42 protein-coding genes and 5 pseudogenes (1 of these 47 running past the window's edge) are annotated in these 57,671 nt (G+C 70.3%); 21 read left to right on the top strand and 26 right to left on the bottom strand.

Going from position 1 to position 57,671, the window contains the following annotated elements; all coding sequences use genetic code 11:
* The 3 genes and pseudogenes from glmS to QMK30_RS05050 all read right to left on the bottom strand — a co-directional run.
* A protein-coding gene (glmS, locus tag QMK30_RS05060; RefSeq protein WP_283515932.1) for a glutamine--fructose-6-phosphate transaminase (isomerizing) crosses the window boundary here: on the bottom strand, window positions 1–1,487 show its 5' portion. It extends 331 nt beyond the left edge of the window; 1,487 of the gene's 1,818 nt are visible here — the first part of the coding sequence; the start codon lies at window positions 1,485–1,487; its stop codon lies off the left edge, out of view.
* A gap of 55 nt (window positions 1,488–1,542) precedes the next feature.
* The gene (locus QMK30_RS05055; RefSeq protein WP_283515931.1) at window positions 1,543–1,827 is read right to left on the bottom strand and encodes a hypothetical protein; all 285 of its coding nucleotides are present in this window, start codon (window positions 1,825–1,827) and stop codon (window positions 1,543–1,545) included.
* Window positions 1,828–1,902: 75 nt separating this feature from the next.
* Window positions 1,903–2,469: pseudogene (locus QMK30_RS05050) on the bottom strand (DUF4429 domain-containing protein).
* A 177-nt stretch (window positions 2,470–2,646) separates the two neighbouring features.
* On the opposite strand from QMK30_RS05050, the gene QMK30_RS05045 reads away from it, so the two are divergent.
* Window positions 2,647–4,221: a beta-N-acetylhexosaminidase gene (locus QMK30_RS05045; RefSeq protein WP_283515930.1), complete on the top strand. Its 1,575-nt coding sequence runs from the start codon at window positions 2,647–2,649 to the stop codon at window positions 4,219–4,221.
* A gap of 55 nt (window positions 4,222–4,276) precedes the next feature.
* Here QMK30_RS05045 and QMK30_RS05040 read toward each other — a convergent pair whose 3' ends face one another.
* The 7 genes and pseudogenes from QMK30_RS05040 to QMK30_RS05010 form a co-directional block, all read right to left on the bottom strand.
* Window positions 4,277–4,834, bottom strand: coding sequence for a GNAT family N-acetyltransferase (locus QMK30_RS05040; protein ID WP_283515929.1), 558 nt, complete (start codon window positions 4,832–4,834; stop codon window positions 4,277–4,279).
* The gene (locus QMK30_RS05035) at window positions 4,831–6,588 is read right to left on the bottom strand and encodes an IucA/IucC family protein (RefSeq protein ID WP_283515928.1); all 1,758 of its coding nucleotides are present in this window, start codon (window positions 6,586–6,588) and stop codon (window positions 4,831–4,833) included. The genes QMK30_RS05040 and QMK30_RS05035 overlap by 4 nt, the downstream gene beginning before the upstream one ends.
* 47 nt (window positions 6,589–6,635) lie before the next feature.
* Window positions 6,636–8,057 carry a lysine N(6)-hydroxylase/L-ornithine N(5)-oxygenase family protein gene (locus QMK30_RS05030; RefSeq protein ID WP_283515927.1) on the bottom strand — a complete coding sequence of 474 codons (1,422 nt, stop codon included), beginning with the start codon at window positions 8,055–8,057 and terminating at the stop codon, window positions 6,636–6,638.
* Window positions 8,054–9,622, bottom strand: a complete 1,569-nt coding sequence (locus QMK30_RS05025; RefSeq protein ID WP_502963063.1) for a pyridoxal phosphate-dependent decarboxylase family protein — start codon at window positions 9,620–9,622, stop codon at window positions 8,054–8,056. The genes QMK30_RS05030 and QMK30_RS05025 overlap by 4 nt, the downstream gene beginning before the upstream one ends.
* Window positions 9,606–9,781: pseudogene (locus QMK30_RS05020) on the bottom strand (pyridoxal-dependent decarboxylase); the annotation flags it as partial. The pseudogene QMK30_RS05020 and the gene QMK30_RS05025, both read right to left, overlap by 17 nt.
* Before the next feature lie 20 nt (window positions 9,782–9,801).
* Window positions 9,802–10,077: pseudogene (locus QMK30_RS05015) on the bottom strand (siderophore-interacting protein); the annotation flags it as partial.
* 49 nt (window positions 10,078–10,126) lie between these two features.
* The gene (locus tag QMK30_RS05010; protein ID WP_283515926.1) at window positions 10,127–11,164 is read right to left on the bottom strand and encodes an ABC transporter substrate-binding protein; all 1,038 of its coding nucleotides are present in this window, start codon (window positions 11,162–11,164) and stop codon (window positions 10,127–10,129) included.
* Between the two features lie 393 nt (window positions 11,165–11,557).
* Between QMK30_RS05010 and QMK30_RS05005 the strand changes: the two genes are divergently transcribed.
* Genes QMK30_RS05005 through QMK30_RS04995 form a run of 3 tightly spaced genes read left to right on the top strand, consistent with a single transcriptional unit; the run spans window position 11,558 to window position 14,035 of the window.
* The gene (locus tag QMK30_RS05005; RefSeq protein WP_283515925.1) at window positions 11,558–12,391 is read left to right on the top strand and encodes a transporter substrate-binding domain-containing protein; all 834 of its coding nucleotides are present in this window, start codon (window positions 11,558–11,560) and stop codon (window positions 12,389–12,391) included.
* Window positions 12,392–12,429: 38 nt separating this feature from the next.
* Window positions 12,430–13,218 carry an amino acid ABC transporter permease gene (locus QMK30_RS05000; protein WP_283516106.1) on the top strand — a complete coding sequence of 263 codons (789 nt, stop codon included), beginning with the start codon at window positions 12,430–12,432 and terminating at the stop codon, window positions 13,216–13,218.
* A 7-nt stretch (window positions 13,219–13,225) separates the two neighbouring features.
* On the top strand, window positions 13,226–14,035 hold the full coding sequence (locus QMK30_RS04995; protein ID WP_283515924.1) for an amino acid ABC transporter ATP-binding protein: 810 nt from the start codon (window positions 13,226–13,228) through the stop codon (window positions 14,033–14,035).
* Window positions 14,036–14,285: 250 nt separating this feature from the next.
* On the opposite strand, the gene QMK30_RS04990 is transcribed toward QMK30_RS04995, so the two are convergent.
* From QMK30_RS04990 to QMK30_RS04975, 4 genes and pseudogenes are all read right to left on the bottom strand, one after another.
* Complete coding sequence (locus QMK30_RS04990) at window positions 14,286–15,446, bottom strand: acyl-CoA dehydrogenase family protein (protein ID WP_283515923.1); 1,161 nt, start codon at window positions 15,444–15,446, stop codon at window positions 14,286–14,288.
* A 6-nt stretch (window positions 15,447–15,452) separates the two neighbouring features.
* Entirely contained in the window at window positions 15,453–16,382 is a 930-nt protein-coding gene (locus QMK30_RS04985) for a hydroxymethylglutaryl-CoA lyase (protein ID WP_283515922.1), read from the bottom strand.
* A 146-nt stretch (window positions 16,383–16,528) separates the two neighbouring features.
* Window positions 16,529–18,517 (bottom strand): annotated as a pseudogene (locus QMK30_RS04980) (acetyl/propionyl/methylcrotonyl-CoA carboxylase subunit alpha); the annotation flags it as partial.
* Between the two features lie 13 nt (window positions 18,518–18,530).
* Window positions 18,531–20,147: a carboxyl transferase domain-containing protein gene (locus QMK30_RS04975; RefSeq protein WP_283515921.1), complete on the bottom strand. Its 1,617-nt coding sequence runs from the start codon at window positions 20,145–20,147 to the stop codon at window positions 18,531–18,533.
* Between the two features lie 202 nt (window positions 20,148–20,349).
* Here QMK30_RS04975 and QMK30_RS04970 point away from each other — a divergent pair, with 202 nt between their 5' ends.
* On the top strand, window positions 20,350–20,742 hold the full coding sequence (locus tag QMK30_RS04970) for a DUF418 domain-containing protein (RefSeq protein ID WP_283516104.1): 393 nt from the start codon (window positions 20,350–20,352) through the stop codon (window positions 20,740–20,742).
* Window positions 20,743–20,751: 9 nt separating this feature from the next.
* Window positions 20,752–21,357, top strand: coding sequence for an SACE_7040 family transcriptional regulator (locus QMK30_RS04965; protein WP_283515920.1), 606 nt, complete (start codon window positions 20,752–20,754; stop codon window positions 21,355–21,357).
* A 13-nt stretch (window positions 21,358–21,370) separates the two neighbouring features.
* On the opposite strand, the gene QMK30_RS04960 is transcribed toward QMK30_RS04965, so the two are convergent.
* Together QMK30_RS04960 and QMK30_RS04955 are read right to left on the bottom strand one after the other, a co-directional pair.
* Window positions 21,371–22,333 carry a hypothetical protein gene (locus QMK30_RS04960; RefSeq protein WP_283515919.1) on the bottom strand — a complete coding sequence of 321 codons (963 nt, stop codon included), beginning with the start codon at window positions 22,331–22,333 and terminating at the stop codon, window positions 21,371–21,373.
* Between the two features lie 68 nt (window positions 22,334–22,401).
* Window positions 22,402–23,055, bottom strand: a complete 654-nt coding sequence (locus tag QMK30_RS04955; RefSeq protein ID WP_283515918.1) for a hypothetical protein — start codon at window positions 23,053–23,055, stop codon at window positions 22,402–22,404.
* Window positions 23,056–23,417: 362 nt separating this feature from the next.
* Between QMK30_RS04955 and QMK30_RS04950 the strand changes: the two genes are divergently transcribed.
* From QMK30_RS04950 to QMK30_RS04940, 3 genes are all read left to right on the top strand, one after another.
* On the top strand, window positions 23,418–28,076 hold the full coding sequence (locus tag QMK30_RS04950; protein WP_502963073.1) for a DUF6531 domain-containing protein: 4,659 nt from the start codon (window positions 23,418–23,420) through the stop codon (window positions 28,074–28,076).
* 27 nt (window positions 28,077–28,103) lie between these two features.
* Window positions 28,104–28,649 carry an SMI1/KNR4 family protein gene (locus QMK30_RS04945; protein WP_283515916.1) on the top strand — a complete coding sequence of 182 codons (546 nt, stop codon included), beginning with the start codon at window positions 28,104–28,106 and terminating at the stop codon, window positions 28,647–28,649.
* A 477-nt stretch (window positions 28,650–29,126) separates the two neighbouring features.
* The gene (locus QMK30_RS04940) at window positions 29,127–29,906 is read left to right on the top strand and encodes a phosphatase (RefSeq protein WP_283515915.1); all 780 of its coding nucleotides are present in this window, start codon (window positions 29,127–29,129) and stop codon (window positions 29,904–29,906) included.
* Here QMK30_RS04940 and QMK30_RS04935 read toward each other — a convergent pair.
* The 4 genes from QMK30_RS04935 to QMK30_RS04920 form a co-directional block, all read right to left on the bottom strand.
* The gene (locus tag QMK30_RS04935; protein ID WP_283515914.1) at window positions 29,876–30,850 is read right to left on the bottom strand and encodes a cation diffusion facilitator family transporter; all 975 of its coding nucleotides are present in this window, start codon (window positions 30,848–30,850) and stop codon (window positions 29,876–29,878) included. The two genes, QMK30_RS04940 and QMK30_RS04935, sit on opposite strands and share 31 nt — an antisense overlap.
* Before the next feature lie 64 nt (window positions 30,851–30,914).
* Entirely contained in the window at window positions 30,915–31,787 is an 873-nt protein-coding gene (gene tesB, locus QMK30_RS04930; protein ID WP_283515913.1) for an acyl-CoA thioesterase II, read from the bottom strand.
* A gap of 72 nt (window positions 31,788–31,859) precedes the next feature.
* A complete protein-coding gene (locus tag QMK30_RS04925) occupies window positions 31,860–33,017 on the bottom strand; it encodes an acyl-CoA dehydrogenase family protein (RefSeq protein ID WP_283515912.1) in 1,158 nt (385 codons plus the stop codon).
* Between the two features lie 104 nt (window positions 33,018–33,121).
* A complete protein-coding gene (locus QMK30_RS04920; protein WP_283515911.1) occupies window positions 33,122–34,777 on the bottom strand; it encodes a PucR family transcriptional regulator in 1,656 nt (551 codons plus the stop codon).
* A 216-nt stretch (window positions 34,778–34,993) separates the two neighbouring features.
* On the opposite strand from QMK30_RS04920, the pseudogene QMK30_RS04915 reads away from it, so the two are divergent.
* The 7 genes and pseudogenes from QMK30_RS04915 to QMK30_RS04885 all read left to right on the top strand — a co-directional run.
* A pseudogene (locus tag QMK30_RS04915) lies at window positions 34,994–35,335 on the top strand (sodium:solute symporter family transporter); the annotation flags it as partial.
* Between the two features lie 265 nt (window positions 35,336–35,600).
* Window positions 35,601–36,578 carry an agmatinase gene (gene speB / locus QMK30_RS04910; RefSeq protein WP_283515910.1) on the top strand — a complete coding sequence of 326 codons (978 nt, stop codon included), beginning with the start codon at window positions 35,601–35,603 and terminating at the stop codon, window positions 36,576–36,578.
* On the top strand, window positions 36,575–38,260 hold the full coding sequence (locus QMK30_RS04905; protein WP_283515909.1) for a thiamine pyrophosphate-binding protein: 1,686 nt from the start codon (window positions 36,575–36,577) through the stop codon (window positions 38,258–38,260). Before speB ends, QMK30_RS04905 begins: the two co-directional genes overlap by 4 nt.
* Before the next feature lie 163 nt (window positions 38,261–38,423).
* Window positions 38,424–39,341: a serine hydrolase gene (locus QMK30_RS04900; RefSeq protein ID WP_283515908.1), complete on the top strand. Its 918-nt coding sequence runs from the start codon at window positions 38,424–38,426 to the stop codon at window positions 39,339–39,341.
* Between the two features lie 122 nt (window positions 39,342–39,463).
* On the top strand, window positions 39,464–43,195 hold the full coding sequence (locus QMK30_RS04895) for an ABC transporter ATP-binding protein (RefSeq protein ID WP_283515907.1): 3,732 nt from the start codon (window positions 39,464–39,466) through the stop codon (window positions 43,193–43,195).
* Between the two features lie 134 nt (window positions 43,196–43,329).
* Window positions 43,330–43,707 carry a hypothetical protein gene (locus QMK30_RS04890; protein ID WP_283515906.1) on the top strand — a complete coding sequence of 126 codons (378 nt, stop codon included), beginning with the start codon at window positions 43,330–43,332 and terminating at the stop codon, window positions 43,705–43,707.
* 159 nt (window positions 43,708–43,866) lie between these two features.
* Window positions 43,867–45,291 (top strand): S28 family serine protease, encoded by a 1,425-nt coding sequence (locus QMK30_RS04885; RefSeq protein WP_283515905.1) that lies wholly within the window; start codon window positions 43,867–43,869, stop codon window positions 45,289–45,291.
* A gap of 43 nt (window positions 45,292–45,334) precedes the next feature.
* Here QMK30_RS04885 and QMK30_RS04880 read toward each other — a convergent pair whose 3' ends face one another.
* From QMK30_RS04880 to QMK30_RS04870, 3 genes are all read right to left on the bottom strand, one after another.
* On the bottom strand, window positions 45,335–45,949 hold the full coding sequence (locus QMK30_RS04880) for a hypothetical protein (RefSeq protein ID WP_283515904.1): 615 nt from the start codon (window positions 45,947–45,949) through the stop codon (window positions 45,335–45,337).
* A 249-nt stretch (window positions 45,950–46,198) separates the two neighbouring features.
* On the bottom strand, window positions 46,199–48,025 hold the full coding sequence (locus QMK30_RS04875) for a glycoside hydrolase family 3 protein (RefSeq protein WP_283515903.1): 1,827 nt from the start codon (window positions 48,023–48,025) through the stop codon (window positions 46,199–46,201).
* Between the two features lie 470 nt (window positions 48,026–48,495).
* A complete protein-coding gene (locus QMK30_RS04870) occupies window positions 48,496–49,413 on the bottom strand; it encodes a LysR family transcriptional regulator (protein ID WP_283516103.1) in 918 nt (305 codons plus the stop codon).
* A 111-nt stretch (window positions 49,414–49,524) separates the two neighbouring features.
* On the opposite strand from QMK30_RS04870, the gene QMK30_RS04865 reads away from it, so the two are divergent.
* Entirely contained in the window at window positions 49,525–50,448 is a 924-nt protein-coding gene (locus QMK30_RS04865) for an EamA family transporter (RefSeq protein WP_283515902.1), read from the top strand.
* An 89-nt stretch (window positions 50,449–50,537) separates the two neighbouring features.
* Here the strand turns inward: QMK30_RS04865 and QMK30_RS04860 are convergent, their stop codons facing one another.
* Both QMK30_RS04860 and QMK30_RS04855 read right to left on the bottom strand, forming a co-directional pair.
* The gene (locus QMK30_RS04860) at window positions 50,538–51,344 is read right to left on the bottom strand and encodes a sugar phosphate isomerase/epimerase family protein (RefSeq protein WP_283515900.1); all 807 of its coding nucleotides are present in this window, start codon (window positions 51,342–51,344) and stop codon (window positions 50,538–50,540) included.
* Window positions 51,341–52,276: a bifunctional helix-turn-helix transcriptional regulator/GNAT family N-acetyltransferase gene (locus tag QMK30_RS04855; RefSeq protein WP_283515898.1), complete on the bottom strand. Its 936-nt coding sequence runs from the start codon at window positions 52,274–52,276 to the stop codon at window positions 51,341–51,343. The genes QMK30_RS04860 and QMK30_RS04855 overlap by 4 nt, the downstream gene beginning before the upstream one ends.
* Before the next feature lie 112 nt (window positions 52,277–52,388).
* Here QMK30_RS04855 and QMK30_RS04850 point away from each other — a divergent pair, with 112 nt between their 5' ends.
* Entirely contained in the window at window positions 52,389–53,249 is an 861-nt protein-coding gene (locus tag QMK30_RS04850; protein WP_283515896.1) for an ABC transporter substrate-binding protein, read from the top strand.
* 117 nt (window positions 53,250–53,366) lie between these two features.
* Here QMK30_RS04850 and QMK30_RS04845 read toward each other — a convergent pair whose 3' ends face one another.
* Window positions 53,367–54,437: a LacI family DNA-binding transcriptional regulator gene (locus QMK30_RS04845; RefSeq protein WP_283515894.1), complete on the bottom strand. Its 1,071-nt coding sequence runs from the start codon at window positions 54,435–54,437 to the stop codon at window positions 53,367–53,369.
* 95 nt (window positions 54,438–54,532) lie between these two features.
* On the opposite strand from QMK30_RS04845, the gene QMK30_RS04840 reads away from it, so the two are divergent.
* From QMK30_RS04840 to QMK30_RS04830, 3 genes are read left to right on the top strand one after another with little or no spacing between them, the layout of a single operon-like run.
* Entirely contained in the window at window positions 54,533–55,684 is a 1,152-nt protein-coding gene (locus tag QMK30_RS04840; RefSeq protein WP_283515893.1) for a Gfo/Idh/MocA family protein, read from the top strand.
* Complete coding sequence (locus tag QMK30_RS04835; RefSeq protein WP_283515891.1) at window positions 55,681–56,844, top strand: dihydrodipicolinate synthase family protein; 1,164 nt, start codon at window positions 55,681–55,683, stop codon at window positions 56,842–56,844. The genes QMK30_RS04840 and QMK30_RS04835 overlap by 4 nt, the downstream gene beginning before the upstream one ends.
* A complete protein-coding gene (locus tag QMK30_RS04830; protein ID WP_283515889.1) occupies window positions 56,837–57,664 on the top strand; it encodes a sugar phosphate isomerase/epimerase family protein in 828 nt (275 codons plus the stop codon). The genes QMK30_RS04835 and QMK30_RS04830 overlap by 8 nt, the downstream gene beginning before the upstream one ends.
* Window positions 57,665–57,671 lie beyond the last annotated feature (7 nt).

The following is a 57,671-nucleotide window of genomic DNA, read 5'->3' as shown; positions in this document are numbered from 1 at the left end:
TCGGCGTGGATGTAGGAGATCTCCTTCAGCTTCAGGGAGGCCTCCAGCGCCACCGGGTAACCGCGGACCCGGCCGATGAACATCATCGACTGGGCGCCCGCGTACTCCTCGGCGAGCTTCTTGATCTCTGCCTCGCCCTCCAGGATCTCGGCAATCTGGTCGGGCAGCTTGCGCAGGCCCGCGATGAGCCGCTTGCCGTCGGCGACGGACAGGTCGCGGATACGGCCCAGGTGCAGGGCGAGGAGGGCGAAGGCGACCACCGTGTTGGTGAAGCACTTGGTGGAGACGACGCAGACCTCGGGGCCGGCGTGCACGTACATGCCGCCGTCGGCCTCCCGGGCGATGGCGGAACCGACCACGTTGACCACACCGAGGACGCGGGCGCCCTTGCGCTTGAGCTCCTGCACGGCGGCCAGTACGTCGTACGTCTCACCGGACTGGGAGACCGCGACATAGAGGGTGTCGGGGTCGACGACCGGATTGCGGTAGCGGAACTCGGAGGCGGGCTCGGCGTCGGCGGGGATGCGCGCCAGCTCCTCGATCAGCTGGGCGCCGATCATGCCCGCGTGGTACGAGGTGCCGCAGCCGAGGATCTTCACCCGGCGGATGCCGCGCGCCTCGCGGGCGTCCAGGTTCAGGCCGCCCAGGTGCACGGTGGAGAAGCGGTCGTCGATGCGGCCGCGCAGCACGCGGTCCACGGCCTCGGCCTGCTCGGAGATCTCCTTGTGCATGTACGTGTCGTGGCCGCCCATGTCGTACGACTCGGCCTCCCATTCCACGGTGGTCGGCGTGGCCGTCGTACGCGAACCCTCGGTCGTGTAAGTGCGGAAGTCGTCGGCCTTGAGGGTCGCCATTTCGCCGTCCTCAAGGGTGACGATCTGGCGCGTGTGGGAAACGAGCGCCGCGATGTCGGAGGCGACGAACATTTCCTTCTCGCCGATTCCGAGAACGACCGGCGAACCGTTGCGCGCGACGACGATGCGGTCGGAGAAGTCGGCGTGCATGACGGCGAGACCGTACGTGCCCTCGACGTGCCGCAGTGCCTCGCGGACCTTCTCCTCCAGCGTCTCGGCCTCGGAGCGCGCGATGAGGTGGACGAGGACCTCGGTGTCGGTCTCGGAGAGGAACTCGATGCCGTCGGCGATCAGCTTGGCGCGCAGCTCGGTGGCGTTGTCGATGATGCCGTTGTGGACGACGGCGACCTTGCCCTCGGTGTCCAGGTGCGGGTGCGCGTTCTCGTCGCTCGGGACGCCGTGGGTGGCCCAGCGGGTGTGCGCGATGCCGGTGGTGCCGGCGAAGCGCTTGGGGACGCGGGACTCCAGGTCGCGGACGCGGCCCTTGGCCTTGACCATCCGCAGGCCGGCGGCCTTGGGGCTGGTGATCACGATGCCCGCGGAGTCGTAGCCCCGGTACTCCAGCCGCTGCAGGCCTTCGAGCAGCAGGGGAGCGACGTCACGCTTGCCGATGTAACCGACGATTCCGCACATAAAGTATTGCCTCCGAGGTTTGCCTGTGGGTGCCCGGCCGTCGCGCGGCCGTGGCTCAGCCGTAGACGAGGCGGCGCAACTGTCGGAGCGAGAGCTCCGGTGGCGCCACCGCGCGGTGCGGCAGCTCGGCCGCGATCCGCTCGAAGATCTCCGTGTTCACCAGGCCGCCGGACTGCAGTTCACGGTGGCGGCGGCGGACGAATTCCTCGGTCGTCTCGTCGAAGTACGCCAGTACGTCCAACACCACCCGGGCGGCCTCACCGCGCGGGAGCGCGGTGCTGCGCACCAGGTGATCGGTGAGGTCGTCGTGCGACGAGCTGGACGGTCGGCGTTCGAGCATCCGTCGATACTGCTGTTCTGGAGAGACTTTAGCAAGAATCCTGCCCGCAATCGGGCAGGATCGTGCCGTACTGGCTCAGAGGCGCTTCAGAACGGCCTGTTTGGCCGTGCTGAACTCCTCGTCGGTGAGGAGCCCGCCCTGATGCACGCAGCTCCCCGAGCTCACGCAGCCTGCGCAGCAGCGCGTCATGGTCGTCGCCGGCGACCTGCGCCGCGGGGTCGGCCTTCGTCAGGGCCGGCGGTGTCGCGTCCGGGACCTCGGCCGGCGGGTGCGGCTTGCGCACGGTCGACCGGGTCGGCGGGCACCTGCTCGATCAGCAGCGCGTTGCGCACCTCGTCGACGAAGTACGCGGCCACCCCCGTGCGGTCCTGCTCCAGGGCGAGGCGACAGGGGTCGGCGCTGTCCGGAAGCCGGCCGTCGGCCGCCGGCGGCAGCGGGCACGCGCCCTCACGCGGCCGTAGTCTCCAGTCCGCCGCCCTTGCGGCCCGGTTCGAAGGCGATGCCCGCCAAGGCCGCCAGCGGGACAGCGAGTTCGCCCAGGGCCTGCCGTACGGGATGCACCCGGTTGCCCCGGCCCGGCACGATGCGCACCGTGTCGCCGTCGACGGTCCATGTTCCGTCCTTCTGGATGATTTCCGCCATGCGGGGATTCTCGCACCGGAGACCGGGGATCCTCCCTCCTGAGGGCGAGAAGTGGTCTACACCCTTGACCCGAAGTGGGGCGCACGGTACCCATGGTGACCGTTCGCCTGCATCACGCCACAGCTGCGCTGCCCCTTGAAGGGACCGCTTGTGAGACACCGCAGATCGATTCCCCGCATGCTCGCGCCGCTGCTGCTCGTTGTCGCGGCCGGCGCCACGAGCGTCGCGGCCGTCCCCGCCGCTGCCCAACCAGCGGCGAAGCCAAGACCGTTGGGCCAAGTGGTCCCCGCGCCCGCCTCCGTTTCCGAGGGCGGGCCTTCGTATGCCCTCTCGGACAAGACCCGGATCAGAGTCGGTGACTCGCACGAGGCGCACCGGATCGGCTCCTATCTGGCGGACGTCCTGCGTCCGTCCACCGGATACGCGCTGCCGGTCACCAACCGGGACGCCAAGGACGGCATCCGCCTGCGGCTCAGCTCCGAAGGCTCGTTGGGCGCGGAGGGCTACCGGCTGCAGTCCGGGCGGTACGGGGTCACCATCACCGCTGGCAAGGCCGCCGGACTCTTCCACGGCGTCCAGACGCTCCGTCAGCTGCTGCCCGCGGCGGTCGAGAAGGACACCAGGCAGCGGGGGCCGTGGAAGGTGGTCGGCGGCGCCATCAAGGATGTGCCGCGCTATGGCTACCGGGGCGCGATGCTCGACGTATCGCGGCACTTCTTCACGGTGGAGCAGGTCAAGCGCTACATCGACCAGATGGCCCTCTACAAGATCAATAAGCTGCATCTGCATCTGTCCGACGACCAGGGCTGGCGGATCGCCATCGACTCCTGGCCGCGGCTCGCGACGTACGGCGGCTCGACGCAGGTGGGCGGTGGCCCCGGCGGCTACTACTCGAAGGCCGATTACAAGGAGATCGTGCGGTACGCGTCCTCGCGCTTCCTGGAGGTCGTCCCCGAGATCGACCTGCCGGGTCACACCAACGCCGCGCTCGCCTCGTACGCCGAGCTGAACTGCGACGGGATCGCGCCGCCGCTCTACACGGGCACGGAAGTGGGCTTCAGCTCGCTCTGCGCGGCGAAGGCCGTCACGTACAGGTTCCTGGACGACGTGGTGCGGGAGCTCGCCGCGCTGACGCCGGGCAGGTACATCCACATCGGTGGCGACGAGGCGCACTCCACCAGCCATGAGGACTACGTGACCTTCATGGACAAGGCGCAGGCCATCGTCGGCAAGTACGGCAAGAAGGTCATGGGCTGGCACCAGCTGGCCGGCGCCAGGCCGGTCGAGGACGCCGTCGCCCAGTACTGGGGTTACGACGGAACCTCGGCGGCGGAGAAGACGAAGGTCGTCGACGCGGCGAAGAAGGGCACCAAGCTGGTGCTCTCACCGGCCGACCGGGCGTACCTCGACATGAAGTACAACAAGGACACGCCGCTGGGCCTGAGTTGGGCGGGCCTCGTCGAGGTGCGGCGGTCCTACGACTGGAACCCGCAGACGTATCTCCCCGGTGTGCCGGACGGTTCCGTCCTCGGGGTCGAGGCGCCGCTGTGGTCGGAGACCATCTCGACCAACGACCACATCGAGTTCATGGCGTTCCCGCGGCTGCCCGGCATCGCCGAGCTCGGCTGGTCGCCCGCGTCGACGCACGACTGGGACGCGTACAAGGTGCGGCTGGGGGCGCAGGGTCCTCGGATGGCCGCGCTCGGCATCGACTTCTACCGGTCGACACAGGTGCCCTGGGCCGAGCGCTGAGCTGAGCGGGGGCGGGCCGGGGACGCCCTGCGGGGCTGTTCCCCGGCCCGGCCCGTCACGCGGGGCGCTCGCGGACCATGAGCGCGGCCCGCTTGTCGGACAGGTCGATCTCCCGCACCTTGCGGAAACCGGCCCGCTCGAAGACCCGCACCGAACGCACATTGCGTACGTCCGGCTCGGCCACCACCCGCTGCGCGTCCGGCAGGCTCGTCAGCTGCCAGTGGGAGACCGCACGCAGCAGGTCGACGCCGAGCCCACGGCCTCGGACGTCCGAGGGGCCGAGCAGCAGATGCACGCCCGCGTCGTGCGGCAGAGCGTCGTAGCGGCCGGTCAGCAGGGGGTCGAGATCCGCGCGGTACAGCTCCCAGTAGCTCATCGGTGTGCCGTCGAGGCAGCCGATGTACGGCGTGGAGTAGCTGCTGGCTAGCTGCCCGCGCAGATACTCCCCGATCTTCTCCGCAGGCTCGGCCGTCTCCCAGAAGCGGGCGACCTGCGGGTCGTTCATCCAGGCGTGCACCGTCGCCAGGTCGGCGTCGGGGTCGACGGCCCGCAGGGTGAAAATCCCGTCCTCCAGGTCGGCCAGGGTCAACGGGAGGTTCTGAGTAGGGGTCACTGGTGTACCTCCGCAAGGGGGTTGACTATATCGACGTAGACCGACTGGGCCTCCAACGGGCCCGTCAGCTCATCCAGGCCCCGCACCCGCGTCAGCAGATTCGCCTTGCAGCTCAGGGTGGGCGAGGTGCGCAGGACGTCGGCGAGCCCGAGCCGGTCGCCGTGCTCCGCGGCGAGTGTGCCGAGCGCCGCGTCGGCGCGCCGCAGCAGGGCCCGCTCGTCGGCGAGACCCTCGGACCCCAGGGCGCCGACGAGACCGAGCAGGTTGTTGATGCCGATGTAGTAGACGAGCCGCTCGTCGATGACCTCGTCGGCGACGTACGTACCCAGATCGCGGCCCACGTCGGGGACCCAGGGGTAGAGCGCGGCGGAGCGGGTGGGCGAGAAGTAGTAGCCCTGGTTGTCGCGGTAGCGGCCGCCCACCGGCATGCCCTCGTCGTCGAGCACGACCAGGGTGTTCTGCTGGTGCGCCTCCAGGCCGAGGCCGTACCTCGCGTACAGCCACAGCACCGGGGTGACGACCGCCTCCAGGTAGCGGGAGAACCACTCCTCGGCCACCTCGGCGACCGGGCGGCCGGTGCGCACCGCGACCGTGTGCACGAGGTCCGCGAGCCGGGAGCGGCCCGCAGGCAGATCGGGGCGCACCGACACAAGTCCCGCCATGCAGAAGGCGGTTGTGCTGTCGGCGCCGCCGGGGAACGGGTTGTCGCGTACGACGACGTCCAGGCCGGTGGATGAGCCGTCGGCGGCGTCGACCCCGATCCACGCGGGATCGCGCACGATCTCGAAGCCCGGGTACGCACCGCGCAGCGCCGCACCGAGGCCCGCGGTGAGCAGCCGGTCGATCGCGGTACCGCGCTCCAGCTCGATCCGCATGTTCTCGCGGCGGGAGTTGGTGATGCGCAGGCCGAGCGAGAACTTCAGCATCACTGGTGCGTCGGCCCGGTACACGGTCCGTACCGAGGAGGTCGGTGACCAGGCGGGTCCCGCCGGGCCCAGGTCGTGCAGCAGCCCCGTGTCGAGCAGCGCCCGCACACCGGGGCGGCTGAGGACGTCCTTGGCCTGCCAGGGGTGTGCGGGCACCAGGACGGTTCCTTCGGGCGTGGTCGGATCCCCGGCTAGCTCGGCCATCAGGTCCTGCGCGCTGCGGCCGAGTGCCGAGTCGGCGCTGACGACGGACGGGTCGGCGGCGAACCAGTGCAGCGCGAAGGAACCGCGCAACTCGGGCGAGTACGAACGTAGTTCGGCATCGGAGATGCCCTCGCGGCTCTTGGGCGTCGGGTGCAGGGGATGGCCGCAGATCAGCGCCTGCTCGCCGGCCAGGAAGGGTGTGGTGCCCTCCGGGTCCTGCGGGGTGTCGGCGCGGGCCCGTACGAAGGCGGCGACGCGGCGGGTGGAGTCGCTGACGCGGCCGGTCAGGTCGGCGACGGCGGCGGGGTCGGCGGCCGCCGTCTCGACGGCGATGAGCGCGGCGAGTGCGGGGGCGGCGAGCGGGGTGCCGACTCCGGCGACACGGGCCTGGCCGAAACGGTGCCAGCCGACGGCCGACCAGTACGCGACCGGGACTTCGACAGCGGTGCCGGTGGCGGGCAGGTCCAGCCGCAGGACGTCACCCGCGGGTCGCGGCACGCCGGTCTCGCGCACCCAGCAGCGCAGCAGGCTCTCGGCAGCGGCGGAATCGGCGATCGAGTCCGCGGCCGGCCGGCCCATGGGCTGCGGAACAGTCGGATGCCGGTGGTTCAGCGGCGGGCTCATGACGGGTCTCTTTCTGCTGGAAAGCCGGTAGTTGACGGTGACAAGCCCTACCTGGTGTGCAGTCCCTCGCTCCGGGACGCGCCGTCCGCCGCGCGGCGGACGGCCGACGCGGCGGAAGTCGCCGTGGCGCCGCCCAGGCCGAAGCTGGTGAAGGCGGTACGCGAAGGAAGCGCGTAGGCGCCGCCCCCGGTCACGGCGTTGAGGACGACGGCCGAGCGCCAGGCGGCCAGGCCCAGGTCCGGGGCGCCGACCCCGTGGGTGTGCCGCTCCGCATTCTGCACGAACACCGATCCGCCCACCTTCTCGTCGAGAACGAGCCGGTGGTCCGCGTCGATGTCGGGCCGTCCCGCCTCGTCCCGTGACAGGTACGGCAGCAGCGGCTCGATCACCCCTTCCACCGGACGCTCGGCGTAACCGGTCGCCAGCACCACCGCGTCCGTCATCAGCCGCGCCTCGGTCTCCTGCTGGGCGTGGCTCACGCTCAGCTCGATCCGGCCGTCCGCGGCGCGCCGCGCGGAGCGCACGGCCACCCCGGGGGTGAGCGCGGCGTCGGGCCACCGGCCGCCCAGCGTGCGCCGGTACAGCTCGTCGTGGATCTCCCCGAGCGTGTCGCCGCTGACGCCCTTGTACAGCTGCCACTGCTGCGGCAGCAGCCGGTCGCGCACCGGCTCGGACAGGCCGTGGAAGTAGCGCGTGTAGTCCGGCGTGAACTGCTCCAGGCCCAGCTTGCTGTACTCCATCGGCGCGAACGCCGGGGTCCGCGTCAGCCAGGTCAGCCCCTCACTGCCCTCGGGCCGGTGGCGCAGCAGATCCAGGAACACCTCGGCGCCCGACTGTCCGGAGCCGATCACGGTGACATGGTCGGCGGCCAGCAACTGCGCGCGCCGGTCCAGGTATTCGGCGGAGTGCCAGACCGGGGCGGACGAGTCGTGGGTGAGGGCCCGCAACGGCTCCGGGATCTTCGGCGCCGTACCGACACCGAGCACCAGGTTGCGCGCGAAGTAGCGGCCGACGCCCTCGGCGCCGCCGTCCGCGTCGAGGCGGGTGAAGTCCACCTCGAACGCCTCGCGCCCGGCGTCCCAGCGGACCGTGTCCACCTGGTGGCCGAAGCGGCAGGACGGCAGCTGCTCACTGGCCCAGCGGCAGTACGCGTCGTACTCCGCGCGGTCCAGGTGGAAGCGCTCGGCGAAGTAGAAGGGGAAGAGCCGCTCCCGGATCCGTATGTAGTTCAGGAACGACCACGGGCTGGTCGGGTCCACCAGGCTCACCAGGTCTGCCAGGAAAGGGACTTGGAGGGTGGCGCCCCCGATGAGTAGTCCCGGGTGCCAGTGGAAGGCGGTGTGCTGCTCCAGAAACGCGGTGCTCAGCTCCGGTACGCCGTCGGCGAGCGCGGCCAGCGACAGGTTGAAGGGTCCGATGCCCACACCGAGCAGGTCGAGAATCTCTTCTTCGGCGATCGGGGCGTTCATCCGGTGGCTCCAGGGATGTGGGGGGAGTGTGCGCGGTCCGCCGCGCAGTCGGCGACCAGCTTGAGCAGCCCGGTGAGGTCAGCGGGGTGGAACGCCGGGTGCAGCAGCGTGGCCTTCAGCCACAACTTCCGCTGTCCGTCGCTGTCGACGGCCACCGCACGACCGAGGACCGCCCGGCCCTCTTCGAGCAGCCGGCGCCGAATGGCCGCGACGAGCTCGTCGCCCGCGGCGGCCGGCAGCCGGTCGGCTGCGACCGGGCGGAACAGCACGGTGCTGATGCCCAGGGGGCCGGGGCGCAACCGCAGTTCGGGCCGCGCGGCGATCGCCGATGCGAGTCCCTGCGCCGTGTCGACACAGTGCTCGACCAGCGCGCCCAGGCCCTCACGTCCCAGGGCCCGCAGGGTCACCGCGATCTTCAGGGCGTCGGGGCGTCGCGAGGTGCGGATGGAGCGGCCGAGAAGGTCGGGCAGCCCTGCCTCGGTGTCGTCGTCGGCGTTCAAGTAGGCGGCCTGGAAGCCGAGATGCTCCAGAGTGCGGGTGTCGTGGACGGCGAGCAGCCCGGCCGCGACCGGCTGCCAGCCCAGCTTGTGCAGGTCGAAGGTGACGGAGACCGCGGACTCGATGCCCACCAGGCGCGGCGCGAGCCGGTCGCTGAACAGCAGCGGCCCGCCGTACGCGGCGTCCACATGCAACTCGGCGTCGTGCGCGGCGGCGATCCTCGCGATCTCGGGCAGCGGGTCGATCAGACCCTCGTCGGTGGTGCCCGCGGTGGCCACCACCAGGATCGGCGCCCCCTCGTACTCCGTGAGCACCAGCTCCAGCGCCTCGGGCGCGATGCGCCCGCCCCGGCACGCGACGGTGGCGGGGGTCGGCAGCCCCAGCATCCAGGCGGCCCGCTGCACGCTGTGGTGCGCGTTGGTCCCGCACACCACCTGCACCGTGCGCTCTCCGACGGCCCGCGCCCGCTCCCTGGCCAGCAGCAGCGCCACCAGGTTGGACTCGGTGCCGCCGCTGGTGATCAGCGCGTCGGGCCGCGGCAGCCCGGGGTAGACGAGCGCGGCGAGCGCGCCGGTGACCTCGTCCTCGATGACCCCGGCGGCGGGTGCCTGGTCCCAGGAGTCCATGGACGGGTTGAGCGCGGACGCGGCCAGGTCGGCGGCGGCGGCGACCGCCAGCGGCGGGCAGTGCAGATGGGCGACGCAGTACGGGTCGGCGGGATCGGCGGCGCCCTTGGTCACGGCCTTGACGAGGGTACGGAGCGCCTCCTCGGCGCCGGTGCCCCGCGCGGGCAGCGCGGGCGAGCAGACGGCCCGTACCTCGGCGGCGACGGTGTCGGGCCCGCCGGCCGGCAGTGGCCCGCCCCGCTCCGCGGCGCCCTCGGTGAGCGCGTCGATCACGACGCCGGTCAACTCCCGCAGAACCGCGGGGCCGTGGGCGCCGCCCGCGACGGCGGACGGGCCGCAGCGGGGCTTCGGCTCTGTGAACGCGCCATCACGGTAACCGTGTTGGCCGGGGGCGCCGGGGTGACCGATTCCGTCGAGTGGCGCGTCAGCAGGCGTGGTCAAGAGAGTCTCCCGGGTACTGCTCGGCATGGCCGGCGATCAGGTCCAGGACGGCCACGAGGTCCGTGGACGTCGGCTCGCAATCGGGCAGGGCGAACTTCGCGTGCTGAGCTTCAAATACTGACGCCCACCGGCCTTCGCCCCGGCCACTACGGCCTCACCGACGTGAACAGGTCTCCTGCTTATGCTTCCTCGGCCTGTTCCCTCAGTTGCTCCTCGCTGAGCCCCCGCCGCCAGTACCCGACGAACGTGACGCGCCTGCGGTCGAATGCGCGCTCCGCACGAGATGGCGGCGCAGCGCCCGTACGCAGGAGGCCTCGCCGGCGATCCAGGCGTACGGCGCCCCCTCGGGCAGCCCGCCCGGCAGTCCGGGCCGCGGGTACCGCGCCGATGGCCTCCAGCGCGGCGGGCGCCGCCTCGTCCCGTACCAGCCAGGTGATGTCGGCGGCTGTCGCAGTCATGTGGGGCCTCCTGGTCAGGGGGGGGGCGGCGGGTCGGTGCGCGGGATCAGCCGGTCTTCTTGGCCGTCTCGACGGCCTTGGCGAGGTCCTCGAGGATCACGGCGCACTTGTCGTAGGAGAAAATCGGCTCCGTGGTGCGCGGAATGACCTGCCCGGCCTTGACGGCGGGCAGCCCGGTCCAGGTCGGCTTGTCCTTGAGCGCCGCGGGCTGCAGGGCCGAGGTGCGGTTGTCCATCATGATGATGTCGGCCTTGTACTTGCCGAGGTTCTCCCAGCTGAGCCCCTCGAAGAAGCCCGCCGAGTCCACCTTCGGCTTGACGAACTTCACGCCCAGTTCCTCGAAGTAGAGCGTGTCGGCGGACGTCTTCGCGAGGGAGACGTAGAAGAGGTCCTGGCTGGCCGAGCCGACCAGGACGGTGATCTCGGGCCGGGACTTGGCGGCCTGCCGCAGCCGCGCGGAGGCCTTCTCGAAGCGGGCCTTGGCGTCGGTGACCTTCTTGGCCTTCAGGTCCGCGCCGAGGGACTCGGCGAGGTCCGCGTGGCGCTGGATCGCCTTGGGCATGTTCGTCTGCGAGACCCACAGGGCGACGCTCGGAGCCACCGCGTAGATCTTCTTCGCGGACTGCTCGGGGACGTACCAGAGCACGTCCTTCTCCCACATCGCGCTGACCAGGAGATCGGGGTTGAGCGCGGCGTACTTCTCGACGTTGAACTCGCCGAAGGTGTTGCCGATGATCTCGACCTTGGAGATGTCGAGGTCGCCCGCCTGCACGTCGGCCTTGCCGTCCTTGGTCCGGGTCGGGCCGAAGACGCCCTTGACCGCGACGCCGTAGTCGTGGAGGGCGGCGGCGGTGCCGGTGAAAGCGACGATGCTCGTCGGGGTGTTCTTGGCCTTGACCGTCTTGCCGCGGTCGTCCTTGAAGGACCAGGGGCCGGACTTCTTGGCGCTCGCGCCCTCGCCCTCACTCTTCGCCGAGGTCTCTCCGCAGGCGGTCAGTGCGGCGCCGATGCCGATGGCGCCGCCCGCGGCGAGGAGGCCGCGGCGGGAGAGGCGGGGGAGGTGAGAAGCTCGGGCTCGGGGCATGGCGCTGTCTGCTTTCGTAGGTGCGGCGAGATCCACCACGGGGGCAAGTTCGAAGGTAGGTTAGCCTAACCTCACGCACCTCGGCGGGGTGGTGTCCTGATGAGCCCCGGGCGACGATCTCGCCGCAGCGACGCCCGGCGAGGACCGTGCACGCGGTCACGCCCGCACCCGCCCGCGGCGCGCGGTGGCGGGTCCCGTTCGTGTGGCTTCTGCCGATACGCGGTGGTGCCGTGAGAGCCGTGAGCCGGGCATGCGCAAACCCTGGCCAGAGGCGAGTGTTTCGCGGACAAAAACAAGTGGTGGACTTTCTTCTGCCGCTCCGACAGTGTGTGGACACTTGATCGCGAATCAATGGGGATCCGCGGGTCCGACCCTCCTGTGCAAGGGGAATTCATGAGCCCGTCCCGCCGCCTGCCCTTCCGCCGCACCGCGACGGTGTGTGCCGCCGCCTCGCTGGCCCTGACGCTCGGTGCGTGCAGCAGCAGCGACGACGGCGCCACCGTGAAGGGTGCGAAACTGGTCAAGGCAGGCCAGATCACCACCTGTACGCACCTCCCGTACGCGCCCTTCCAGTCGGAGAGGGACGGCAAGGTCGTCGGCTTCGATGTGTCCATGATCGACTTGGTCGCCAAGGATCTCGGCGTCAAGCAGGAGATCGTCGACAAGTCCTTCGAGACGATCAAGACCGGCGCCGACCTCAATGCCAACGTCTGCGACGTCGCCGCGGCCGGTATGACGATCACCGAGGAGCGCAAGCAGAACCTCGCCTTCTCCACGCCCTACTTCGAGGCCACCCAGGCCCTGCTGGCCCGCAAGGGCATCAAGGCGTCGACGGTCGAGGACATCACCAAGCAGAAACTGAAGCTCGGTTCGCAGTCCTCCACCACCGGTGAGGACTTCGCCCACAAGCACGGCGCCGACCCGCAGTCCTTCGAAAGCTCCGACGCCGAGCTCAACGGGCTGCGCACCGGGCAGGTCGATGTCATCGTGCAGGACTACCCGGTCGTGCAGAACTGGCTCAAGGACCCCGCCACCGCGGCGAAGTACGAGATCGTCGGCAACCTCGACACCGGTGAGCAGTACGGCTTCGCGGTCCGCAAGGAGGGCAACGCCAAGCTCGTCGAACTGATCGACAAGGCCATCAAGAAGGCCAAGGCGGACGGCACGTACAAGAAGCTGTACGAGCAGTGGATCGGCCCGATGCCGAAGGGTGCCGACGCCCAGTGACGACCCTGACCCCCGAGAAGCCGACGGTGCGGAAGCGGATGTCACCGCGCCGCCGCCGCCGGATCTCGCGCGGCGTGCAGTACGCCGTCTTCGCGGTCATCGTGGTGGTCGTGGGGGCGCTGGCCGACTGGACCGTGCTCCAGGAGCAGTTCCTGGACCCGTCCGTCGCCAAGGAGCTCTTCCCCGACATCATCACGGTCGCCCTGCTCAACACCGTGGTGTACACGCTGACCGGCTTCGGCGTGGGTCTGGTCCTGGGGCTCGTCGTCGCGTTGATGCGGCTCTCGTCCGTGGCGCCGTACCGCTGGATCGCCATGGCGTACATCGAGTTCTTCCGAGGCCTGCCCGCCCTGCTGATCTTCATCTTCGTCGGCGTGGGCGTCCCGCTCGCCTTCCCCGGAGTGTCGTTCCCCGGCGGCGCGTACGGACAGGTCGCCGTCGCCCTCGGCCTGGTCGCCGCCGCCTACATGGCCGAGACGATCAGGGCGGGCATCCAGGCCGTCCCGCGCGGACAGCTGGAGGCGGCCCGCACCCTGGGCATGTCGCACGCCACCGCGATGCGCTCGATCGTGATCCCGCAGGCCTTCCGGGTCATCGTGCCGCCGCTCACCAACGAACTGGTCCTGCTCTTCAAGGACTCCTCGCTGGTGCTCTTCCTCGGAGTCACGCTCCAGCAGCGCGAACTCACCAAGTTCGGCCGCGACCTGGCCAGTACGACGGCCAACACCACCCCCATCTTCGTAGCGGGTCTGTGCTATCTGCTGGTCACCATCCCGCTCGGCTATCTCGTACGGCGCCTAGAGGCCCGTCACGCAAAGGCGAGGTGATCGCGTCATGACCGAGGCGATCGAGATCCAGGGCCTGCACAAGTCGTTCGGCGACCTCGAAGTGCTGCGCGGCATCGACTTCACCGTGCGGAGCGGCGAGGTGGTCTGCGTCATCGGCCCCTCGGGATCCGGCAAGTCGACCCTGCTGCGCTGCGTGAACCTGCTGGAGGAGCCCACCGCCGGCACGGTGACCGTCGGCGGCGTCGACCTCACCGACCCGGACGTCGACCTCGACGCGGTACGCCGCCGGATCGGCATGGTCTTCCAGCAGTTCAACCTCTTCCCGCACCTGAACGTCCTGGAGAACCTCACCATCGCCCAGCGCAGGGTGCTCGGACGCGACAAGGCCGAGGCGGGCCGCGTAGCGCGGGAGAACCTTGCCAAGGTCGGCCTCGCGGACCGTGAGGAGAGCTTCCCCGCACAGCTCTCGGGCGGCCAGCAGCAGCGCGTCGCCATCGCACGGGCGCTGTCGATGGGCCCCGAGCTGATGCTCTTCGACGAGCCGACCAGCGCACTCGACCCCGAGCTGGTGGGCGATGTGCTGGGTGTCATGCGCAAGCTCGCCGACGAGGGCATGACGATGCTGGTCGTCACGCACGAGATGGGCTTCGCGCGCGATGTCGCGGACCGGGTGGTCTTCATGGACGAGGGCAGCGTCGTCGAGGAGGGCACGCCGGAGGAGGTCCTGGGCCGGCCGAAGCATGTGCGCACACAGGCCTTCCTGGCGCGGGTGCTCCACCCGGATGTGGCTGCGGTGATCGATGTGGCTGCGGCGGCAGATGCGCCGACCGCACCCGACGTGGCCGCGGGGGCCTGACGCGCCGCTGTGAGCGTGCCAGACGCGGGGTGCGGGGTTTGATGGCGCCGGGGCGGTGGGCTGACGGGGCTGCGGGGAGCCGGGCGGCGCTGCGTCCGGCTCCCCGCCTTGGCGCCCGGGCTCGGCCCGGCCCGACGCGCGGGCGCGGCCCCGAGGCGGCCCTGGAGGGGGCGCCGCCCCGGCTTGGACGCGGCGCCCGGACCAGGGGCCGAGCCAGGCTCCGGCGCTCCGGGTCCGTACGACCGTGGCGTCAGCCCGTCATGCCCAACTCGCGGGCGATCAGCATCCGCTGGACCTCGCTCGTGCCCTCGCCGATCTCCAGGATCTTGGAGTCCCGCCACATCCTGGCCACCGGGTACTCGTTCATGAAGCCGTACCCGCCGTGGATCTGAGTGGCCTCACGCGCGTTGTCGACGGCGATCGTGGAGGAGTAGAGCTTCGCGATCGCCGCTTCCTTCTTGAAGGGCTCACCGGCGACCAGGCGCGACGCCGCGTCGCGCCAGCCGATGCGGGCCATGTGGGCGCGCATCTCCATGTCGGCGATCTTGAACTGGATGGCCTGGTTCGAGCCGATGGGCCGGCCGAAGGTGTGCCGCTCCTTGGCGTACGACACCGACTCGTCCACACAGCCCTGCGCGAGGCCCGTCGCGAGTGCCGAGATGGCGACCCGGCCCTCGTCGAGGATGCGCAAGAACTGGGCGTAACCGCGGCCCTCTTCGCCGAGCAGGTTCGCGGCGGGGACCCGCACGTCGGAGAAGGACAGCTCGCGGGTGTCCGACGCGTTCCACCCGACCTTCGAGTACGGCGCGGCGACCGTGAAGCCCGGGGTGCCGGACGGGACGATGATCGCGGAGATGAGGGGCTTGCCGTCGGGCTTGCGGCCGGTGACCGCGGTGACCGTGACCAGGCCGGTGATGTCGGTGCCCGAGTTGGTGATGAAGCACTTGGAGCCGTTGATCACCCACTCGTCGCCGTCGCGCACCGCGGTCGTCCTGGTGCCTCCCGCGTCCGATCCGCAGTCCGGCTCGGTCAGCCCGAACGCGCCCAGCATTTCGCCGGAGCACATGCGGGGGAGCCACTCGCGCTTCTGCTCCTCCGTGCCGAAGCGGAACACCGGCATCGCGCCGAGCGAGACGCCCGCTTCGAGGGTGATCGCCACCGACGAGTCGACGCGGGCCAGCTCTTCGAGAGCGATGCCCAGGGCGAGATAGTCGCCGCCCATGCCGCCGTACTCCTCGGGGAAGGGCAGCCCGAACAGGCCCATCCGGCCCATCTCTTGGACGATCTCGTACGGGAATTCATGGCGTTCGTAGAGGTCGCCGATCTTGGGGGCGACGACATCGTGCGCGAACGCCTCCACGGTGCGGCGGAGTTCCTCGTGCTCGGCGGAGAGCCGGTGGTCGAGCGGCATTGCTGCTTACTCCTTGGGGGAGAGGGCGCGGACAGTGCGGGAGGGGCTGGGGCGGCCCAGCCGTTCGGCCATCCACACGCTGGTGGCGGTGAGCAGGCCGAGATCGACCCCGGTTTCGACACCGAGGCCCTGGAGCATCCATACGAGGTCTTCGGTGGCGAGGTTCCCGGTAGCGCTCTTCGCGTACGGGCAGCCGCCGAGGCCGCCCGCCGACGCGTCCACGGTGCTGACGCCGTGCTGGAGGGCGGCGAGGGTGTTGGAGAGGGCCTGCCCGTAGGTGTCGTGGAAGTGGACCCCGATGGCGGTGGTGGGCACGCCCGCCTCGTTGAGGGCGGCGAGCAGGGCCCGGACGTGGCCGGGGGTGGCCACACCGATCGTGTCGCCCAGGCTCAGCTCGTCGCAGCCGAGGTCTACGAGGGCCTTCGCGACCCTGACCACCTGGGGGACCGGGACCGGGCCCTCCCACGGGTCGCCGAAGCACATGGAGAGATAGCCGCGGACCTGGACCTTGTCCGCGCGGGCCCGCGCGACGACCGGCTCGAACATGGCGAGCGACTCGTCCACGGTCCGGTTGAGATTGCGGCTCGCGAAGGTCTCGGTCGCACTGCCGAACACGGCGATGCGGCGCGCGCCCAGGGCGAGGGCGCGGTCCAGGCCGCGTTCGTTCGGTACGAGCACGGGGAGCTCGATGTCGAGGCCGGCCAGCATCGGGAACAGCTGCTCGGCGTCGGCGAGTTGGGGCACCCACTTGGGGTGCACGAAGCTGGTCGCCTCGACGGTGGTGAGTCCGGCTGCTGCGAGCCGGTGGATGAACTCGGCCTTCACGTCGGTGGGCACGACCGTCTTCTCGTTCTGCAGCCCGTCGCGCGGGCCCACCTCGTGAATACGGACCCGGGGCGGCAGGTCGTCCACCGGGACGACCATGGGCAGCGTCATTTCTCCTCCTCGGTCGGTACGACGGGGGCTGCGACGGCCGCTGCGACGGTGGGTGCGGCGGTCGCTTCGGCCGACGTGGCCGGGGTGCCCGAGGCGGTCGCTTCGCCCGGTTCGCCCGGTTCGGCCGCTGGGGTGCCAGGCCTGGCAGATGCCTTCGAGGCCCCTGATTCCGCCGTTCCTGCCGATTCCGCCGATTCTGCCGGGGCGACCACCGCCAGGACCTGATCCATGGCGACCGTGGAGCCGGGCCGCACATCGAGCTCGGTGACCGTGCCGGCGTGCGGGGCCGAGATGACGTGCTCCATCTTCATCGCCTCGACGACGAGCAGGCTCTGCCCGGCCTCGACCCGGTCCCCGACGGCGACCTTCACCACGGTCACGGTCCCCGGCATCGGCGCGGCCAGCGTGTCGGCGCCGCCCCGCGCGGCGCCGCTGAGCGTGGCCTCCACCGGGTCGTGGTCCACGACGTTCCAACTGTCCCCGTCCCGGCCCAGCCAGCTGCCCGCCCGCCGGAAGGTGTGCACGACGCCGCCCACCGTGACGGTCACCCGGCGCTCGGACACCTGGGCGTTGCTGCCGGCCGCCGTCCGGTGCTCGACGGGGTCGAATCCGGCCACGCGCAGCCAGTGCCTGACGGGCGCGGGTGTGCCGCCGAGCCGCCAGCCGCTCGGTACGTCGAAGGGGTCGGTCCAGCCACCGGCGTCCTCCCGGGCCATCTGCCGCAGGCCGAAGTCCCGTACGGCGGAAGCCGCTTCGTACACCTCGGGCGGTACGCCGTCCGGGATCAGGCTGTCCACGTCGCGCTCCACCAGGCCCGTGTCCAGGTCGCCGGTGACGACGTCGGGGTGGGCCAGCAGACGGCGCAAGAAGCCCGCGTTGGTCGGGACGCCGAGGGTGACGGTGTCCGCCAGCGCCGCCCGCAGCTTGCGCAGCGCGGTCGCACGGTCGGCGCCGTACGCGATGACCTTCGACAGCATCGGGTCGTAGAGGCTGCCGATCTCGGTGCCTTCGGCGAGGCCCGAGTCCGTCCGTACGCCGTCGCCCTGCGGCTCGTGCAGGGAAAGCACCGTGCCGCCGGACGGGAGGAAGCCCCGGGACGGGTCTTCCGCGCAGATGCGGGCCTCGATGGCGTGGCCGGTGAGCGTGATGTCCTTCTGGGCGAAGGGCAGTTCCTCGCCGGCCGCGACGCGCAGCTGCCACTCGACGAGGTCGATGCCGGTGATCAGCTCCGTCACCGGGTGTTCGACCTGGAGGCGGGTGTTCATCTCCATGAAGAAGTACGAGGAGGGGTCGGTCCCCGGCACGATGAACTCCACCGTGCCCGCGCCCCGGTAGCCGCAACTGCGCGCGGCCTGGACCGCCGCCTCGCCCATCGACGCACGGGTGGCCTCGTCGAGGAAGACCGAGGGGGCCTCCTCCACCACCTTCTGGTGCCTGCGCTGCAGCGAGCATTCGCGCTCACCGAGGTGGATCACATTGCCGTGGCCGTCGGCGAGGACCTGGATCTCGATGTGCCTGGGGCGGTCGATCCACCGCTCCACCAGCAGCGTGTCGTCCCCGAAGGACGCCCGCGCCTCTCGTCTCGCCGCCGCGATCTCCTCGGCCAGCGCGGACTCGACGCGGGTCAGACGCATGCCCTTGCCGCCGCCGCCCGCCGAGGGCTTCAGCAGCACGGGCATGCCGATCTCACGTGCCGCGGTGGCCAGTTGGTCGTCGGTCAGGCCGCTGCCCGAAGAACCCGGCACCACCGGCACACCTGCCGCCCGCACCGTCTCCTTGGCGCGGATCTTGTCGCCCATGAGGGAGATGGCGGAGGGCGGCGGGCCGATGAAGGCGAGCCCGGCGTCCGCACAGGCCTGCGCGAAGGCAGCGTTCTCGGCGAGGAAGCCGTAGCCCGGGTGGACGGCCTGGGCGCCGCTGAGGGCAGCCGCGGCCAGCAGCCGGTCCGCCGACAGATAGCTCTCGGACGCGGCCGCGGGACCGATCCGTACCGCCGTGTCCGCCTCCCGGACATGCCGGGCGTCTGCGTCCGCGTCGCTGAAGACGGCCACTGAGCGCACGCCGAGCTCGCGCAGCGTACGGATGACGCGAACCGCGATCTCGCCACGATTGGCGACCAGCACTGTGTCGAACATGGTCATCGGTCACTCACATCCGGAAGATGCCGAAAGCGGACTCATTCAGGGGGGCGTTGGCGCACGCCGTCAGGGCCAGACCCAGCACCTGCCGGGTCTCCAACGGGTCGATCACCCCGTCGTCCCACAGCCGCGCTGTCGCGTAATAGGCGTTCCCCTGGGTCTCGTACTGCTCGCGGACCGGGTCCTTGAAGGCCTCCTCGGCCTCCCCAGGCCATTCCTCGCCGCGCCCCTCGATCTGGTCGCGCTTGACGGTGGCCAGCACGGACGCGGCCTGCTCGCCGCCCATCACCGAGATCTTCGCGTTGGGCCACATCCAGAGGAAGCGCGGTGAGTACGCCCGGCCGCACATCGAGTAGTTCCCCGCGCCGTAGGAACCGCCGACGACGACCGTCAGCTTCGGCACGCGTGTGCAAGCCACCGCCGTCACCATCTTGGCGCCGTGCTTGGCGATGCCACCCGCCTCGTAGTCCCGGCCGACCATGAAGCCGGAGATGTTCTGCAGGAAGACGAGAGGGATGCCGCGCTGGTCGCACAGCTCGATGAAGTGCGCGCCCTTCTGGGCGGATTCGGAGAACAGGATGCCGTTGTTGCCGATGATGCCGACCGGGTGGCCGTGGATCCGGGCGAATCCGGTGACCAGGGTCTGCCCGTACTCCGCCTTGAACTCCTGGAACCGTGAGCCGTCGACCGTCCTGGCGATGACTTCCCGCACGTCGTACGGGGTGCGGGAGTCCACCGGCACCGCGCCGTACAGCCCGGCCGGATCGACCTTGGGCTCTTCGACGGACTCGACCGACCACGGCAGCGGACCGCGCTTCGGCAGCGTCGCGACGATGTTGCGCACGATGCGCAGGGCGTGTGCGTCGTCCTCCGCGAGGTGGTCGGTGACGCCGGAGGTCCGGGAGTGCACCTCGCCGCCGCCCAGTTCCTCCGCGGTGACGACCTCGCCGGTCGCGGCCTTCACCAGCGGCGGGCCGCCGAGGAAGATCGTGCCCTGATTCCGCACGATCACGGCCTCGTCGCTCATCGCGGGGACGTACGCCCCGCCCGCCGTGCAGGACCCGAGCACCGCGGCGATCTGCGGGATGCCCGCGCCGGACATCCGGGCCTGGTTGTAGAAGATCCGCCCGAAGTGCTCACGGTCCGGGAAGACCTCATCCTGCATGGGCAGGAAGGCGCCGCCGGAGTCCACCAGGTACAGGCACGGCAGCCGGTTCTCCAACGCCACCTCCTGGGCCCGCAGATGCTTTTTGACCGTCATCGGGTAGTACGTACCGCCCTTGACGGTGGCGTCGTTGGCGACGATGACGCACTCGCGGCCGCTGACCCGCCCGATCCCGGCGATCACACCGGCGGCCGGGGCCGCCCCGCCGTACATCCCCTCGGCGGCCAGCGGGGCCAGCTCCAGGAAGGGCGATCCTGGGTCGAGCAGCGTGTCCACCCGGTCGCGGGGCAGCAGCTTGCCGCGGGCGGTGTGCCGGGCGCGTGCCTTCTCACCGCCGCCGAGCCAGGCCGCGGACAGCCGCCCGCGCAGCTCGTCCACCAGCTTCCGATGGGCCGCCTCATTGGCCCGCCATGCCTCGGTCGCCGGATCGGCGGTGCTGGAAAGCACCGGTGCCTGCCGCATCTCGTCGAGCCCCCTTGCCCGGTCGGGTGTGCCCGGCCGAAGTGATGTTAGTGAGCGTTAACGCCCCTTCAGGTTAACGAGCGCTAACAGCTCTGTCCAGGGTGAATCTTCCGGCGGATTCCGCTGCGGTTGCGATGGCGGAATCGGTTGTGGATTCTGCTGCGGATTTCGTTCTCCGGGATGACCCTTGTCGTAAGGGGAGCTGTTCGCACTCGCCGTCGGCACGGTCACGGCGCCCGCCCTGACCGCCGCGTACGCGAGCGCCCTGCTGCTGTGGCTCCGCACCCCGCGCGGCGCCCGCGCGGTCGCCCTCCTGGCGCCCGCCGGCCGCATGGCCCTCATGGACTACCTCACCCAGTCGCTCGTCATGGCACCGGTCTTCACCGGCTACGGCCTCGGCCTGTACGGCAGGGTGGGCACGGCGGCGGTGCTGTGCGGGGCGCTGGTCCTGTACGCCGCACAGCCGGCCCTCAGCGCGAGGCTGATGCGGCGGCACCGGCTGGGCCCGGTGGAGTGGCTGCTGCGAGCGCTGACGGTGGCAGGTCGGCCCTGGGGGGGGTCCCAGAGGTTAACGACCGCTAACCACTCGGTCTAGAATGACCCCATGAGTACCAATGCCGCCGCCCGCGTCGCGGCCCCGACCCGCCGCGAGCAGATCCTCAGGGAGGCCGCCCGCCTCTTCGCCGAGCGCGGCTTCCACGGTGTGGGCGTCGACGAGATAGGCGCCGCGGTCGGTATCAGCGGCCCCGGTCTCTACCGCCACTTCGCGGGCAAGGACGCGATGCTCGCCGAGCTGCTCGTGGGCATCAGTGAGCGGCTGCTCGACGGCGGCAAACTGCGCGTCGCGGCGGCGGCCGTGGGCCCCGAAGCCGTCCTGGCCTCGCTCATCGACGGCCACATCGACTTCGCCCTCGACGACCGCCCGCTGATCACCCTGCACGACCGCGAGTTGGACCGCCTGCGCGAGAGCGACCGCAAGCGGGTGCGGCAGCTGCAGCGCCAGTACGTCGAGCTGTGGGTCACCGTCGTACGGGAGCTGAACCCGGCCACGCCGGAGACCGAGGCGCGCTCGGCGGTGCACGCGGTGTTCGGCCTGCTCAACTCGACCCCGCACCTGAGCTCGTACGGCAACGGCCTGCCGGGCCGCGCGACGATGGAAGCGCTGCTGCGCCGCTTGGCGCACGGGGCGTTCACTGCGGTGGGCGCGTAGCTTCGCGTGCGGCTCAGCGGTTGATGGCCTGGATTTCCTGGACGGTGATGTCCTGGGTGGTGCCGAAGGTGCCGTCGGGGAGGTTGTTCGGTCCTGGGTCTCCGGTGCCGCCCCAGGTGATCTTCCAGGTGATGGTGGCCTGGAGCTTGTACGCGCCGTCGCCGGAGGCGCGGAGGTAGGTGAGCCCGCAGGGCGGGGTCTCGTTGGCGGAGCCCTTGGCGAACGGCGTCCCGATGGACCCGTCACCGTTAATGGGGCACTCGCCGGAGGCGGGGTGAAGCACGGCGTCCTTGGTGCCGGGCTCGATCCGGAGGGAATGCGGGGTGGCTGTGGCGGTGGCTTCGAGGTTCAGGACGGGGACCGACGCGGTGACGGAGACGGGCTTGAACTCGGCTTTGTCGAGCCACGCCCAAGTGGGCAGGTTGACCTTGGTGTTGGCTGCGGGCGCGAGTGCGATCTCGGTGTCGGGTACGCGGACTTCGGCATAGGCGAGCTGGGCGAGTATTTCCGGGGTGATGGCCTCGGGAACGTCGGCGGGCGGCGGCTCGCCGGTGTCGACCCAGAAGTAGGGCTTGTTGCAGGCGAGCGCGCCGGGTTCACCGATGCGGGCCATGTTGACGTAGGAGTCCCACCAGTAACCCTTGCCGGTCTTCTCGGCGTTGAAATCCTTGTAGGGGACGCCTTCCACGTAGCGCTTTCGCTGGGTGGCCTCCCACTCGTAGCCGGTGGATTCGGCTGCCCAGATAGGCTCCACGGTCTTCTTGAGCTGATCGGGGCTGTACTTCGGGGCGTACCAGCACGCAGGCGGCGTCCAGTTACCGGCGGCGGCGACGGGACCCGCGTTGGTTCCCTTGCCGTTCTTGGAGCGGTCGTAGACAACGCCGCCAGCTTTGACCGAGAGTTCTCGGCCGTCGACATCGGCTGAGGGATTGTTTGTCGGCGTTGGGGGCGACTGGTTCAGGGGGTCGTCAGCCATCGCAAGGGATGGGGTAAGTGAAAAACTCGTGCTGGCGACGAGAGCGACTGCGGCTATTTTCTTGAGAATCAGGGCTGGCACTTCGTGTTCCCCCTTTGCATGAACATCTTCGTGGTGACCCAGATGTCCTGCCTATTTTTCCTCAATGTGGTGTTGTAAAGGACATAGCTCTTCTCTGTGACGGGAGTTTTGTCGATCTTTCCAGTCTTGATGCTCTTTCCGAATGCCTTGCTCTGGTCCTCGCAGTAAATGAGAGAGGCAGTGCTGTCCTTGTTGAGGGACACGGTGGCATCGTAGAAGCGATAAGTCCCCGTGGTCCGGATCTTTCTGTCCACGTGTGCTTGGACGTATGTCTGCGTGGTCGCTGAAATCTCTCCTTCGGAGTAGAAGGAGTAGGCCTGGTGCTGCGGGTCCTGCTCGGCGATGGCCATGTCCGTGGCCTTGATGAACTGTTCGCCGTCGTTCAGAACAGTGTCCTTGTTCTTATCGCCTGTTCTGGACCAGTCAAAGATGTACTTGATGTCCGCAGGAAGCTCGATCTTGGGACGACCGGCGGCGTCCGATGGTGTGGCGCTGGGCGAGGCCGACGTCTTGTCGCCCTGTTCCGCGCCCGCGATCTTGCCGTCGGCTTCTGGCTTCTCGTCGCCGTTGCCACAGGCCGTCAGCAAGAGTGCTGCGGTTGCGGCGAACGCGGCAGCAGCGGGCAAGGTACGGCGCTTCACAGGCAACTCCGGGTTGAGACAACGGATCAGTCAAGAGAAACGACGTTATCCATGGGGTCCGTGGTTTCGCCAGAGCGAACTGACTTGTCTTGTGGATCGATGCGGGCGAAAGCGGACAGAGCGCGTGTGGCCCAGGACACTTGGGCGCATCTGAGGGCATGGCGTGGAGATCCTGTGTCTGATCGCTCGCATTGGCTATGGGATCGGATGTGCGGCTTCGTGCACCCGCCCCTTCGGCGCGGCGATCTGATCTCCCGCTCTGAGAAGTGGGGCGCTCTTCGCGCCGCGAACCCGGACCTAGTAACTTCGCTCATACGTGCGGTTGCTGGTGGTTGTGGTTCGGGTGTGACGGGGGATGCGTGATGGCGGCGAATCGGCCGGGTGATTGGCATGTGTTGGATCTGGAGTCGGATCCGGCGCCGGGTGATCCGCTGCGGGTGAAGTCCCTGTCGCGGGAGTTGCAGGATTTTGCTGATGATGTGTCGGATGCGTTGCGGCTGGTCAAGGGGATGGCCAGTGAGGAAGCGGTCCTGAAGTGGGCGGGGAAGTCCGCGGAGGCGTTCCAGGATGAGTTCGAGGATGTTCCGAAGCATCTGAGGAAGTTGGAGAAGTCCTACGGGATGGCCGGGGACGCGTTGGCGGCGTACTGGCCGAAGCTGGAGCGGGCGCAGGCGTTGGCGGACAAGGCTCTGGTGAACGGGCGTGCGGCGCAGGCGGACTTGAAGTCGGCGACCACCCGGTTGACGGACGCCGATTCGTGGGTGGGGCGGGCGACGAAGGAGTCCGAGGACTTCCAGAAGGACAAGGAGAAGAAGGGCACGCCGAAGCCTGATGAGGACAAGGTGCGGGCGGCCACCCGTAACGCGCAGTCCGCGAAGAGCGCCCAGGGTGCGGCGAAGTCGGATGTGTCGTCGGCGAACAGTGCGTTGGACGCGGCGAAGAAGATGGCCGCCGATGCCCGCAAGATGCGTGAGGACGCCGCCAAGGAGACGAAGGACAAGCTCGACGAGGCTTCCGACGCGGGGATTCAGAACCGGAAGTGGTGGGAGGAGGTCGGGGACTGGGTCACCGACAACTGGGACACCATCGTCGCCGTCTGCAAGGTCGTCGTCGCGGTCCTGGGCATCGTCGCGATGATCATCGGCGGGCCGATCGCGCTGATCGTCCTCGCCGCGGCTCTCGTGGTCCTCGCGGACACACTCAACAAGTACCGCAAGGGCGAAGCATCCCTGTGGGATGTGGCGTTCGCCGCGCTGGACTGCATCCCGGGGATGAAGGGGCTGACCACCCTCGGCGGACTCGCCAAGGGCCTCAAGGGCGGTCTCGCGGTGGCGCGCGGCGGCATGAAGGCCATGGGCAAGTCCGTGCTCGGTCTGACCAAGTCCGCGCGCGGGTCGATCGCCGACGGCGCGAGGGGCGCGTACAACCGGTTCAAGACCAAGATCAAGGGCTGCGGCGACCCCGTTGACGCGGCAACGGGGCAGATGTTCCTCGCCCAGACCGATATCACTCTGCCCGGAACCCTCCCGCTGACCTTCAGCCGACGTGCCGCCTCCGATTACCGCACCGGCTTTTGGTTCGGCCCCAGTTGGTCATCGACCATCGACCAACGCCTCGAAATCGATGAAGAAGGCGTCGTCTTCGTCACCGAAGACGGCATGCTGCTTGCGTATCCTCACCCCGAGTCGCCCGATGCCCGAGTTCTGCCTGAGGCTGGGCCCTGCTGGGCGCTGTCCTACCTGGACGACGGCGGATACCGGATCGACGACCCCCTCACCGGACACAGCCGCCGGTTCGCTCCGCCCGCCGGCGGACTGGCGCTCCTCGAGCGAATATCTGACCGCAACGGCAACACGGTCGACTTCGACTACGATCCCGAGGGCACCCCGCTCGGTATCCGCCACAGCGGCGGATACCACCTCAAGATCACTGTAAACGACGGTCGACTGACCCATCTCAAGCTCGCGAGGGGCTCCGAAGACGGCTCCGACGCCACCATTAAGCAGTACGGCTACACCGACGGTAACCTCACCGCCGTCACCAATTCATCCGGTCTGCCACTCCGGTTGATCTACGACGAAAACCTGCGCATCACGTCCTGGCAAGACACCAACCACAGTCGCTACGACTACAGCTATGACGACCAGGACCGCTGCATCGCCCAGGGCGGCGAGGCCGGGCATATGGCGAACACCTTCACCTACGACAGCGCCCATCCGGCTTGGCCCGACTGTCGCGTCACCGAGGTCACCAGCGCCGCAGGCGCCACGTTCCGTTACGTCATCAACGATGTCTGTCTGATCATTGCCGAGATCGACCCGGTGGGCGACACCGTCATCACGAACTACGACGCCCACCAGCACGTGATCGCCTCAACGGACCAGCTCGGGCACACGACGAGGCTCGAAAGCAACGATCTGGGCATGCCCCTGAAGGCGACCCGGCCCGATGGCGGCACCACCCGCTTCACCTACAACAACCTCAACCTCGCCACGACGGTGGAGCTACCCGACGGCACTTCGTGGCAGTACGCCTACGACGAGGTGGGCAACTGCACCGCCCTGACCGACCCCAGCGGGGAGACGACGCGCTACACCATCGGCGCCTGCGGCACGGTCCAGGCCGTCACCGACCCGCTCGGTGGGCGTGTAGAGGCCGTCTGCAACGAGGCCGGACTGCCCGTAACCGTCACCGTCGCCTCGGGCGCTGTGAGCCACCACGAGTACGACGCTTTCGGGCGCGTCGTGGCGACCGCCGGCCCTGGGGGCGGGTTGACCCGCCTGACATGGTCGGTCGAGGGCCAGCTCTTGTCGCGCACAGGTCCCGATGGCGCGAGGGAAACGTGGGCATTCGACGGCGAGGGCAACTGCGTCCTGCACACCGATCCGCTCGGCGGGACGCTCCGCTCCGACTACAGCCACTTCGATCTGCTGACGGCCCAGACCGGCCCGGACGGGACACGCCATACCTTCGCCTACGACGCCGAGCTACGGCTGACAGCCGTCACCAACCCGCAGGGCCTGACGTGGGCCTACCGCTTTGACCCCGCCGGGCAGCTCGTCGAGGAGACCGACTTCGACGACCACACCAGGGCCTACGAGTACGACGCCAACGGACGGCTCACCCGGAACACCAACTCCGCCGGGCAGATCATCACCTACCGCTACGACTCGATCGGTCAGATGGTCGAGAAGACCATCGACAGCCAGGTCACCGCCTTCGAGAACGACCTGTGTGGCCGCCTGCTGAGAGCCATCAGCCCTGACTGCTCCCTGGAGTTCCAGTATGACGCCGTCGGCCGCGTCGTTGCCCAGTTGATCGACGGCCACACGCTTGCCACCTCCTGCGACGCTGCGGGGCGCCGCACCGGCCGTACCACGCCCGCCGGCGTCACGACGGCCTACTCCTACGACAGCGTCGGCAGCTACGAAGACCTCACCGTGGCGGGCCGCGTCTTCTCCCTCCAGCATGACGCGGCAGGCCGCGAGATCCAGCGAAGTCTGGGCGATCGCTTCTCCCTCGCGTTCGCCTGGGACGGGCAGGGCCATGTCGCCGGCCAGACCCTCACCGTGGCCGGCCGTACCCGACCGCAGATCCAGCGGACATTCACGCACCGCGAGGACGGCCATCTGACCGCGACCAGCGACCAGGACACCGGCCGGCGCACCTTCACCCTCGACCAGGCCGGGCGCGTCACCAGAGTCAACGCGGCGAACTGGACCGAGACCTACGCCTACGACGACGCGGGCAACCAGACCCACGCGTCATGGCCGGATCAGCACCCCGGAGACCAGTCCCAAGGCCCGCGCGCCTACCGGGGCACCCACCTGACGAGCGCCGGAAATACCCACTTTGAATACGACGCAGCAGGGCGCACCATCCTGCGGCGCAAGCGGCGCCTGTCGCGCAAGCCAGACATCTGGCGCTACACGTGGGATGCCGAGGACCGCCTCACCTCCGCCACCACCCCGGACGGCACCCAGTGGCGCTATGTGTACGACCCACTCGGGCGCCGCATCGCCAAACAGCGGCTCGCCGCCGACGGAAGCATCGCCGAGCAGACCCGCTTCACCTGGGACGGCAGCACCCTCACCGAACAGACAACCCAGGTCACCGAATCGCCCGAACTGATCACCCTCACCTGGGACCACGACGGGCTCGCGCCGCTTTCCCAGACGGAGACGAAGTCCCTGGTCCAGGCGCCACAACAGGTCATCGACCAGCGGTTCTTCGCCATCGTCAGCGACCAGATCGGCACTCCCACCGAGCTCGTCGACGAAGACGGCACCATCGCCTGGCGCGCCCGAAGCACCCTCTGGGGCGCCACCGCGTGGAACCATGACGCCACCGCCTACACCCCTCTGCGCTTCCCGGGCCAGTACTACGACCCGGAAACAGGCCTGCATCACAACTACTTCCGCCACTACGACCCGGAGACGGGCCGCTACCTCACGCTGGACCCGCTGGGAATCGACCCGGCGCCGAACCCCGCCGCCTACGTCGACAACCCGCACACTCAGGCGGACCCGCTGGGGCTCTCACCCTGCGACGAGGCCGACGTCACCTGGGGTGGCCGCGTTCAGTACGGCGCTCCCGGCCCGGGCGGACGTGCCACCGGCATGAGCGCCCGGATCGAAGCAGACATGACGGGAGGGGTAACGAGACCCCCCAAGATGATCCCCGGATACCAGAAGTACAAGGAACTCCACAAAACCCACCTGCTGGGTGCCCAGATCGGCGGCTCCAACAAGGACCTACGTAACTTCGTCACCATGCACCGAAATGCCAACACGCCGGTCATGAAGCATATCGAAGACCAGATCAGAAGGGCGGTCGACAGGACTGGTGAGACCATCGACTACAAAGTCACACCCATCTACCGGACCAACGACCCGAGCGATGTCGTCCCCCTCGCGCTCACGCTGGAGGCCAGAGGAAACAAGGGCTTCTCCTTCACCCCCTACGAAGGCGGCGAGAGCGTCAACACCCTCACTATCCTGAACGTCCCCAAGCCCGCGTAACACCACAGAGAAAGGACGCCAATCCAGATGCACCCCGCCGTTGAACGCCTTACCGTGCTCGTTCCTCCTACCAGCCCCCGCCGCTCACGGGACTGGGCCGCCGTAGAGCAGCAGCTCGGCACCGCCCTGCCGCAGGACTACAAGGAACTCGTCGAGACCTACGGAGGCGGAGTCTTCGACGAGACCATCTGGCTCCTCGACCCCGAATGCCCTGACCAGGGCTACAACCTCCTCGACCAGGCCAGGGAATGCGCGAAGATCCTGGCCAACTTGTGGGAAAATGAGCCCAAACCCCCGCAACTGCTGGGAGGCGACGGGGCCGAGGTGCTGCCCTGGGCCTATATCGAGGGCAGCGGCGCCATGCTGTACTGGCTCCGCCGGCCGGGGCAGAAGCCGGAGGAGTGGACCACTCTGTTCAACGAGGGCCGAGGCCCGGAATGGGAATACCACCCCCACCCCTGCGCACACTTCCTCCTCTCCGTTCTCACCGGGGAAGCCGACACGATTTACTTCGACGAATTTCCCCCTGATGAGCATGAGTTCGACTCCAACGACGACATTCTCGCGTCGTGAACACCGCTATGACCGGTACTGAGCTCTTCCGATCTATCCCATGGCGAGTAAAGATGGCTGCTGACCCGATGTAGCGGACAGTCCCAATGTCCGCTACATCGCCGTGATCAACCCGGGACGTGTGTCCCGACGGAGATGTGCGAGATCAGCTTCTTCGCGGCGTCCGCGCGCACCCTCATCAGCACCAGGACTACGGCTTTCTCCTCCTCCATCGGGCGACAGTGAGCGCGATCGCGTCAACGACGATGGCCGGCCCGGAGATGAACGCGTGTACGTCCTCAGCGGGGAGAGTGACACCCATCGGTGCCATGGCCTCGGCCGCTTCCCTTGGTTCGCCCGCCTCACGAGCAGCGCGCGCCTCGGGGGTGGTGGCGAACGGCTCGTGTGGCCACAGGCCCGGTGACCCGGGCGATTCCCCGCCCGTCCACCTCCCAAGACAGCAGGCATGCTCCGCGTACCGCGCGGCACAATGGGCTCATGCCGATACCCAGCCGCGTCGACCTTGTCGACCATCTTGTCCGTACCCGGATCGCCGGAGATGTCGCAACCCCGCGCGACAACAACCTCTCCCACTACCGCAAGCTCGCCAACGGCGACCGTCACTACTGGCTCGGGCTGGAACTCGGTGACCGGTGGACGGACGAGCAGGACGTTCTTGCCGTGATGGCCGAGCGCTGCGGGGTCAGTGACGATCCCGGGCACCGTGCCGGGCAGGACACCATTGATCCCGAGCTGACCGTCGACGGCCTGGAGCGGATGGCGGCCAGGTTGCGCAAGGCCGCGGCGGGCAAGGAGCGGGTGCTGTTCGCGACCGGGCATCCCGGTGGGCTACTCGACGTGCACCGGCAGACCGCCGAGGCCTTGCGTGCCGCCGGCTGCGAGATCGTGCAGATCCCGGGTGGGCTCACCGCGGACGAGGGCATGGTGTTCCAGTTCGCCAATGTCGCGGTGCTGGAGCGCGGCGCGACGTTGTGGCACACCCATTCGCCGGAGCCGATGCGGGCCATTCTCGACGGGATGGAGCACGAGGGTCGTGCGCTGCCCGACCTCGTCGTCGCCGACCACGGATGGGCGGGCTGCGCGGGGCAGCGTGGGCTGGATGCCATGGGGTACGCCGATTCCAACGACCCGGCGCTCTTCCTCGCCGAGTCGGAGGGGACGCTGCAGGTCACCATTCCGCTCGACGACCATGTCACCGACCCGCGCTACTACGACCCGATGACGGCCTACCTGCTGGACGCGGCCGGTCTGCTCTGACCGGCGCCCGGCGTCGGGTCCAGATAGACGCGGCGGATCGCGGGGAAGCGTTCGCGCAGCTGCTGCTCCGCCTCCTCGCAGGCCCACTCGATCTGCTCGGCGCTCGACACGTCCCGGAAGTCGATCTTCGCGGCGATCAGTACCTCGTGCGGACCCTGGACGAGTGTCGTCAGCTCCAGTACGCCGATGATGTGCGGCACGGACAGGAGCTCCGACCGTACGATCTCGCGCATCTCCCTCGGCAGCGCGCGGCCGATCAGCAACTGGGCGTTGCTGCGGCCGAGGACCCAGGCGACGTATACGAGCAGCAGGCCGATCAGGATCGATGCGAGGCCGTCCCACACGCCCGAGCCGGTGAGTTGGCCGCCGAGCAGGCCGCCCGCAGCGAGCAGCAGCCCCACCAGCGCCGCCGAGTCCTCCATCACGACGGCCTTGACCGCCGTGTCGGGGGTGAAGCGCAGGTAGTGGCCGACCGGGGTGCCGAAGCGGGCCGCCTCGCCGCGGACCTGCTTGACGCCCGTGCGCAGCGAATAGCCCTCCAGGAGGAAGGCGACCGCGAGCACGATGTACGAGATGAGCGGGTCGCCAAGCTCCTCGCCGTGGACGAGGGTGTGGACGCCGTCGTAGATGGCGAAGACCGCGCCGCCGACGAACGTGGCGACGGAGGCGAGCATCGCCCAGATGTAGCGCTCCGGGCCGTAGCCGAGCGGATGGTCCTCGTCGGCGGGTTTCTCGCTGCGCTTGAGCGCGGTGAGCAGCATCAGCTCGGTGACGGTGTCGGCGACCGAGTGGGCCGCCTCGGAGAGCATCGCGCTGGAGCCGCTGACGACACCGGCGACCGCCTTCGCGATGGCGATACCGAGGTTCGCGACCGCCGCGACGATCACGGTGGTGGTGCTTTCACCCTGAGGGACGGGTGGGCCCTGCTCGCCCGGTTCGGTCATGTCTTGGACCGTATGTCCGATCAGGGACAGACGCGAACCATGTCGCCCTGGGCCCCGTCCCGGACTAGCGCGGTACGCGCACCACACCTTCCTGGATGACGGTGACCGCCAGCTGCCCGTCCCGCGTGTAGATCCGGGCCTGGCCGAGCCCCCTCCCGCCCGACGCCGACGGCGACTCCTGGTCGTACAGCAGCCATTCGTCCGCCCGGAAGGGCCGGTGGAACCACATCGCGTGGTCGAGCGAGGCACCGACGACATCACCGGTCGCCCAGCCGCCGCGGCCGTGTGCGAGCAGCACCGAGTCGAGCAGGGTCATGTCGGAGACGTACGTGGCCAGGCAGAGGTGGAGCAGCGGGTCGTCGGCCAGTTTGCCGTTCGTACGGAACCACACCTGCGAGCGCGGTTCGCGCGGCTGCCCGACGCTGCCCCACGGCGGTGCGTCGACGTACCGCAGGTCCACGGCCGCGCGGGCCTCGATCAGGCGGTCCACGACCCCCGGGTCACGGAAGGCGTCCGCGTAGCGCGGCAGCATCTCGGCGGCGGTGGGCAGCGTCTCGGGGTCCGGTGCGGGCGGCATGTCCGCCTGGTGCTCCAGGCCCTCCTCGTACGTCTGGAAGGACGCGGAGAGGTGGAAGATCGGCTGCCCGTGCTGGACGGCGACGACGCGGCGCGTGGTGAAGGAGCGGCCGTCCCGGATGCGGTCGACCGTATAGACGATCGGTGCTCCAGGATCGCCCGCGCGCAGGAAGTACGCGTGCAGGGAGTGCGCCGTGCGGTCCTGGGGGACGGTGCGGCCGGCCGCGACCAGGGCCTGGGCCGCGACCTGGCCGCCGAAGACGCGGGGCACGATGGCCGAGCGGCTCACGCCCCGGAAGATGTCCTCCTCGATCTGCTCAAGGTCGAGCAGATCGAGGAGGGAGTGAAGTGCCGGATTCATGAAGGCAGTTCTACAGCTCTACAGGTGGAAGACGGTTCTGCGGGTCGGAGGAAGGGCTGCTGATCTACCGGTCTACAGGCCCATGTCCTTGGCAATGATCATCTTCATGACCTCGCTGGTGCCGCCGTAGATGCGGTTGACCCGGTTGTCCGCGTACAGGCGGGCGATCGGGTACTCGTTCATGAAGCCGTAGCCGCCGTGCAGCTGAAGGCACTTGTCGATCACGCGGTGCGCGACCTCGGTGCAGAACAGCTTCGCGGACGCGGCCTCGGCCGCCGTCAACTCACCGGCGTCGATGGCCTCGACCGCGCGGTCGACGACCGCCTCGGCGGCGTCCACCTCGGCCTTGCAGGCGGCCAGTTCGAACTTCGTGTTCTGGAACGCGGCGACCGGCTTGCCGAAGACGGTGCGCTCCTGCACGTACTGCTGGGCGAACCGGATCGCGGCCTTGGCCTGCGCGTACGCGCCGACGGCGATGCCCAGGCGCTCCTGCGGCAGGTTCTGGCCGAGGTAGTAGAAGCCCTTGTTCTCCTCGCCGAGCAGGTCGTCGACCGGGACCTTGACGTCGGAGAAGGACAGCTCGGCGGTGTCGGAGACCTTCAGGCCCAGCTTGTCGAGCTTGCGGCCGACCGCGTAGCCCTCGGCCTTGGTGTCCACCACGAACAGCGAGATGCCGTGGCGGCGGTCCTCGGCGGTGGGCGCGGCGGTGCGGGCGCAGACGATCACGCGGTCGGCGTGGACGCCACCGGTGATGAAGGTCTTGGCGCCGTTGAGGACGTAGTGCGTGCCGTCCTCGGAGAGCTTGGCGGTGGTCTTCATGCCGGCCAGGTCGGAGCCGGTGCCGGGCTCGGTCATGGCGATGGCGTACATCGAGGCGCCGGAGACGAAGTCGGGAAGCCAGCGCTTCTTCTGCTCGTCGGTCGCGTACGCCTTGAGGTACGGGAGGCAGAGCAGTACGTGCACGCCGGAGCCACCGAAGCTGACGCCCGCGCGGGCGGTCTCCTCGGCCATGACGGCCTCGAACTTGAAGGTCTCCAGGCCCGCGCCACCGAACTCCTCCGGCACCTCGATGCCGAAGACGCCAAGCTCACCGAGCTTGTAGTAGAAGTCGCGGGGCGCCTGGCCCGCCGCGAACCACTCGTCGTAGACCGGAACGACCTCGGCCTCGATGAAGGCCCGGATGGTGTCCCGGAACGCCTCGTGGTCCTCGTTGTACACAGTACGGCGCACGGGACGCCCTCCCTTTGGCTTCGGTCGACGCGGCTAAGCGCTTGCTCAGCTTAAGTTACCCATGGGTCACAGAGGCTGTCCAGATCAAAGCCGTACGCCGTGCGTCACACCTTGCCCGGCTCTTCCAGCCAGCGCAGCGCGAACCAGAGGTCCATGCGTACGTCCGCGTCGTCCAGATCGGCGCCGAGCAGGGCCGCGCAGCGGGCGATGCGCTGGCGGACCGTATTGCGGTGGACGTTCAGTGCGACGGCCGTACGGTCCCAGCTGCCGTGCAGCGAGAGCCAGGTGCGCAGGGTCCCGGTCAGCGCGGGGGACGCGGAGATCGGGGCGAGCCGCACGCGCGCGTGGGCGCGGGCCTCGTCGGGCGCGACCAGTGAGGTGAGCCCGGTGCCCGCCTCCCCGCGGTCGCGCACCAGGTCGAGGTGGGTCGCCGCGGCCCGGCGTGCGGCCTGGGCCGCGCGGGTGGCGGCGGCGGGCAGGTTATGCGGCGGTACGGGTGGGCCGACGCCCAGGGTCCAGCCGGGCTGCGGGGCGATGTCGCGGTCCCCGGTGAGCAGGATCTGTACGGCGCCGTTCGCGTCCGGGGCGAACAGGGCGCTGCCGAGCGCGGCGCCCAGGGCGGCGGCGGACAGGTGGTCGTGGCTGCCTCCGTCGGTGGGGCGGGCGTGCACCACGGTCCAGTCACCCGCGCCGAGCAGCGGAGCCACGTCGGTGGGGTCCGCCCCGAGCAGCAGTCGCACCAGCGCGGTGGTCCGGCCGGCCTCGGCGGCGCCCTGGTGTGGCGTGGTCAGCAGCGAAAGCAGGACTGCGGCGACCCCGGCGATGGTGTGGTCCCCGCCTTCACGCCGGTCGGCAGCCACACCGAGGACGAGATCCTGGCCGCCGGCGAGGGCGTACGCGGCGAGGTGGGTGTCCCCGACGGCGTCCGTGGCGGAGGAGGGCGCGGGCCGCTGCGGCAGGGCGCCCTCGCCCCCGCCCGCGCCCCCGGATCGCGCGCCGCCCCCGCCACTCGCGCCCCCGCCTCCCGCGCTACCGCCCCCAGTGGCCCCGCCCCCCACCGCACCCCGCAGCGAGGGGTTGACCACATGCGCCAGTCGATTCAGGGCCCCGCGCACTTCCGGCGTCGGGGTGCCGCCCGCCGAGGCGATCTCCGTGCCGTCCGGGCCGAGCAGTACCGTCCAGCCGCTGCCGCTGCCGCTGCCGCTGCCGCTGCTGCCGAGCCGGGTCGCCAGCTGGTGCAGCACCGCCGGGACCGGGTCGGGCCTGGCCGCCGCCGTGGCCAGGCCCTGCTGGGCCTGCGACACCCGGCGCAGCTCGTGGTGGCGGGCCTGGGCCATCAGGCGCCACACCGCGCGGGCGACCGCCGTGAACGGCGTCTGCGGCGGGACCTCGACGAGCGGAAGACCGTACCGCTCGCACGCCTCGGCCAGCGCGTCGGGCACCGTGTCGTACACCGGCGCCACGCCAAAGCCGAGCGCCGCCGCGCCCGCCGCCACGACGCGGGACACGTAGTGGTCCGCGTCGCCGAGCAGGACGCCCGCCGTCAGCAGCAGCTCGCCGCCCAGCAGATAGGGATACGGATCGGCCATCTCGGAGGTGTGCACCCAGTGGATCGCCGTGTCCGCGTGGATCGCCGTGTCCGCGCCGGTGGAGGTGGTCACCGGTCCTGCCACCAGGCGCAGCCCCAGTTCCTCGCGGGCGAGCAGCGCCGCGAGGGTGATGGGCGGGGTGGGCGGGGTCGGCGGGGTCTGATCCGGCATGGTGGATGGTCCATCCATATGAGGTGCTGAGAGTGGATGAAACGTACACTTCAGCGTCGCTTCTCGGTCACCTAGGGTCAAACCGCACGGAGAATGGGCCGTGGCCCCTGCCCCCCACACATCCCCAGCAGCCGCCGCGCTCCGTACTCCCCGTACTCCCCGTACTCCCCGCACTCTCACCCCGGTCCCCGAAGTGCACGAAGCGGAGGAAAGCCCATGGCTGTCGACTATGCGGTGATCGTCGTCTATCTCGCAGGCATGCTCGTGATGGGCTGGTGGGGCATGCGCCGCGCCAAGTCCAGGAGCGAGTTCCTGGCCGCGGGCCGCCGCCTCGGCCCCACCATGTACTCCGGGACGATGGCCGCCATCGTCCTCGGCGGCGCCTCCACCATCGGTGGCGTCGGCCTCGGCTACAAGCACGGCCTCTCCGGCGCCTGGATGGTCTTCGTCATCGGCCTCGGGCTGCTCGCGCTCTCCGTGTTCTTCTCGGCGCGCATCGCCCGCCTGAAGGTCCACACCGTCTCCGAGATGCTCGACCTGCGCTACGGCGGGAAGGCGCTGGCCTCGGTGACCGTCGGCGGAATCGCGGTCGTCGGCCTGATGTCGGTCTACGGCATCCTCACCAACGAGCCCATCCACTACGGGCTGCTGCTGTCGCTCGCGACGTACGTCGTCGTCAGCCTGGCCACTCCGCCGACCGGCACGGCGGTGCTCGCGGCCTGGCGGGAGCGGCTGGCGGGCCGGGGCGCGGAACCGGTACCCGAGGCCGCCACCACCCTTTAGAGTCTCAAAACGCAACGAAGCGCAAAAAAAGGAATTTCACATGAGCAGCAACGAGCAGCAGCCGCGCGGCCCCGTCGACTCGTCCCGCATCCCGCGGTACGCAGGACCCGCGACGTTCGCCCGGCTGCCCCGCCTCGACGAGGTCGGCGGCAGGACCGACGTCGCCGTGGTCGGAGTGCCCTTCGACTCCGGGGTCTCCTACCGGCCCGGAGCCCGCTTCGGCGGCAACGCCATCCGCGAGGCATCGCGTCTCCTGCGCCCGTACAACCCGGCGCAGGACGCCTCGCCGTTCGCACTCGCGCAGGTCGCCGACGCCGGTGACATCGCCGCGAACCCGTTCAACATCAACGAGGCCGTCGACACCATCGAGGCCGCCGCCGACGACCTGCTAGGCAGCGGCGCCCGCATGATGACCCTCGGCGGTGACCACACCATCGCGCTGCCCCTGCTGCGCTCGGTCGCCAAGAAGCACGGCCCGGTCGCGCTGCTGCACTTCGACGCGCATCTGGACACCTGGGACACGTACTTCGGCGCCGAGTACACGCACGGCACCCCGTTCCGCCGGGCCGTCGAGGAGGGCATCCTCGACACCGAGGCGCTCAGCCACGTCGGCACGCGCGGCCCGCTGTACGGCAAGAAGGACCTGGACGACGACGCCAAGATGGGCTTCGGCATCGTCACTTCGGCCGACGTCATGCGACGCGGCGTCGACGAGGTCGCCGACCAGCTGCGCCAGCGCATCGGCGACCGCCCGCTCTACATCTCCATCGACATCGACGTCCTGGACCCGGCGCACGCCCCCGGCACCGGCACCCCGGAGGCCGGCGGCCTGACCTCGCGCGAGCTCCTTGAGATCATCCGTGGCCTCTCCGACTGCAACCTGGTCTCCGCGGACGTCGTCGAGGTCGCCCCGGCCTACGACCACGCCGAGATCACCTCCGTCGCCGCCTCCCACACGGCGTACGAGCTGACCACGATCATGTCCCGTCAGATCTCGGCGGCGAGGGCGTCGAAGTGACCCACGACCACGACCTGGTGCTGCGCCCCACCGAGGCGCAGACCACCGCGGCGCTCAACCGGCCCCCCGGCCGCAACGGCGGCGACCTCGTCATCGAGACGCTGCAAGGCCTCGGCGCGACCACCGTCTTCGGGCTGCCGGGACAGCACGCGCTCGGCATGTTCGACGCGCTGCGCCGCTCCTCGCTGACGTACATCGGACTGCGCGTCGAGAACAACGCGGGCTTCGCCGCCGACGCCTACGGCCGCGTCACCGGCGAGGCCGCGCCACTGCTCCTGTCCACCGGGCCCGGCGCGCTCACCTCGCTGGCCGCGCTCCAGGAGGCGGCGGCTGCCTCCGCCCCCGTCCTCGCGATCAGCAGCCAGATCCCCACCGCGGGACTCGGCGGCGGCCGGCACGGCTATCTGCATGAACTCCGCGACCAGAAGGCGTCGTTCCGCGACATCGTGAAGTCCGTGCACACGGTGCGCTCCGCCTCGCAGATCCCGTCCGCCATAGCCGAGGCGTGGGAGTCGGCCCTGGCCGCCCCGCACGGCCCGGTGTGGATCGAGATCCCGCAGGACGTACTCCTCGCTGAGACGATGCTGCCGGTCGTCACGGCCATGGACGCGACCCCGCGTGAGCTGCCCCCGCGCCCCGAACTGACCGCGCTGGCAGCCCACTTGCTGTCCACCGCGTCCCGTCCGGCGATCATCGCGGGCGGCGGAGTCGTACGCTCCGACGCGGCCGGCAAGCTGCTCGCGCTCGCCGAGCGGCTGAACACGCCGGTCGTCACGACCTTCGGCGGCAAGGGCGCCTTCCCCTGGGAGCACCCGCTGTCGCTCCAGTCCTGGATGGAGGACCGGCACACCACCGACCTCCTGGAGGACGCCGACGTCCTGCTCGTGGTCGGCTCGGGCCTCGGTGAACTGTCCTCGAACTACGGCACGTTCCGCCCGCGCGGCCGGGTCGTCCAGATCGAGGCGGACCTCGGCAAGCTGGAGTCGAACTACCCGGCGCTCGGCATCCACGCCGACGCGCGACTGGCGCTCTCCGCGCTCCTGGAGACCGTCCCCGAGCGCGCGGACCCGACGGCGGCCGAGCGGGTACGCACCGTCCTCACCGCCGTACGGGCCCGTATCGCGTCCCAGGGCCTGGACCTGGAGCAGCGCGTCCTCGCCTCGGTGCGGGACGCCCTGCCCGCCACCTCGCCCAGCTTCTGGGACATGACGATCCTGGCCTACTGGGCCTGGTCCGCGTGGCCGGGCGCGCTGCACTCCGCGCAGGGCGCGGGCGGCCTCGGCTACGGCTTCCCGGCGGCGCTCGGCGCCTCGGCGGCCGACCGCACGAAGCCGGTCCTCGCGGTCTCCGGCGACGGCGGCGCGATGTACTCGATCGCCGAGCTCGCGACGGCCCGCCAGTACAACCTGCCGGTCACCTGGCTGATCGTCGACGACGGGGGCTACGGCATCCTCCGCGAGTACATGACGGACGCCTTCGGCGAGAGCACCGGCACGGAACTCTCCCGCCCGGACTTCGTGGCCCTGGCCGAGTCCTTCGGCGTCCCGGCGACCCGCACGACCCCCGACGCCCTGCGCGAGGACCTGGCGAGGGCCCTGTCGGAGCCGGGGCCCTCGGTCGTCGTACTCCCGTCGCTGCTGCGGATGTTCGCCCCGACGCACCTGGAGAACGGCGACAGCTGAAGTGGGGTGCGGGGGGCAGCGTCTCCCGCACCGCACGGGCGTCCGCCTCGGTTGATAACGCCTGTTACACACCTGTATCGAACGGACGTGTGCGCCCCGTACAACCTTTCCGCCCCCTGCGGGTCATCTGAAGCAGTAACCAACGGGGACGGGGAACCACACCATGACGCACCACCGAATAACGCGCGCCGCCATAGCCACAGCCCTGGCCGGGGCCGTTCTTGTGCCGCTGTCCGCCGCGGCGCCCGCCGCCGCCGCTCCCGCGCCGATGGTGGCCTGTACCTCGGTCAAGGCCGGGCTCGCGACCAAGCTCACCAAGGACATCACCACCGCGCTCAGAGGACGCAAGTCGCTGACGGCGATCTCGCTGCACGACCGCACCACCAAGACCACGTGCACCCTGCGCGCCACGCAGAAGTACGACTCCGCGAGCGTGGTCAAGACGACCGTCCTCGCCGCACTGCTGTGGGACGCCAAGAAGACCAGCCGCTTCCTGACGGCCCGCGAGACCAAGCTCGCCACCGCCATGATCACCAAGTCGGACAACGACTCGACCAGCGCGCTGTGGGCGCAGCTCGGCCCGACGAAGATCAAGAAGTTCCTGCAGGCGGCCAGGATGACCGACACCGTGCCCGGCGCCGGACGCTACTGGGGCCTGACACAGGTCACCGCGCGCGACGAGCAGAAGCTGCTCGACCTGCTCACCGCGAAGAACACCGTGCTGAGCGACAACTCGCGCGGCTACATCCTCGGCCTGATGCGCAAGGTCATCTCCTCCCAGCGCTGGGGCACCCCCGCGGGCGCCCCCTCCTCCGCCACCATCCAGGTCAAGAACGGCTGGCTGCCGCGCTCCACGCACGGCTGGCGGGTGCACTCCATGGGCGCGTTCACGGGCGGTCGCCACAACTACGCGATGACCGTCCTCACGCACGACAACCCGGCCATGAAGGACGGCGTGAACACCATCCAGGCCGTGTCCAAGGCGATCCACAAGGCCCTCAACCCCACGGCCGCCGCGTCGACCCTGTACGCCCCGACGCAGACCCCGAGCGAGGCGATCCCGGCGGTGCCGAAGCCCTGAGCCCGCACTCCGGCTCCCGAACGGACGTCCGTGCTGCCGGCCGCATTCTGTTGCGGCGGGATGAAATCCGCACTTCACCGCGTTGGTGACTTCCGGCAGCACAGGACGACCGGGAGGCAGCAGTGGCGGCGGCAGATCAAGGGTGGGCACGGCGGCTGACGGGCTATGCCTGGCGGTACCGGCGGAACGTGGTGCTCGCGCTCGGCTCCTCGCTCGGCGGCATGGCGGTGATGGCCCTCGTGCCGCTGATCACCAAGATCGTCATCGACGACGTCATCGGTGAGCACTCCCGCTCCCTCGCCGTGTGGACCGGGCTGCTGATCATCGCGGCCCTGGTCGTGTACGTCATGACGTACATCCGGCGCTACTACGGCGGGCGGCTCGCCCTCGACGTCCAGCACGACCTGCGCACCGAGATGTACGGGACCATCAGCCGCCTCGACGGCAAGCGGCAGGACGAGCTGTCCACCGGCCAGGTCGTCGGGCGCGCCACCAGCGACCTCCAGCTGATCCAGAGCCTGCTCTTCATGCTCCCGATGACCATCGGGAACGTGCTGCTCTTCATCATCTCCATCGCGATCATGGCGTGGCTCTCGCTGCCGCTCACCCTCGTCGCGCTGGCCGTCGCCCCCGCGCTGTGGTTCATCGCCAAGCGCAGCCGCGTCCGGCTCTTCCCCGCCACCTGGTACGCCCAGGGCCAGGCCGCCGCCGTCGCGGGCGTCGTCGACGGCGCCGTCTCCGGCGTACGCGTCGTGAAGGGCTTCGGCCAGGAGGACCAGGAGACCGGCAAGCTGCGCGAGGTCGGCCGCCGTCTGTTCGCCGGGCGCCTGCGTACCGTGAAGCTGAACTCCCGCTACACCCCGGCCCTGCAGGCCGTACCCGCACTCGGGCAGGTCGCGATGCTCGCGCTCGGCGGCTGGCTGGCCACCCGTGGCCAGATCACCCTCGGCACCTTCGTCGCCTTCTCCACCTACCTCGCGCAGCTCGTCGGGCCCGTCCGGATGCTCGCCATGGTCCTGACCGTCGGCCAGCAGGCACGGGCCGGCGTCGAGCGCGTCCTGGAGCTCATCGACACCGAGCCGTCCATCGCCGACGGCACCAAAGAACTGCCCGCCGACGCACCCGCCACCGTCGAATTCGACGACGTGTCGTTCGGCTACGACACCGACCGCCCCGTCCTCGACGGTTTCTCGCTGAGCATCGCGCCCGGCGAGACCGTCGCCGTCGTCGGCTCGTCGGGCAGCGGCAAGTCCACCGTCTCGCTGCTGCTGCCCCGCTTCTACGACGTGTCACGCGGCGCGGTCCTGATCGGCGGCCACGATGTGCGTGAGCTGACGCTCGAATCGCTGCGGGCGGCCATCGGGCTCGTACCCGAGGACAGTTTCCTGTTCTCCGACACCGTGCGCGCCAACATCGCCTACGGCTTCCCCGACGCCACCCAGGAGCAGATCGAGACCGCCGCCCGCGCCGCCCAGGCCGACCGGTTCGTCTCCGAGCTGCCCGACGGCTACGACACGACGGTCGGCGAACACGGGCTCAGCCTCTCCGGCGGCCAGCGCCAGCGCCTCGCACTGGCCCGCGCCATCCTCACCGATCCGCGCCTGCTCCTCCTCGACGACGCCACGTCGGCCGTGGACGCGCGCGTGGAGCACGAGATCCACGAAGCGCTGAAGTCCGTCATGGCCGGGCGCACCACCCTGCTGATCGCGCACCGCCGCTCCACCCTCAACCTCGCCGACCGCATCGCCGTCCTCGACGGCGGCCGGCTCGCCGACATCGGCACCCACGAGGAGCTCCAGCGCCGCTCCGCGCTCTACCGGCGGCTGCTCACCGACCCCGACGAGCTCGGCGGCGTATCACCGGGGCACGTGCTGCCGGTGGCCACCGCGGAGCCCGACGACCGCTGCGTACAGGCCGAGCTCGACGCGGAGTTCGACGCCGAGCGCGGCATCACGCCCGAGCTGTGGGTGCGCGACGAGACCGCGCCCGACACGGCGACCGACCACGCCCCCGGCATGACCGCGACCCCCGAGCTGTTGGCGCAGGTCGAGGCGCTGCCGCCCGCCGACGACGTACCGGACATCGACGAGGCGCGCGCCGTGCGGGCCGAGGAGTCCTACGGGCTGCGCCGGCTGCTCCGCGGCTTCCGGTTGCCCCTGCTGATCAGCCTGCTGCTCGTGACCATCGACGCGGGCATGGGCCTGCTCCTGCCGGTCATGATCAGGCACGGCATCGACGAGGGCGTCACCCAGCTCTCCCTCGGCGCCGTCTGGGCGGCTTCCGCCCTCGCGCTGCTGTCCGTCGTCATCCAGTGGACGGCGCAGACCGGCGAGATGCGGATGACCGGACGCACCGGCGAACGCGTCCTCTACTCGCTGCGGCTCAAGATCTTCGCGCAGCTCCAGCGGCTCGGCCTCGACTACTACGAGCGCGAACTGTCCGGCCGCATCATGACCCGCATGACCACCGACGTGGACGCCTTGTCCACGTTCCTGCAGACCGGCCTGGTCACGGCCTTCGTCTCCGTCGTCACCTTCTTCGGCGTCATGGTCGCCCTCCTGGTCATCGACGTGGAGCTGGCCCTGGTCGTCTTCGCGACCCTGCCGATCCTGGTCTTCGGCACGTACTTCTTCCGCAGGAAGAGCGTCCAGGCGTACGAGCTGGCCCGCGACCGCGTCGCCCTGGTCAACGCCGACCTCCAGGAGTCGGTGGCCGGGCTGCGTATCGTGCAGGCCTTCCGCCGCGAGCGCAGCGGCGCCGAGCGCTTCGCCGCCCGCAGCGACAGCTACCGTCAGGCGCGGGTGCGCGGCCAGTGGCTGATCTCCATCTACTTCCCGTTCGTCCAGCTGCTGTCGTCGGTGGCCGCCGCCGCGGTAATGATCGTCGGCGCGGGGCGGATCGAGGCGGGTACCCTCACCGCCGGTGCGCTCGTCGCGTACCTGCTCTACATCGAGCTGTTCTTCGCCCCTGTGCAGCAGCTCTCCCAGGTCTTCGACGGCTACCAGCAGGCGACCGTCTCGCTGGGACGCATCCAGGAGCTCCTCCAGGAGCCCACGTCGACCGCCGCCGCCACCGAGCCGCTGGACGTCCTGTCGCTACGCGGCGAGATCGCCTTCGAGGACGTGTCGTTCCAGTACGGCACTGCCGACGGGCCCGAGGAGGCCCTCACCGGGATCTCCCTGAGCATCCCGGCGGGCCAGAGCGTCGCGTTCGTCGGCGAGACCGGCGCGGGCAAGTCCACCCTGGTCAAGCTGGTCGCCCGGTTCTACGACCCGACCAGCGGCCGGGTCACCGCCGACGGCACCGACCTGCGCGACCTGGACATGACGGCGTACCGCCACCGCCTGGGCGTCGTCCCGCAGGAGGCGTACCTCTTCACCGGTACGGTCCGCGACGCCATCGCGTACGGGCGGCCCGGCGCGAGCGACGCGGAGGTCGAGGCGGCGGCACGCGCGGTCGGCGCCCACGACATGATCGCCACCCTCGAAGGCGGCTACCTCCACGAGGTCGCCGAGCGCGGCCGCAATCTGTCGGCCGGCCAGCGCCAGCTCATCGCGCTGGCTCGCGCCGAGCTCGTCGACCCCGACGTCCTGCTGCTCGACGAGGCGACCGCCGCCCTCGACCTGGCCACCGAGGCCCACGTCAACCAGGCCACGGACCGTCTCACCGGCCGCCGCACCACGCTGGTCGTCGCGCACCGGCTGACGACGGCGGCGCGGGCGGACCGGGTGGTCGTCATGGACCACGGGCGGGTCGTCGAGGACGGCACGCATGACGAGCTGCTCGCGCTGGACGGCAGCTACGCGCGGCTGTGGCGGTCCTTCATCGGCGAGGACGAGCCCGCGACGGTCTGAACGGCCTGCCACGTCGGTGCAACCACCCCCCACCTCCCACGCGTCCGTACGCACGTACGCTCCTGTGAGCGAAGGTGGTACGGATGTTCGGTGGGGTGGTCGGGTCGGGTGGGGCGAATGGGACGAGTGGGGAAATGAGAAAGCAGCTGGCGTACGGACTTGCCGTGGTGATCGCGGCTTCGGGCCTGGCCCTGGCGGGTCCGGGTATCCAGGGCGCCGAGGCCGCCGCCAGCTGCTCCGGCCGCAAGGTCAGAACGGTCACCTTCGCCACCGGTGAGCTGCGGATCTACAAGAGCCGCCAGTACGTGTGCGCCATGGCCGTGGCCAAGCGGCCCGGCGTACGCCAGAAGATGTCGGTCACCCTCCAGGCGCGCGGCAGCCGCATCGCCAAGGACAGCGGCACTTTCACCGTCCGGGCCGGCCCGGTGACGGTCTACGCCCTCAACCGCTGTGTCCGCTCGGTGGGTTCCGTCGGCAACAAGAAGGCATCCAGTGGCTGGATTCTCTGCTGATTCTCTGCTGATTCTCTGCTGATTCGCGCCGATACCCGCTGATTTCGGCTATTCCCGTTGTCCCCTGTATCCCATGCACCCTCCCCTCAACAAGGTCTGGTGGAGCGACAGTTGCGCCGCTAGGTTCGCGTGGTCGTCTGTGACTACAGGGGAGGACGAATGCGCAAAGCGCTCAGATGGCTGCTGTCGTTCGCGGTGCTCATAGGCACCGTCGGAATCAGCAGCGCACCGGCCGGGGCGGCCACCGCCGCCGAGCCGGACATCAAGGACAGGATCCTCGCGATACCGGGGATGAGCCTCATAGAGGAAAAGCCGTACACCGGCTACCGCTATTTCGTACTGAACTACACTCAGCCGGTCGATCACCGGCACCCGTCCAAGGGCACCTTCAAGCAGCGAATAACCCTGCTGCACAAGGACACCAACCGCCCGACGGTCTTCTTCACCAGTGGCTACAACGTCTCGACGAACCCCAGCCGCAGTGAGCCGACCCGGATCGTCGACGGCAACCAGGTGTCGATGGAATACCGCTTCTTCACCCCGTCCCGGCCCAGCCCGGCGGACTGGTCGAAGCTCGACATCAAGCAGGCCGCGAGCGACCAGCACCGCATTTTCACGGCGCTGAAGAAGATCTACTCCAAGAACTGGCTGTCCACGGGTGGCTCCAAGGGCGGCATGACCGCCACCTACTACGAGCGCCACTTCCCGCGTGACATGGACGGTGTCGTCGCGTACGTCGCGCCCAACGACGTGGTGAACAACGAGGACTCGGCGTACGACCGGTTCTTCCGCAACGTCGGCACCCGCGAGTGCCGCGACAAGCTGAACGCGGTGCAGCGCGAGGCGCTGGAGCGCCGTGGCCCGCTGAGCGCCAAGTACCAGGAGTGGGCGACTGCGAACGGCGTCACCTTCCAGACGATCGGCACCCTGGACAAGGCGTACGAGTCCACGGTCCTCGACTTCGTCTGGGCCTTCTGGCAGTACAGCCTGGCCGCCGACTGCGCGGCCGTGCCCGCCCCGGACGCCTCCGACCAGGAGATCTACGACTACGTGGACTCCATCTCGGGCTTCTCCGCGTACACGGACCAGGGCCTGAACACCTACACGCCGTACTACTACCAGGCGGGCACCCAGCTGGGTGCCCCGATGGTCGAGTACCCGCACCTCAAGGGCCTGATGAAGTACGGGCCCGAGTACTTCACGCCGCGCGCGTACGTGCCGCGCGAGATCCCGATGAAGTTCAATCCGGGTGCGATGCGTGACGTCGACAACTGGGTGCGGCACAACGCCGACCAGATGCTCTTCGTGTACGGGCAGAACGACCCGTGGGGTGCCGAGCCCTTCCACCTGAGCAGGGGCGCGCGCGACTCCTACGTCTACACCGCGCCGGGTGCCAACCACGGCGCCAATGTCGCGGGTCTCGTGCCGGCCGAGAAGGCGAAGGCCACCGCCGAGATCCTTCAATGGGCAGGGGTCGCTCCGGCGGCCGTCCAGGAGGACGCGGCGAAGGCGAAGCCGCTGGCGAAGTTCGACGCGAAGCTCGACAAGAGCGACATCGAGCGCGAGCAGATGCTGCGGCCGTAGCGCTTCGACAGCGTTTTGGGGCCGCGCCCGCCGTGGTGGCTGTTCACACCCGGCGGGCGCAGCCCACTGCTTCGGCCCCGCCCAATCGCACGAACAGCCGCGTCGACGGCGGGCACTGCGCGCGCCGCGCCACCGCGTCCGTCACCTCGAACCTCGGAGCCGTCTCGCCCGATCCGTCGCAGGCGGTCTCCTTCACCTGGCCCTCGCGCGCCGTGTAGAGGCAGTCGCCGACCACGGTGCGTGGCCCGCCGCCCCGGCCCGGGTCGCCCGCATGGGGCTCTTCGAGGTTGCGCATGCACGCGTAGCCGCGCGGCACCGCGCCGTCGCCGTCCTCGTCGAAGGCCGGCCTGCTCTCCGAGATGTGCAGCACGAAGTCCGTCGTCGGCGGGCACGGGGCGCCCTCGGCCGGGCGGCCGTCGTGGCGGTCGAGCACCCGGGCCGAGGCCTTCTCGCTGCCGCAGGACACCTCACGGAAGTCACGCCCGCGCGAGCTGCACTCGGCGACGCCGAGGAAGGTCGCGCCGTACCCGGAAGGGGTGACCGCGCCGGTGGACCCGCTCGCCGCGCTTTCCTGCCCGGCCGGCTTCTGACACGAGGTCAGCGCCGCCGACGCGAGCAGCAGGGCGCACACCACCCCCGTGAACCGGTCCATCCGCATGCCGAACCCCCGATCCCTCCCCCCAGCGTGGCCCGCACGGGCGGGCGCACGCCAGAGGCGCGGCGGGCTTTGCGTCACTCGAGGGTGGTGCGCGGGGGCGTGGCGTAGGGCGCGTACGCCTGTTGGGGCAGCGAGGCCCTCCCGGCGGATCGGCGTCGGGCAGTCCGGCGCGACCCTGCGGCCTGTCCGATGGATCGGGGCCGGACAGGCCGTAGCAGGAGGCCCAAGCAGGAGGGCCCAGCAGGAGCCCTAGTAGGACAGGCCGTACCCGACCGGGTGGAGCACCTTGGTCGGATCGTCCGCCCGCTGCACCGGCACGGGCAGCCGCCCCTCGGGATCCGCCCGGCCCGCGATCACCCGCGCGGCGGCGCGCAGTTCGACATCGGTCCAGGAGTACGTCGCCAGACTGGCGCCGAACCCGCTGAGCTGCGCGATGTCGTACGGATTGCGGATCGCGACGGTGACGACGGGCACCCCGGTCGCCCCCAGCGCACCGACCAGCGTGCGCTGCGTGCTGGTGGCCGAGACGTTGTACGTCCCCACGATCACGGCGTCCATCCCGTCGGCCGCCGTCACCGCCTCGCTGATCTTCGCCGGGGTCGGGGCGGTCCCGGTGGGCAGCTTCGTGACGGTGAAGCCCAGCTCGGTCAGCGCGTCGGCGAGGACGGCGGTGGGTGGTCCCGTGGTCCCGGACGGCGAGGCGGGGTCAGCGCCGACGACCAGGATCCTCCGGTGTTGTCGGCGGCTGAGGGGCAGCAGCCTCGACTTGTTCGACAGCAGGGTCGTGGTCTCCTCGGCGATCCGGTCCGCCGTCGCGAGGTGCGAACGGGTCCCCACGGTCCTGTCGACCCCCCGGTGGGAGACGTACGGGTCGCGCAGCAGCCCCAGCTTCTCCTTGAGCCGCAGGATGCGCAGCAGGGACTCGTCGACCCTGGCCATGCTCACCTCGCCTTCTCGGACCGCTTTGAGCACGGCGTTCCAGGCGACGGGCAGGTTCGGCGGGTTCAGCAGCTGGTCGCAGCCCGCGAGGAGCGCGAGGACGGGCACGCGGTCGTCGCCGTACTTCTCGCGCACGCCCGCCATGTCCAGGGCGTCGGTGACGACGACCCCGTCGTAGCCGAGCCGTTCGCGCAGGACGCCGGTCAGGATCGGGCGCGACAGCGTGGCGGGGTCCTCGGCCGGGTCGAGGGCCGGGACCAGGATGTGCGCGGTCATGATCGAGTCGATGCCGGCGGCGATCGCTGCCCGGAACGGCGGGGCGTCCAGCTGCTCCCACTGCTCGGCGGTGTGGTCGATGGTGGGCAGCCCGTAGTGGCTGTCGGTCTTGGTGTCGCCGTGCCCGGGGAAGTGCTTGGACGTCGCGGCCACCCCGGCGCCCTGGTACCCCTTGACCTGCGCGGCGACCAGCTCCGCCACGGCCCGTGGGTCGGATCCGAAGGACCGTACGCCGATGACCGGGTTCGCCGGATTGACGTTGACGTCGGCGACCGGGGCGTAGTTCTGCACGATGCCCATCGCGGCCAGCTCGGCGCCCGCGATCTGTGCCGCCTTGCGCGCGTCGGAACGCGAGCCGCCGGCCCCGAGCGCCATCGCGCCGGGCATCAGCGTGGCGGGCCTGCCGACGCGGGCGACGATGCCGTGCTCCTGGTCGGTGGAGATGAGCAACGGCAGGGGAGTGGGCTGGGCGAGCCCGGCCTCCTGGATGCCGTTGGAGAGGTCGGCGATCTGGTGCGGGGAGCGGGTGTTGTGCGCCCAGACGAAGTAGATGATGCCGCCGACGTGGTACTTCGCGATGAGCTCGGCAGCCGTCCTGACCCCCATCTCCTTGAGGTTCAGATCGATGTCGACCTGGTCGGGCGCGGTGGCGGAGTGTCCGTACACCCGCATCACGAAGAGCTGGCCGACCTTCTCCTCCAGACTCATCCGGGAGATGAGCCGCTTCAGACGGCCCTGGGGCCGGTCCTTGGCAGAAACCGATGGGGTGTCCGCGACCGCGACGGGTGCGGTGGCGACCGCGGCGGCCACCGCGGCGGTCGCGGTGAGCAGGGTGCGTCTGGAGGTGCGGTGATGGTGCACGTGAGCTCCTTCCGGCCGTACTCGACAAGCTTGGCAAGGGAATTGAAAGAAACTGCCAATGACTCACGGATATCCGGAAAATTACTGCCAGGTCAAGAGGCGCGGCAGGAGAAAGGCATTGCCGACCCCAGGAAGCGGCCGAACGGGGGAGCGGTACGGGGGTCTGCGCCCGGACCTGCGCCGGGCGGGGAGCCGCCACCGGCGCATACGAAGGGGGGCGCACCGGTGGCGGCTGTGCTGCCGGCCGCAGGCGGTTGGAGAGGGGAGTCAGCGATCGCAGCCAGCAGCGAGGGCCGACACCGCTCTGCGGAGACTCAGCGGCAGCACGCATGTTGGACGGAAATGGTTCGCCGGGGGTTCCCCGGAATGCGTGGATTTCCGGAAATGGTGCGGATGGTTCTGCTGTGGCGCCGAGATGGGCTACTGCGGGCCCGGTGGTCCGCCGACCCGCCGATCCACGGGTGCGGTGGTCAGCCGTTGTGGTCCCCCTGCACGTGCGGCCAGTGCTCCTGGAGCGTGCGTACGGTCTCGGTGATCGCGGGCCGGCGGGCCGCGCCCGTGCGCCACAGGGCGTAGAGGCGGCGGACCGGGACCGGGTCCAGCGGGACGGCGAGCACACCGGGTGGGAGCGGGCCGCGGCCCAGACGGGGGATCATCGCGACCCCCAGGCCCGCCGCGACCAGGGCGATCTGGGTGTGGTTCTCCTCCGCCCGGTGCACCAGATCCGGCTCGCAGCCCGCCGCGCGCAGGGTGCGCACGAGCCAGTCGTGGCAGACCGTGCCGGGCGGCTGGCAGATCCACCGCTGGCCCGACAGATCCTGGCGGTGTACGGACTTCCGCGCGGCCAGCGGGTGCCGCTCCGGCACGAGGAGATCGCACAGGTCGTCGCCGATGACCGCCTGCTCCACGCCGTCGGGGGCGGGCAGCGGGGCGATGTCCCAGTCGTGCGCGACGGCCAGGTCGAGCACGCCCCGGGCCACCAGGTCCACCGAGAGATGCGGGTCGACCTCGGTCATCCGGGCGTCCAACGCGGGGTGACGGTGGGCCAGTTCGGCCAGTACGCCGGGGAGCAGGCCGCGGGCCGCCGAGGCGAAGGCGCCGATCGTGAGCCGACCGCCCGGCCTGCCCCTGCGCTCCTCCAGGGTCGTCTCGGCGCGCTCCATGATCGTGAGCAACTCCTGCGCGGTGTCGGCCAGATGACGGGCCTCCTCAGTGAGCGCAACGCCCCGGCCCTGCCGCTCCAGCAGGGTCGTACGAGTCTCGCGCTCCAGCTTGGCGATCTGCTGCGAGACCGCGGAGGGCGTATAGCCCAGCGCGACGGCCGCCGCGCCGACCGAGCCGTGGACCGAGACCGCGTGCAACGCGCGCAGCCGGGACAGATCGAGCACCTCGTACCCCTTCATTCGTACTCACTCGTGCTCACCCATAAGCAACGCTGAATTCAATCATGAAGAAATCCGTGCTGGTGCTACATGGTCGCAGACGGCGATCCTCAAGGCATGCGCCCCGCACACATCGCTCTCGCCGCTCTCGTCGCCGCCCTCTGGGGGGTCAACTTCGTCGTCATCGAAGTCGGCCTCGACCACTTCCCGCCGCTGCTCTTCTCCGCCCTGCGCTTCCTCGTCGCGGCGCTGCCCGCGGTCTTCTTCGTGGGCCGTCCCAAGGTCGCCTGGAAGTGGGTGATCGGCGTCGGGCTCGCCCTGGGCGTAGGCAAGTTCGGGCTGCTATTCACCGGGATGGACGCAGGGATGACCGCCGGGCTCTCCTCGCTGGTGCTACAGATCCAGGCCGTGTTCACGGTGTTGTTCGCCGCACTCGCCCTGGGCGAACGGCCCGGCCGGGTCAGGGCCCTGGGCATGACCGTGGCGCTCGGCGGGATCGTCGTCGCCGCCGTGGACGAGGGCGCTTCGGGGCCCCTGTTCGGCTTCGCGCTGATCATCGCCGCGGCGGCCTGCTGGGGCATCTCCAACGTACTCACCCGCAAGGCGGCCGCGCCCGACGCGCTCAACTTCATGGTGTGGGTGAGTGTCGTGCCCGTACTGCCTCTGCTCGCCCTGTCGTTGCTCGTCGAAGGCCCGGACGCGGACCTGGCCGCCCTGCGCGCGTTGGACTGGGGCGGCGCGGGCGCGATCCTGTACGTCGCCTGGGTCACCACCATCTTCGGCTTCGGCGCCTGGGGCTACCTGCTGCGCCGCTACCCCGCGTCGTCCGTAGCCCCGTTCTCGCTCCTGGTGCCGGTCTTCGGAATGTCCTCGGCGGCGCTGTTCCTCGACGAGTCCATGAGCCCGCTGCGCTGGTGCGCGGCGGCGCTCCTGGTGAGCGGGGTGGCGCCGGCCTCCCAGCCGGTACGGCGACGGCGCCCGCTCGCGCCGGTGACCGAGCCGGGCCTCGGGGCGGAAGCGCCAGGTAAGTTGCCTGTTTGAACCGCGTCCATGAGGAGCCGGTCGTCCGTGGTGAGCGTCGCGGCGGAGGCAGCGCGAGGCGCTCGGAGCTCGCGCCCCGCGCCTCACCCTCAGCGCCCCGCCGCCACCAGCCCCTCCAGGTACTCGCGTCCCGCCACCAGCATCGGGGGCAGGTCCGCCGCCTGGGGGTACCAGCGCTTCTCGTACTCCCAGCACAGCCAGGTGTCCGCGTGGCCCTCGTCCGCCGCGACCAGCTGCGCCACGCAGTCCGCCAGCGGCAGCACGCCCGCGCCCAGGGCCAGCGGGGTCTTGTCCTCCGTCGACGCGATGTCCTTGACCTGGGTGTAGCCGAGCTGGGGGGCCAGAACCGCGTGTGAAGCAGCCGGGGTTTCCTCGCCCAGCCAGGTGTGCATCACGTCCCACAGAGCGCCCGCGTTCTTGTGGCCGACCGGGCCGAGCACGCGGGCCGCGGCTGCGCCCGTGCGGTGCGAGTCGTGGGTCTCCATGAGGATGCGTACGCCCATGTCCGCCGCGTGTTCCGCCGCCACGCCCAGCCGGCGGGCCGCCGTCGCGTCCGCCTCGTCCGCGCTCTGCTCGCCGCCGCCGGGGAACACCCGGATGTAGGAGGCGCCCAGGTCGCGGGCCAGGCGCAGCAGGCCGCCGATCTCCTCGTGCACCGGCAGGTCCTCACCCGGCGCCGCCACCCGCGCGTACCCCGCCACGGTCAGGATCTCGATGCCTTCGCGGGCGAACTCCGCCACGGCGTCCGCGCGCTCGCTCGCGCTGCTGCCCGGGTGGATCGGCTCCTCGGGGTGGGCGCGTAGTTCCACGCCCTGATAGCCGGTGGCGGTCGCCAGACGCGCCACGTCACGCATCGGCATGCCGGGCACCCCAAGGGTGGAGAAGGCGTACTTCATTTCGCTGTTCCTTCCTGCAAGGGCAGTCGCCAGTCCTGGCCGACCAGATCCACGCCGTACGACCGGTGCGGTTTCTCGGCGACGAGCGTGAAGCCGGCACGCTGGTAGATCCTGCGCGCGGCCACGAGCACATCATTGGTCCACAGGAGGACTTCCCGGTAGCCCACCTCGTATGCGAATTCCACCACCGCTCCGACCAGGCGTTCTCCCAGGCCGTGGCCGCGCGCGGCCGGATCGACGAACAGCAGCCGCAGACGGGCGGTGCCGGGTGCGTCGTCCCGTACGCACATCACCGAGCCGACCGGTCGCCCGTCGAGCTCGGCGATCCAGACCCGCTCCAGATACGGGTCGTGATCCTGCGCGAAGTCCGCGACGATGCGGGCCACCAGGCCCTCGAAGTCGGTGTTCCAGCCGAACTCGGCGGCGTAGAGCACGCCGTGCCGCTGCACGATCCAGCCCAGGTCGCCGGGGACCGGGTCGCGCAGCACGGGCTCTTCGGGGGGCCGGGTCCTGCTCTGGCCGAGTATGTCGCGGACCGTGCACATGGCCGCCGCGAGGCGCCGCCGGTCATCGGGCGGTACGCCGGACAGCAGTGAGCCGACGGCTTCGCGCGAGCGCTCGTCGAGCAGAGCGGCGGCCTCCCGCCCGCGCGGGGTCAGGGTGACGCGCTGGCGGCGGGCGTCGGTCATGGAGGGGCCCCGCTCCACCAGGCCGGCCCGCTCGAACTTGGTCAGCAGGCGGCTCAGATAACCGGCGTCGAGGGAGAGGCTCACGCGCAGGTCCACCGCGTCCGTGCGGGAGGAGTGGGCCAGCTCGTACAGGACCCGGGACTCGGTCAGCGTGTACGGCGTGTGCAGATGCTTGCCGTAGTCGAGCGCGCCGATGAGGTTCGTGTGGAAGCGGTTGAACGCGCGGATTTCATGAAGGTGCATGATCGCATCCACTCCGTGATCCACTCCGGGTGTTCCTTGACCTTCCTTGACTGAGTCAACGCTACGACGGGTCGGCCGCGTACGGAAGACCCGGGTGGGGCAGGACTGGGCCATGACAGCACCCACACCCACACCCACAGGCACCTGGACATTCACCGACGACCGAGGACAGCTGTCGTCGGCTCCGCGACGCCCCACCCGGGTGGTCGCGTACATACAAGCGGGAGCGACCCTGCTGGACCACGGCATCCGCCCGCTCGGCATTTTCGGCTCTTACCACGACGGCGACGCCCCCGACCGGGCCAAGTCCGGCCTGCTCGCGCTCGACGAGGTGGCGTACTTCGGGGCGGGCGAGACCCTCGACCCCGAGCGGCTGCTGGCCGCCGCCCCCGATCTCGTCGTGGCCGTCAGCTACGGCGGCAATCTGGCGTACGGCATCGCCCCGGAGGCCGCCAAGCACCTGGAGGAGCAGGTGCCGCTGGTGGTGCTCGACGTGGGGCAGGGGCGGTCGCTCGACGAGGTCAGGGAGCGGTTCGCCGCGCTCGCGGCCTCGCTCGGCGGTATGGAGGACCCCGCCGCCGAGGCCGCCCTGGACGCGGCGCGCGGGCGGCTGCGAGCGGCCTCGGCCCTGCCGGACCCGCCCGGGGTGCTGGCCCTCTCCGCGGCGGGCGCCGACCAGGTGCACCTGGCCAGGCCGCACGCCTGGCCCGATCTGCGGGCCCTGGCCGCCCTGGGCGTCAACCTGCTGGACCGGCCCCCGGGCGGCGGTGCGAGCTGGTCGACGACCGGCTGGTCCGAAGCCGTCGCGCTCGCCCCGCGCATCGTCCTGGCCGACGGCCGCGCCAACGCCGTCCCCGTGGACCCGGCCCGCTTCGGTGACGCCCGCGTCATCCCCTGGAACCCCGAACTCCCGGCCAGCCGTGCCGCGCACGCCCGGTTCTTCGACGCGGTGGCTCGGGCGCTGGCGCCGTAGGAGGGACAAGAGGGAGGGGAGGGGAGGGGAGGGGAGGGGAGCGGGAGTGCTTCGGGCGCGCGCCCGTCGGGTGGCAGGGGCCTCAACCCACGGGGGGCCTCACCGCCATAACGGGCCTCAGCCCCGCGGCGCCCCCGTCGATCCCCGCACCATCAACTCCGCCGGTACCGACGCGATGCCGCCGGGCGGCGCCGTCTCACGGCCCATGGCCAGGCGGCCCGCCCGCGCGCCCGCCTCGTACAGCGGCAGCCGTACGGTCGTCAGCGCCGGCACCGCGTCCACCGAGAACGGCAGGTCGTCGAAGCCCGCCACCGATATGTCGGCCGGGATGCGCAGGCCCCGGTCGCGCAGGGCCGCGTACGCGCCCAGTGCCACCGTGTCGTTCGCCGCTACGATCGCGGTCAAGTCGGGTGCGCGGCGCAGGAGTTCGATGGTGGCGTCGTAGCCGGACCCGCGATCGTACGGGCCGTGCAGCGTGAGCCGATCCTGGTCCTCGTCGAGTCCCGCCGCGGCCAGCGCGTCGCGGTGGCCCTCAAGGCGGTGCCGGGTGGTCGTGCGCTCCACGGGACCGGCGACGTAACCGATCCGCCGGTGTCCGAGCGCGAGCAGATGTTCGGTGAGCCGCTGCCCGCCGCCGCGGTTGTCGAAGGTGAGCGCGGCGGTGATCGACGAACCGTCGTCGTCCCCGCCCAGCGGAGGCCGGCCGCACAGCACCACCCGGGTGCCCGCGTCCGTGAGCTTCGCCAGCTTCGACGCGACCGCGGCCAGGTGCGCGGGCTCCTCGATCGCGCCGCCGGTCAGGATCACCGCGGCGGCGCGCTGCCGCTGCAACAGCGTGAGGTACGTCAGCTCGCGTTCGGGGGAGCCGCCCGTGTTGCAGACGATCGCGAGTTTCTCGCCGCCCGCCCGGCCCGTCCCCTCCTGGCCGCCGATCTGCGACTGCGCCGCCCCGGCCATGATCCCGAAGAAGGGATCCGCGATGTCGTTGACGAGGATGCCGACGAGATCGGAAGTGGCGGCGGCCAGCGCGCTGGCTGGTCCGTTGAGTACGTAGTCGAGGTCGTCGACCGCGCGCAGCACCCGTTCCCTGGTGGTGGCGGCGACCGGGTAGTTGCCGTTCAGCACGCGGGAGACGGTGGCCGGCGACACCTGGGCGCGGGCTGCCACGTCCGCCAAGGTCACTGTCATCTGGTCGTCCTCCGGGTCTTGTCCGAGTCGCTGTCCGCAGGCTAGCTTCATAGCGTGTAGAAAGCGCTTGCTATGGCCGTACGGAGGGACCTTTCGTGACACGCAAGACAGTGCGCATCGCCATGAACGGCGTTACCGGGCGGATGGGGTACCGCCAGCACCTCGTCCGCTCCATCCTCGCCATACGCGAGCAGGGCGGCCTGGACCTCGGCGACGGCACGGTCCTGTGGCCGGAGCCGGTCCTGGTGGGCCGGCGGGAGCACGCACTGAAGGAGCTCGCGGAGCGGCACGGGCTGACCGAATGGTCTACGGACCTCGACGCGGTTCTCGCCGACGAAAGCGTCGACATCTACTTCGACGCGCAGGTCACCTCCGCCCGCGAGGAGGCCATCAAGAAGGCCATCGCGGCCGGCAGGCACATCTATACGGAGAAGCCGACGGCCACCGGGGTCGACGCGGCACTCGGCCTGGCCCGGCTCGCGCGTGACGCCGGGATCAGGCACGGCGTCGTCCAGGACAAGATCTTCCTGCCGGGCCTGCTCAAGCTCAAGCGGCTGATCGACGGCGGTTTCTTCGGCGAAATCCTCTCGGTGCGCGGCGAGTTCGGATACTGGGTCTTCGAGGGCGACTGGCAGGACGCGCAGCGCCCGTCGTGGAACTACCGGGCGGAGGACGGCGGCGGCATCGTCGTCGACATGTTCCCGCACTGGGAGTACGTCCTGCATGAGCTGTTCGGCCGGGTCAGGACCGTCCAGTCGCACGTCACGACACACATCCCGCAGCGCTGGGACGAGCAGGGCAAGCCGTACGCCGCCACCGCGGACGACTCGGCGTACGGGATCTTCCAGCTGGAGGGCGGCGCGGTCGCCCAGATCAACTCCTCGTGGGCGGTGCGCGTGCACCGCGACGAGCTGGTGGAGTTCCAGGTCGACGGCACACACGGCTCGGCGGTCGCGGGACTGCGCAACTGCCGTGTCCAACACCGCAGTTCCACCCCCAAGCCCGTCTGGAACCCGGACCTTCCCGCGACCGAGTCGTTCCGCGAGCAGTGGCAGGACGTCCCGGACAACGCCACCTACGACAACGGATTCAAGGCGCAGTGGGAGCTGTTCCTGCGCCATGTCGCGCTCGACGAGCCGTACACCTGGGACCTGCTGGCGGGCGCGCGCGGTGTGCAGCTGGCTGAGCTCGGGCTCAAGTCATCGGCCGAGGGCCGCCGTTACGACGTACCGGAGCTCTCGCTGTGACGATCCTCCTGCCGCACGCCGACGGGCGCACCCGCCCGTACGAACCGAGGGCCGTGCCGCTCACCCCCGCGTCGGGCGGCCCGGCGCTCGCCTCCCGGACGGTGTACTCGGCGGCCCATGTGGTGGCCGACCCGTACGTCGACGTGTCGCCCGACTCGCCCGCGGCGGTCGACTGGGACACCACACTCGCCTTCCGGCGCCACCTGTGGTCGCACGGCCTGGGCGTCGCCGAGGCGATGGACACCGCGCAGCGGGGGATGGGCCTGGACTGGGCGGGCGCGGCGGAGCTCATCCGCCGCTCGGGCGCGGAGGCGAAGGCGGTCGGCGGCACGATCGCGTGCGGCGTCGGCACCGACCAACTCGCCCCCGGCGTAAACACCTTGGCCGAGGTCACGGCGGCGTACGAGGAGCAGCTCGCCCTCGTAGAGTCGTCCGGGGCGCGGGCGATCCTGATGGCGTCACGGGCGCTCGCCGAGGCGGCGCGTGGCCCCGAGGACTACCTCGCGACGTACGGGCATCTGCTGCGCCAGGCGAGCGGGCCGGTGGTGCTGCACTGGCTGGGCCCGATGTTCGACCCGGCGCTGGACGGCTACTGGGGGAGCGCGGACCTGGACGCGGCGACCGAGACCTTTCTGGAGGTCGTGGCGTCCCACCCGGACAAGGTCGACGGCATCAAGATCTCGCTGCTCGACGCCCAGCGCGAGATCGTGGTGCGGCGCAGGCTGCCGCGCGGCGTGCGGTGCTACACGGGGGACGACTTCAACTACCCCGAGTTGATCGCGGGCGACGACCACGGCTTCAGCCACGCGCTGCTCGGCATCTTCGACCCGCTGGGGCCGCTCGCGGCGGAGGCGGTACGGGTGCTGGACACGGGGGACAGCAAGGGCTTCCGTGAACTCCTCGACCCGACGGTCGAGCTGTCCCGGCACCTCTTCCAGCCGCCGACCCGCTTCTACAAGACGGGCGTGGTGCTGCTCGCCTGGCTGGCGGGCCACCAGAGCCACTTCACCATGGTCGGCGGCCTCCAGTCGGCGCGCTCGCTCCCGCATCTGGCGCGCGCGTACGAACTGGCGGACGGGCTGGGCCTGTTCCCCGACCCGGGACTGGCGGAGTCCCGGATGCGCTCACTCCTCACGGTGCATGGAGTCCCCAATGACTGACCGCTCTCTCTTTATGTCCCGCCTCAGCCTCAACCAGGAGACGATCAAGCAGTGGTCGTTGCCGGAGCTGGTGGAGGGCTGCGCCAAGGCGGGCGTCACCGGTGTGGGCCTGTGGCGGGCGCCGGTCCAGGAGTACGGCGTCGAGCGCGCCGCGCGCCTGGTGCGGGACGCGGGGCTGGCCGTCACCAGCCTGTGCCGGGGCGGCTTCCTGACCGGCGACGACCGGGGCCCTGCCCTGGCCGACAACCGCCGGGCGATCGACGAGGCGGCGACGCTGGGCACGGCCACGCTGGTCCTGGTGTCGGGCGGCCTGCCCCCGGGCAGCAGCGACCTGCACGGGGCGCGCGAACGCATCGCGGACTGCCTGGCCGAGCTGGCGCCGTACGCGGCGGAGCGCGGTGTGCGCCTGGCGATCGAGCCGCTGCATCCGATGTACGCGGCGGACCGCTGCGTGGTCTCGACCCTGGGGCAGGCGCTGGATCTGGCGGAGCGGTTCCCGGTGGAGCGGGTGGGGGTGGTCGTCGACACGTACCACCTGTGGTGGGACGAGCGGGTGGGGGCGGAGATCGCGCGCGCGGGGTTGCGTATCGCCGCTTTCCAACTGGCCGACTGGGTCACGCCGTTGCCTGCGGGTGTGCTGCTCGGCCGGGGGCAACTGGGTGACGGCTCGGTCGACTTCCGGTGGTTCCGGGAGCGGGTCGACGCGGCGGGCTACGACGGCCCGATCGAGGTCGAGATCTTCAACGAGGCGCTGTGGGCGCGGGACGGTGCGGAGGTCCTGGCGGAGGTGGCGGAGCGGTACGTGGAGTGCGTGGGGTAGGTGGCGG

It is taken from the genome of Streptomyces sp. H27-C3 (assembly GCF_030063415.1).
In the GTDB taxonomy this organism is placed as follows: Bacteria; Actinomycetota; Actinomycetes; order Streptomycetales; family Streptomycetaceae; genus Streptomyces.
Note: the sequence above shows the minus strand (reverse complement) of the source record. Positions and strands in the feature narration are given on the sequence as shown.

Excerpts from the sequence above, each read along its gene's own strand:
- QMK30_RS04965 (WP_283515920.1), top strand. The coding sequence starts at position 20,752 with ATGAGTACCAATGCCGCCGCCCGCGTCGCGGCCCCGACCCGCCGCGAG.
- QMK30_RS04880 (WP_283515904.1), bottom strand. The coding sequence starts at position 45,949 with ATGCGGATGGACCGGTTCACGGGGGTGGTGTGCGCCCTGCTGCTCGCG.
- QMK30_RS04850 (WP_283515896.1), top strand. The coding sequence starts at position 52,389 with ATGACAGCACCCACACCCACACCCACAGGCACCTGGACATTCACCGAC.
- QMK30_RS05045 (WP_283515930.1), top strand. The coding sequence starts at position 2,647 with ATGCTCGCGCCGCTGCTGCTCGTTGTCGCGGCCGGCGCCACGAGCGTC.
- QMK30_RS04985 (WP_283515922.1), bottom strand. The coding sequence starts at position 16,382 with ATGACGCTGCCCATGGTCGTCCCGGTGGACGACCTGCCGCCCCGGGTC.
- QMK30_RS04830 (WP_283515889.1), top strand. The coding sequence starts at position 56,837 with ATGACTGACCGCTCTCTCTTTATGTCCCGCCTCAGCCTCAACCAGGAG.
- speB (WP_283515910.1), top strand. The coding sequence starts at position 35,601 with ATGAGCAGCAACGAGCAGCAGCCGCGCGGCCCCGTCGACTCGTCCCGC.
- QMK30_RS04950 (WP_502963073.1), top strand. The coding sequence starts at position 23,418 with ATGGCGGCGAATCGGCCGGGTGATTGGCATGTGTTGGATCTGGAGTCG.
- QMK30_RS04945 (WP_283515916.1), top strand. The coding sequence starts at position 28,104 with ATGCACCCCGCCGTTGAACGCCTTACCGTGCTCGTTCCTCCTACCAGC.
- QMK30_RS05005 (WP_283515925.1), top strand. The coding sequence starts at position 11,558 with ATGAGCCCGTCCCGCCGCCTGCCCTTCCGCCGCACCGCGACGGTGTGT.
- QMK30_RS04940 (WP_283515915.1), top strand. The coding sequence starts at position 29,127 with ATGCCGATACCCAGCCGCGTCGACCTTGTCGACCATCTTGTCCGTACC.
- QMK30_RS05030 (WP_283515927.1), bottom strand. The coding sequence starts at position 8,057 with ATGAACGCCCCGATCGCCGAAGAAGAGATTCTCGACCTGCTCGGTGTG.
- QMK30_RS05010 (WP_283515926.1), bottom strand. The coding sequence starts at position 11,164 with ATGCCCCGAGCCCGAGCTTCTCACCTCCCCCGCCTCTCCCGCCGCGGC.
- QMK30_RS05035 (WP_283515928.1), bottom strand. The coding sequence starts at position 6,588 with ATGAGCCCGCCGCTGAACCACCGGCATCCGACTGTTCCGCAGCCCATG.
- QMK30_RS04960 (WP_283515919.1), bottom strand. The coding sequence starts at position 22,333 with ATGGCTGACGACCCCCTGAACCAGTCGCCCCCAACGCCGACAAACAAT.
- QMK30_RS04865 (WP_283515902.1), top strand. The coding sequence starts at position 49,525 with ATGCGCCCCGCACACATCGCTCTCGCCGCTCTCGTCGCCGCCCTCTGG.
- QMK30_RS04885 (WP_283515905.1), top strand. The coding sequence starts at position 43,867 with ATGCGCAAAGCGCTCAGATGGCTGCTGTCGTTCGCGGTGCTCATAGGC.
- QMK30_RS04845 (WP_283515894.1), bottom strand. The coding sequence starts at position 54,437 with ATGACAGTGACCTTGGCGGACGTGGCAGCCCGCGCCCAGGTGTCGCCG.
- QMK30_RS04935 (WP_283515914.1), bottom strand. The coding sequence starts at position 30,850 with ATGACCGAACCGGGCGAGCAGGGCCCACCCGTCCCTCAGGGTGAAAGC.
- QMK30_RS04990 (WP_283515923.1), bottom strand. The coding sequence starts at position 15,446 with ATGCCGCTCGACCACCGGCTCTCCGCCGAGCACGAGGAACTCCGCCGC.
- QMK30_RS04975 (WP_283515921.1), bottom strand. The coding sequence starts at position 20,147 with ATGCGGCAGGCACCGGTGCTTTCCAGCACCGCCGATCCGGCGACCGAG.
- QMK30_RS04860 (WP_283515900.1), bottom strand. The coding sequence starts at position 51,344 with ATGAAGTACGCCTTCTCCACCCTTGGGGTGCCCGGCATGCCGATGCGT.
- QMK30_RS05055 (WP_283515931.1), bottom strand. The coding sequence starts at position 1,827 with ATGCTCGAACGCCGACCGTCCAGCTCGTCGCACGACGACCTCACCGAT.
- QMK30_RS04920 (WP_283515911.1), bottom strand. The coding sequence starts at position 34,777 with ATGCCGGATCAGACCCCGCCGACCCCGCCCACCCCGCCCATCACCCTC.
- QMK30_RS04900 (WP_283515908.1), top strand. The coding sequence starts at position 38,424 with ATGACGCACCACCGAATAACGCGCGCCGCCATAGCCACAGCCCTGGCC.
- QMK30_RS04855 (WP_283515898.1), bottom strand. The coding sequence starts at position 52,276 with ATGCACCTTCATGAAATCCGCGCGTTCAACCGCTTCCACACGAACCTC.
- QMK30_RS04890 (WP_283515906.1), top strand. The coding sequence starts at position 43,330 with ATGAGAAAGCAGCTGGCGTACGGACTTGCCGTGGTGATCGCGGCTTCG.
- QMK30_RS05000 (WP_283516106.1), top strand. The coding sequence starts at position 12,430 with ATGTCACCGCGCCGCCGCCGCCGGATCTCGCGCGGCGTGCAGTACGCC.
- tesB (WP_283515913.1), bottom strand. The coding sequence starts at position 31,787 with ATGAATCCGGCACTTCACTCCCTCCTCGATCTGCTCGACCTTGAGCAG.
- QMK30_RS04995 (WP_283515924.1), top strand. The coding sequence starts at position 13,226 with ATGACCGAGGCGATCGAGATCCAGGGCCTGCACAAGTCGTTCGGCGAC.